Genomic DNA, 57,671 nt, shown 5'->3' with positions numbered 1-57,671 from the left:
ACTCCATCTTCACACCACCTAAGGGCATTTATGTCATACTACTTTCGTAATATTATAGCTGACTTAGTGCAAAAAGGAAAACAGGGTTATACAGATTAGAAATGTTGTTTCCATTCAATGACTGTTAAATCGGCATAGTCGTTAATTAATAAAGAAATATTTTTTACTAATGCCAGTCGGTTATTTCTAAGCTGTTCATCATCTGCCATCACCATATTGTTATCAAAGAACTGATGAATCGGATCAGCCAGTTCTCCTAGGCACGCCAAGGCCTCAGATGCTTGCTTATCCTGATTTAACGAATGATATTTCTCTTGTACCGCTTCATAGGCGCGAAATAATGCTGCTTCCGAGTCGGTCACAAATTTTGTGGGATCTACTTCTGCCGTTTCCGCTTTACTTGATAAATTTAAAATGCGAACCAAGGCTTCCTGTACAGATTTAAACTGGTCATCATTCCGCTTGGACGACAGTACCTTCGCTTTCGCTAAAGTATACTCAAACACACCAATTACTTTGTTAAGCACTGCTTGAATGACATCTTGTTCAATCTGCCATTCTTTTAGCAAATAGGTCGCGCGTAACTGGAAAAATCCATGCAATTTATTTGCAACAGCCTCTGGATCCTCTTGTTCAACATCACTTGTCCGATAGATGGCTTGAGTATCCTTTAATAATGTCTCTAAAGAAATATCCCAATGGTTACCCTCCATAATTTTTAATACGCCAGCAGCCTGGCGTCTTAATGCATAGGGGTCCTGTGATCCTGTCGGTGTTAATCCAACAGCAATACAACCGACAATGGTATCTAATTTATCCGCAATACTTACGATCGATCCTATCAGAGATTCCGGCAGCTGACCATTCGATTGAACCGGCATATAATGCTCGCGGATTGCTTTTGAAACCGCTGGATTCTCTCCAAGGATGCTTGCATATTTCTCTCCAATAACCCCTTGCAGTTCGGTAAATTCATTTACCATATTTGTCACCAGGTCAAATTTACTGATTGCTGCGGCTCTTAATGCCAGCTTTGTTGTTGCTTCATCCAAATTCAAATGTACTGCTAATTTTCTCGTAAGATGAACAACCCGATCCAGTTTATCACTGATGGTCCCTAATTTCTCCTGAAACACGACCCGATCCAGTTTTTCCAAGTAGTAATCAATTGGATGCTTTTGATCTTCTTCATAGAAAAATTGACCATCGGATAATCGTGCATAAAGCACTTTTTCATTGCCTTTAATCACGTGTTCAATTGCATAATCATCCCCATTACGGACACCGACAAAATGCGGTAATAACTCACCATCTGCGGCTTCCACAGGGAAATAACGTTGATGCTCCTTCATCGAAATAATTAAAACTTCTGAAGGTAGCTTCAAGAACTTAGCTTCAAATGCTCCGATGAATACAGTGGGATACTCGACTAAGTTACGGACTTCATTTAATAACGCAGCATCGACTGGAATATGAACATTCTTTTCCGCTTCCAAACGATGAATGCCATCAATAATTAATTGCTCCCGTTCTTTTGCATCTGCAATGACGAAGTTTTTCTTTAATTGGTGCTCGTAGTCTGTCGGATCCTCCAGTACAATTTTTTCTCCCAAAAAGCGGTGACCATAGGTAATATTACTTGTTTGTACATGTGCGATTTCAAACGGAATTATTTCTTCACCATACATCGCCACAAGCCACCTGATCGGCCGAGCATACCTCAGCGTTTCTTCCCCCCAATGCATGTTTTTCGCAAATGTTATCGACTCAATAATTGCTTGAAACTCGGGTAAGAGCTCAGCAGTTTGTTGACCCTCGATATGTTTTTTTACAAAAATATAAGTTGTATCTTTGATTTCCTTCGTATAAATATCGTCAACGGTTTTACCTTGTCCTTTTGTAAAGCCAATAGCTGCCTTAGTCCAATTTCCTTCACTGTCTTTTGCTATTTTTACAGCCGGTCCTTTCGCCTCTTCTTCAATTGTTGTCTGTTCCTCAGCCATACCCTGAATTAAAACGGCTAGTCGCCTTGGTGTTGAATAGGAAGTAATTGTTTCATAAGAAATACGCAAGTCTTTCAGCCACTTCGCTGTCTTTTCTGCAAGTTGTGTTTCCGCATCATCTACATATCCTGCTGGTAATTCCTCTAATCCGATTTCAAATAGAACATGTTTCGTCATCTTACTTTACCTCCTTTTTCAGCATAGGAAATCCAAGTCGTTCTCTCTCTGCAACATATGCTTTAGCAATATTTCTTGCCAAATGGCGTACCCTGGAAATATAGCCTGTTCTTTCCGTTACAGAAATAACACCCTTTGCATCCAGTAAATTAAAGGTGTGGGAACATTTTAATACATAATCATACGCGGGAAACACTAGTCCTTTTTCCATCGTCGCTTTAGCCTCTTGTTCATACATCGTGAATAATTCAAATAGCATATCTGTATTTGATGTTTCAAAGGTATAAGTGGAGTGCTCATATTCCGGTTGGAAGAATATATCCCTTACCGTTACACCGTTTGTCCATTCCAGATCAAAGACATTTTCTTTGTCCTGAATATAGGAGGCCAAGCGTTCTATTCCATAGGTTAATTCAACGGATACTGGGCTGGCATCCAATCCCCCGATTTGTTGAAAATAGGTGAATTGCGTTATTTCCATACCATCAAGCCATATCTCCCAACCCAAACCAGCTGCGCCTAATGTTGGATTTTCCCAATTATCTTCTACAAAACGGATGTCGTGTTTCAGTGGATCAATGCCAAGTACTTTCAACGATTCCAAGTACAAATCCTGGATGTTGTCTGGTGATGGCTTCATCACAACTTGAAACTGGTGATGTTGGTACAAACGGTTTGGGTTTTCCCCATACCGACCATCATTCGGTCTTCTAGATGGTTCAACATAAGCAACATTCCACGGTTCAGGACCAAGGCTACGCAATAATGTCATTGGGGACATGGTTCCTGCGCCCTTCTCAACGTCATACGCCTGCATAATAATACAATTGTGATCAGACCAATACTTTTGTAATGTTAAAATCATTTCCTGGATATTCACGTTTACGATACCTCCAATTTTTAAAAACAAAATACCCGCCCCTATGCCTGCTTCAATGTATGAATACAGACATAGGGACGGGTATTAATCCGCGGTTCCACCCTACTTGCTCTACCAGAATAGAGCCACTTTATACGTTATCGCTCAAGAGCGCCATTCCCCACGACTCTATTATTCGGCTCCCACGCTCCCGAACTCGCTGTGAATAAATATTCGTAAGTACTCTTCTCCATCATAGCTGCGTAATGTTTGTTCAATATGTAAAATAGTACCTTGTCCCATAGACTTTGTCAATAAAAACTGTCGATTGAGTTTATACTGATTTGCTGATGGATAAAAATAACTATCTTAACTTATCCAACTGGTTTAAAAACTTTCTTGACCTTAAATAATAACCGCCATATTGATCATAATACGCATCCAATATATCACGAAGCAGTTTTTTATTTTCCGGTTTAACAGAAATGGTTCCAACCTGACTTAATGCGACATTGGAACATATATTTAATAATTTTGCTGCAGCATTTGGCAACATTACTGCCTGCGGATCCAGATTCATGCAGCGTCTACATAGGAACCCGCCCTCTGCAATGGAAAAGGCAAAGGGGGTTTCTTTGCTTCCGCAATTACTACACTGATCAACGGTTGGCGCAAATCCTCCTTTGTGAAACAGCTTCAGCTCATACATCATAAGCGGAATATCCGCATCTTCATGCTCCTTTATCCAACTCATCGTTTGATACAGCTCATCAAACAGATAAACATCGGGGCTCTTAGTCTCCATTAGTTTATCGGTCAGCTCCGTCACATAGGCCGCGTATGCTGTTTTAATAATGTCTTCACGTATCGCACGAAAGGAATAAATCATTTCCCCTTGCTGAATCGTACTTAAGCCACTATTAACATAAACAAAGAGGCGAGCATAAATGAATGGCTGAGTCACAGCAGCCATTCTGCTTTTAGGCTTCTTAGCTCCCCTTGCGAGCGCAGTAAATTTACCGAGCTTTTTACTAATGATTGTTACTAATTTATGTGACTCCCCATAGTCCTGTGTTCTAATAATTAATCCATCAATTTTTTCGAGCACATTCTGTCACCTTTCCCGTTCATTCCCCTATGAAAAGCGCGTGCTTTTATGGTTTATTCGTTTACAATTTTGTTTCGATTGACAAGATATCTTTATGTTCATTCTGCTGTTGCTCCGTTGAATTTAAATCATTTTCTAACTCTTTTAATAATAAATAGGTTTCAATGTTTCCCGTCTGACTGAATATTTTCCAGGTAATGTCGACCACAAGAAACCCCACCTTTCTTTATCATGTTTGAAAATGTTACTCACTACTTAGAATGACCACTTGCATTAAAAACAATTAGTATAAAAATTTACCATCTTTAATATTCATCTTTACTATAACCGTATTCAGTCAAGCTACTTTGCCTGTTTCTCCAGTCTTTTTTCACCTTTACCCAGAGCTCCAAATATACTTTTGTTCCCAATAATCCTTCGATATCTTTGCGTGCTTCTTTCCCAATGTTTTTCAGCATGGATCCTTGCTTTCCGATTAATATTCCTTTTTGCGAACTTCTCTCTGTAATAATGGTTGCCTGAATATAAACCGCATTTGATTCTCTTTTTTCAACATTTTCCAAAACAACGGCAATGGAATGTGGTATTTCTTCTTTAGTTAAGTGCAGCACTTTCTCTCTGACGAACTCACTTATAATAAAACGTTCCGGATGGTCGGTTATTTGATCGGCCGGATAGTATTGTGGACCTTCCGGCAAATGTTGCTTTAACGTGTCAACCAAGTGAGCTACATTGTTCCCTGCCAATGCAGAGATAGGAATGATCTCTTCAAAATTACATTTATCTTTATACTGATCAATTAACGGAAATAAATCATCTGGATGAATCAGATCAATCTTATTGATAATAAGAAAGACTGGTTTTTTCACATTTTGCAGCCGATCCAAAATATATTGATCTCCTCGTCCATATCCTTCTTTTGCATCGATCATAAATAACACTACATCGACTTCATTCAAAGTGTTCTCAGCGATTTGCACCATGAAATCACCTAATCGATGTTTGGGTTTATGAATACCAGGTGTATCAATAAAAACAATTTGTGCATCCTTTTCCGTTAAAACACCTTGTATTTTATTTCTCGTTGTTTGTGCCTTATCACTCATAATTGCAATCTTTTGCCCAATAACTTGATTCATAAAGGTCGATTTCCCGACATTGGGTCTTCCGATGATCGTGATGAAACCTGATTTATAATGATTTTCCATGTTGTATCCTCCGTGAAGTTATTTCTTATAGTTTTATAATACTACAAATGAAGACGACTTTCATATAATCGACAAAAGCTTTAAAAAGATTATCTATTTCGTTAAAATAGCATATAATCCACGATACTTTACGACATCAATAACTAAAATGCAACAAGAAAAGCCCAAAACACTGTTGGGCTCTTAGAAAAGATGAAATAGTTTTGGGATAAAAATAAGTATACCTACGATTACAGCAACAGCTGCAGTAACTAAAACAGCCCCTGCTGCAATATCTTTAATCACTTTGGCCTGTGGGTGAATTTCAGGTTTAATATAATCAATCAGCATTTCAATTGCACTGTTAATTAGTTCTGTAACAAGCACCAGGCCAATCACTAAAATAATCGTTATCCATTCCAGCATAGATAAATGTAAAACGATACCGGCCGCAACAACTAAAACGGTTGCGGCAATGTGAATCTGAAAGTTTCTTTCCTGTTTTAAAGCTTCTACTATACCATTCCATGCGAAAGATAACCCAATTCCCTTCTTCTTACCTTTCAATGCCAAAGTCACCTAAATATGCTTCTTGTTTGGCAAACATGATTGTTTCATCCGCTTCTGTCATATGATCGTACCCAAGCAAATGAAGAAATCCATGAATGGTTAAAAACGCTAGTTCTCTTTCATAGGAATGATCATAATCTAACGCTTGTTCTTTTGCTCTATCAACAGAAATGACAATATCACCTAATGCTAATGGAATATCCTCACCAATAATATCTACCTCACCTTCAACAGATTCCTGCAAGGCGAAAGATATCACATCGGTAGGCATATCTTTTTGCCGATAGTTTCGATTTAACTCCTGTATTTCTTTATCATCTACAAAATTAACAGAAACTTCCGCTTCCTTTGTTACACCCTCTTTCTTTGCAGTGAAAATGATTAATCGTTGCAACAAATCAACATAATCAGTTGGTACAGATTTCGTATTATCATGGAAATCAATAAACATTATGCTTCCTCCTTCGTTGGATACTGTATTCTGGAATGGAATATTCCTTTCAGTGCTTTACAAATCGTGCGACGTGCAATTTTCAATTCTTCAAAGGTCAAAGGACTTTCATCCAACTGACCATCCAACACCCGATCCTGAATAATCGCTGATACAATTTCATCTATTTTTTCTTCTGTCGGCTCTTTTAAGGAACGGATGGCAGCCTCTACCGAATCACAAATACTGATAATTGCCGCCTCCTTTGTTTGTGGTTTTGGTCCAGGATAGCGGTAATCAGATTCCTTTACATTATTATTACCCTCTTTTTCCTTAAAATAAAAATATTTCAGCAACGTTGTTCCATGATGTTGTTTCGCAATGTCAATAATCTCTTTCGGTAGTTTATGCTTTTTCAGCATATCTGCGCCGTCATATGGGTGATTAATGATAATTTTTGCACTTTCCCCCGGCGGAATGTAATCATGTGGGTTATTTATCGCGACTTGATTCTCGATAAAATAATGCGGGCGTACTGTTTTCCCTATATCATGATAATAGGAACCAACTCTTGCAAGCAAACCATTTGCACCAACCGCATCACAAGCCGTCTCACTCAAATTTGCTACCATCACAGAATGATGATAGGTGCCTGGGGCTTCCGTCAAAATTTTCTTTAATAAGGGTTGATTCGGACTCGATAACTGTAATAGCTTGATATCGGATAAGATACCTAAGCCAGCTTCAAAAAATGGCAATAGACCGATCGTTAAAACCGCAGAAAGAAAAGCAGCACCGATTCCAAATCCTGATTTAATAAAGAAGTCAACCAACGTATATTTTTCAAAGGACAGGAATAAGAATAATAATACAGCTAGCATATTAACGATCGCCATACCGATACCCGACTTTAAAATAGCTAGTCGATCCTTTATATTGATTAAGAAAAAGATACCTGCCAATTGCGAAAAGAAGAAATAGGTTCCCGCTTCCATATTTAATGTTCCTGCGATTTCTCCATTAAAAATAATACTGCCCAGCATGGCATAAAGCCCTGCTAGAATAATCGCCAGTCGTTCGTTGATTAATAGCTTTACAAGCAAGACACCAGTCGCAATGGGAACAATATAAAATAATTCATTTCCTGAAGTAGTATATAAACTAACAATCTTCATGATGGTAACAACAATGAAACTAATAAACAAGACTGCTGTCAGGGTACCTTTATCCAGTTTATTTAAGATTGCCATTCTGTTCATTTCAAAAGTAATTACACCACAGATTAATAGAATAAATAAAGCCAAACCAATCACTGGATAAAGATTGCGGTCTTTATCCATCACACCAACTCGTTTAAGTTCCTCATAAATCTCATTTGTTATCGTATGCCCTTCCCTAACAATAACTTCTCCTGCTCTAATCACCACAGGTTCAACACTGCTGGCTGCTTCTTTTCTTGCATCACCGGTTTCATCTGCATCAAAGAAAGAATTTTCAACTACAGCAAATTTACCAAGATCGTTAAGTACCTCTTTAAATTTCTCATCTATCTTGGAATACTTAATACTCTCTTGTACATTGGCAGTAGCACTTTCCAAGTTTTCAGTTCGAACGCCATTGTCCAAGACTGCCTCTAGTGATGCTACAAGAAGGGCCTGACTAGCTTTACGCTCCTCTTTCGGCATTTCAACCAGTTGTGCTAATGTTCGATCATTAATAGCGTCAACAATATCCTCAGATAAGATTTGTTTGAGGCGCTGTACTTTTTCAGGGTTAGTTAACGGGACAGGCTCACTATCATCTTTCGTTTTTTTGTTTCTCTCTTTATTTTCTTCTTCTAGCGTAGAGACTGCATCAAATATTTCTTCTATATATTCAATGCGTTCCGCAGTAATTTCGCCTGAAATAGAGAACCTGTCTTCTACGGCCTGTACGGTTTCCCTTGTTTTTCGTGCAGTTTCCTGTTCATTTTCAATTGTAACAGGGGATCGTATCGTTTCTTTAGCAATATTAAAACGTTCTATATCGTATGTTTCGGTATGTACATTATTTAATGTGATTAAAAATAGAAAAATAGCTAAAAGACCTAAAGGAAATAAGATAATGATCCATTTGCTTTTCCAGCCTTTCATACACATCACCCCATCTATTATGGCATTAGATATAGAAATAAGACCCGTTTTTAAGGGGTCTTACCATTTCTTAACAGGATCAGGCTGCTTTTGATATGCCTCAATAATCCGTTGAACCAGTGGGTGCCTTACTACGTCTGTTTGATCCAAATATATAAATGAAATACCTTTCACATCTGTTAGTAAGTGACTAACAACCTGCAGACCAGAATTTATCCCTTTAGGTAAATCAATTTGTGTAATATCCCCCGTGATGATCATTTTCGAACCAAAACCTAAACGGGTCAAGAACATTTTCATTTGTTCAGGCGTTGTATTTTGCGCTTCATCCAGTATGACATAGGCATCATCCAATGTTCTCCCACGCATATAGGCCAATGGGGCAATTTCAATTGTTTCCCGTTCAATCAAACGCTGCGTATGCTCTGCACCTAAAACATCATGTAACGCGTCATACAATGGGCGGAGATAAGGATCTACTTTTTCCTTTAAATCCCCTGGTAAAAATCCTAAGCTTTCTCCCGCTTCTACTGCCGGGCGTGTCACAATTATTTTCTTTACATCACCGTTTTTCAATGCTTGAACAGCCATTACTACTGCTAAATAGGTCTTACCAGTCCCTGCTGGTCCAATGCCAAACACAAGATCATTCGCCTTCATTGCTGTGATATATTTTTTCTGTCCAAGTGTCTTTACGCGAATAGATTTTCCTTTCGCATTTTTCGTAATGACATCTTCAAACAGTGCTTCAAATTGTTGGATCTTACCTTCTACCGCCAAATCAACGGCATATACAACGTCACGCTCCGAAACAGTTAAACCTTTTCGTATTACTGCCAATAAAGTTAACAGAACTTCCTGTACATGTGCGATACTATCATCTGAACCTGATACTTGAACCTTTTCTCCTCTTGTAACAATCGAGACATTCAATTTCGCCTCGATTTGTTTCAGATACTTATCATTTGTACCGAATAAAGCCAATGCTTCACTCGTGTTTGTTAATTGCAGATCTATTTCAGTTAGGTTACCTGACATAATCAATCTCCTTGATTTTTATGTTCTTTTGTCGAGCTTTCAATAGGTTGTGATTGTATAATATTTTCCTCTACACTCATATATAAGTTTAGTTTAACTTTACCATGCTCACTCGTTTCATGCAAAACTTTTTCCGATAAAATGACAGCATCGGGACCTAATTCCAGTTGCAATTCTTGTTTAGCCTGCTCCATTCCAGCTATGATGGCCTCTCTTTTTGTTCTTTCTTCTTTATTATACATCTTTTCGCTCAACGTGGTGGAAACAATCCTTATCGGTAGCTCCCACTTTATGAAACGGATCGGATTTTCATCCGTTTCCCGGTGAATAGCGGCATATTCCGGTGTACCAAACCCCCATACAGGTAAACGAACTTTCCCGATTCGAATATCATATTTCTTCTCCCGATTTCCGGTTAATGTCTCTTTATTTGTATGCATTGGAACAGTGACAGCAACTTCGTACCACGTTGTCGCTGTAATATCTCCTTCTGCAGCAACATAATCAAGATGCTTATCATCCTGTGCGGTATCTTTGTTATCGCTTTTTAGCGATTCATCAATCACACCGGATACTAAGATATCACCCGGCTCCACGTAATCGTTGATCTGGACCATTGGAAGGCCCTTTATTACATACATTTTTTTAATAACACCTTTTTTTGTTGCAACTAGGTTTTGTGGCCCTTTTACTTTTTCCTTCTTTACAATTGTTTTTTCTACGCCTTCCAGGTTATAGGTTGTCCCTTTTTGGTCCACACCTACCCAGAGGAGTTCCGGAATATCATAGACCAGTTTTTGCTGGATGTCGCTTGGCGAATCCAGCGAAAAAATCCAGGAGCCGGAATGTATCCCATACTCATTTAATTGTTTGCTTATCTTCTCCTCAATATCTTTAGGGACACCAGTAATTTTAACTTCCCAAATAATATTGGATAAAAAAATAATTAGCATCATACTCAATAAAAAACCGGTCACCAATTGTTTATTTCTTAACAAATTTGATAGTACAAACGGCGAACCCTTCTTATGGAGAAATTTTAATTTATAATTTGTTTTTCTTCTTAATGCTTTCATGTATTTAATATCTTTTAATTTTATGTTTCCTTCACATGCATCAGCTGCCATCTTTTTTACATTCCACACTGCAATTCCTTTGCCATTACATTTTTGAAAAAATAGTTCTGGCATATTTCCTTTTACCAGAACAGTAACATATCCTTTTAAATAAGCTCCCTGTATATGCTTCATTTCCTCCTCCTTGATAAACTAATGGCTATCCGGTAAAAATTGAATATCCTTAATTGTACCTTCCAGTAGAATTTCCTTTGGTAGCATCATTTTCAAAACAAAAGAAGAACCGGTAATTTGGATATAGCCTTTGTTGGTTTTTAATTTAAGTTCGGAATCCGTATATGTGGCCAGCCCTTGATGGTTTTCAATATAAACATGAATTTGTCCGATAATCGTTATTCTTGGTAATTCAAGTATGACGTCAGAAGGTAGTGCAAAATATTTGATTAACCATGGTTTAATGCCTCGATGCCAGCTTTTCACTAATGCAGCCCCCTCTCATTCATATTTATGAAACAAATGAATAGATAAGAACCAAGAAAAAACGAAGTGCCTTGTTCGCCTTCAGACATAGATAAAAATGATATATTTCTGGACAACAAAAAAGCCACCAACAAGATAAGCTTGATTTGCTTACTTGTTAGTGGCTTTCTAATGTCTATTTATTTCGTTCATGGATGATGCTTTTATATGGTTTTTTCGCCCTTGGGGGCCCCATTACCTCGGCCATCACGATACTGTTAATTAAACCTTTTCTGCCTAAGTTGTTTTTCATCTGCTTTTTGAAGCGCACCGCTGTATGGGATTGATCCTGTTTCGGGTCACGTGCCCTTCCTCCGATGAACGCTTTATGAGAAGCCTTCTCTTGCCCTGCCTGTTTTGCATTTATTTTATACTTATTAGCAAACTGCTTCATCTGTTCCTTCTGCTGTTCCTCGATCGTTTTCATAGCAACTGTCTGCTGCTGTTCCGATCGCGTTGTACGAACATTTTCCTGCGGTTGCTGTCTCTGTTTATGCTCTTGCTGATGATGCTGCTTTGGTCGGGGAGTTCCCGATGGAGTCGCAGTTGGCCTCTGGTTATTTTGTGACTTTCTTTGCTGTTGCTTTTGCTTTTCCGTCTTATCCTTAAGAAAACCATAAATTCCAGCAATAATGACAATCACAATAAAGAAGTTATCAAAAATCCAATCCATCAAACCCCTCCTTTAAGCATCTTACTCGGATTATTCATCATCATCTTCGTCAGCGTGATCATGATTTCCTTTCGTTAATTTACCAATTGTGTCACGCATATCCGTATCTGCATCAATGTTTTTATAATTCATATAATCCATAACGCCTAAATTACCTGAGCGTAATGCTTCAGCAAGTGCTTTTGGTACTTCTGCCTCAGCTTCCACAACGTGTGCGCGCATTTCTTGTACTCTAGCAACCATTTCTTGTTCTTGTGCAACAGCCATTGCACGACGTTCTTCTGCTTTAGCTTGTGCAATGTTCTTATCTGCTTCAGCTTGGTCAGATTGTAGAATCGCACCAATGTTTTTCCCAATATCAACGTCAGCGATGTCAATTGATAAAATTTCGAATGCTGTTCCTGCATCCAAACCTTTGGCCAATACGGTATGAGAAATAGAGTCCGGATTTTCCAAAACCTTTTTATGTGTTTCTGAACTACCAATCGTACTTACTACACCTTCACCGACACGTGCAATAACCGTTTCTTCACCGGCACCACCGACAAGACGATCGATATTCGCACGCACAGTAATTCTAGCTAATGCTTTTACTTCAATACCATCCATAGCAATACCTGCGATAAATGGCGTTTCAATTACTTTTGGATTTACACTCATTTGTACTGCTTCCAGTACGTCACGGCCTGCAAGATCAATTGCAGCACCACGTTCAAATGGTAACGTAATATTAGCTCTGTGAGCTGCAATTAAAGCATTCACAACCCGGTCCACGTTACCTCCTGCTAAGTAGTGACTTTCAAGCTGCGTCGTCTCAACAGTTAATCCCGCTTTGTGTGCTTTAATGAGCGGATTAATTACTCGATTTGGTACAACGCGACGCAAACGCATTCCCACCAATGTTAACAAATTAACCTTCACGCCAGCCGCTAAAGCACTAATCCATAGTGTAACCGGAACAAACGTAAATAAAATGGCTATTGCGATTAAAATGACTGCGATAATAATAATCGGCATCAGATCATATAATTCCATGTAAATTCCTCCTAATTTTTATCTAATTTATATTATACATTAGATTTCTCTAACTACAATACGTGATCCTTCTACTTTTACAATTTTTATGGGTGTATCTTTTTCAAGAAAAACACCTTCGGAAACTACATCCAAACGTTCCTGATCGAATTCTGCGGTACCTGCAGGCCTTAATGGCGTAATTGCTACCCCTTCTAAGCCGATTAATTCCAAACGATTAACGGTTGATACATAGCCTAATTCTGTTGTTGTGCTACCTCTTAAAATAATATGTTTGAATAAACCACGTTCCATCCCCACCCACTTGAACAAAACAACAGCTGCAATGATTGCAACAACAAAAGCAATACTAATACTTAAAGCCATTTGACCAACATCGAATCCTGCCATAAACAAGGCACCGATAATAGCGCCGACACCAAGCAAACCAAGGATTCCCCCTGCCACAAAGAACTCTGCAACAATCAGTACAATACCCAGAGCCAGTAAAACAATTGTTTCCATTCCGGCAAGTCCTGCGATAATATGACCATAAAAGAATAATAGTAATGCAATCAATCCCATTGTACCCGGCACACCAAATCCCGGAGAGTATAATTCAACAATGAGCCCCAAGCTCGCTATCGAAAGCAAGATCGGGATAACTACCGGATTGGTTACAAATCTGGCAACTTCCTCGGCAAAACTTGTTTCAACTTCTTCTACAGTTGCATCTGACAAGCCTAACTCGCTTAATAATTCTGTACGGTGCTTAACAATCCCCTCAGCATATTTAACTTCTAACGCAGATGTAGGATCTAATGTTAAAAATTCTCCTTTGGCTGCACCATACTCCGGTAAATCGATCGATGGGTCTGCCATTGCGGCTGCATAGAGGGGGTCCCTCCCTTTGGACTCTGCAGCACTTTTCATTGCGGCAATCCAAGCAGACTGCGCCTTCTTATCTGCAGCATTCCCCTCCTGATCAATGACACCACTTGCCCCAATCGTTGCTTGTGGCTTCATATAAATAGTATCCGTATTTAATGCGATATAAGAACCTGCGGATAAAGCTTGGTTTACGATAAAGGATGTAGTTGGAATTTCCAGATTTTGCAGCAACTTCGCAATTTGACCTGCAGAATCAACACGCCCACCTGGGGTGTCAATTTCAAAGATGATATGGTCTGCGCCAGCTTCTTCCGCTTCTTCTGTAGCTCGGATCAGGAATGCTTCCAGACCGCGCTCCACCTCTTTCTCAATCGGGATAACATAAACCAATTTTCCATCACCAGTATCAGCAGCCTGCGCACTTTTCTCCGGCATGCCTGAAATAGTAAGGTACACAATTCCTGTCAATAATAGTATGTATATGGCGATTTTATTTCTTAACAATACAATCACCCCCTTTTACAGCTTCTATATTCATACGATCATTGCGTGTAAATGGTTTCATATTTTATCGCATCATACAATGCTAACCCATTAAATAGTATCATAATCAGTTAGTTTGATGATACCATTCTATTCATGTTATTAAAAACAATATTGTTATTTTCATATGAAAGGACCCTTGCCATACTTGACAAGGATCCTCTATTTGCAGATAGGGAAGTGCAAAACTTTCCTATCTGCATAAGCGCAACTAAGGCGTTCGCCATTATAGACTTGCGAACGCCAAGTTTTCTAATAAAATTAATTTAATATACGTTGAACCATTTCTTTTATATGAGAGCCGTCTGCTTTACCCTTAACCTTAGGCATTACTGCACTCATTACTTTACCCATATCTTTTTTGGATGTTGCATTTACTTCTTGAACTGTTGATTGGACGATTGCTTCGAGTTCTTCCATTGTGAGCTGCTTTGGCATATATACCTGTAAAATTTCCAATTCTTCTTCCAGTTTCTTAACAAGGTCATCTCGTCCAGCTGCTTTGAACTCTTGGAGGGAATCCCTTCTTTGTTTAACTTCTCTGGATAGGATTGTTAACTCTTCTTCTTCAGAAAGGGTATCATTACCGAGCTTTATCGATTCATTCTGTATGGCTGCTTTCACCATGCGAATGACGTTCAATGTTTGTTTATCTTTGTCTCTCATCGCTTGCTTCATATCCTGATTTAAACGTTCAAGTAACGTCATGCGTTTGCACCCTCTTTAGAATTTACGCTTTCTAGCAGCTTCAGATTTCTTTTTACGACGAACGCTAGGTTTTTCATAGTATTCACGCTTACGATATTCTGATAGTGTACCACTTTTTGACACACTACGTTTAAAGCGACGAAGAGCATCCTCAAGAGACTCGTTTTTACGAACGCGAGTTGAATTTGACATGCTAATTTCCCTCCCTCCGAAGCACAAAACAAGATTGTTCAGACATATACATAACTACCATATGCCTTAATAAAGTATAATATAATACGACTTGCAGGTCAACTGAATATCATATTTTTATACATTTTTATTTTTTTAATAATCTGCATTTCCTTTATTACCATTCACAATATCAATTCCTGCGCTAGCGCCTATACGTGTTGCGCCGGCCTCAATCATCGCTTTCGTTGTTAACAGATCACGAACGCCGCCAGATGCTTTAACACCCATTTTTTCGCCAACCGTTTGGCGCATTAATTTAACATCTTCAACCGTTGCACCGCCACCGGAAAACCCTGTAGAGGTTTTTACAAAGTCGGCACCTGCTGCTTTTGCTAATTGACAGGCGCGCACTTTCTCATCATCTGTTAATTGTGAGGTCTCGATAATAACTTTTGTAAGTGCTTTGTCTTTCGCGGCATTTACAACTGCTTCGATATCCTGTCTTACCACTTCATCATGGTTTGATTTTAGTTCACCGACATTAATCACCATGTCAACCTCTGTGGCACCGTCTTCGATAGCCTGTTTCGTTTCAAACACCTTTACAGCTGTAGATGTAGCACCTAATGGAAATCCAATCACTGTACAAACTTTCACCGGTGTATCCTGTAAATTTTCGTAAGCATATGGCACCCAATATGGATTTATACAAACAGAGGCAAACTCATATTCCTTTGCCTCATCAATAATTTGTTTGATTTTTTCCTTCGTTGTGTCCTGTTTTAATTGTGTATGGTCAATATATTTAGCTAATTCTTGTGACATGATTAACGTCCTCCCTATGCATTATTATATATTGGCAAATAAACCTGGCCAAATTACCAGGTTTAAGCTTTACTATACAGTAGCATGTGTTGCACTTTCCATGATACGTACGAATGTGCCTTCATTATACGGATAACCCGCCTTTGTCAGTTTCACACGAACAATTTTTCCGATCATTTCCGGTGTACCCGCAAAGCGTACTTTCAAATAATTGTCTGTGTAACCGACTAGCATTTCAGGATGATTATCATCAAGAATACGTTCCTCAGGAATCACTTCCAATACCTCATCTTCAAACTGGGAAGCATATTCTTTTGCCAATTGATCTGATAGCTCAATTAATCGATGTACACGTTCATTTTTTAGGTCTTCATCTACTTGATCCTTCATCCGTGCAGCTGGTGTACCTGTACGTCGGGAAAACGGGAACACATGTAGTTCCGAATAACCGACTTCTTTAATAAAATTATAGGTTTCCATAAATTCTTTGTCTGTTTCTCCCGGGAATCCAACGATAACATCAGAAGTAATCGCCAAATCAGGAAGTGCTTTACGGATTTTGTTAACTTTTTCTTTATAGAATGCACTGGAATACTTTCTGCGCATTCTGCCTAAAACCGTATCCGATCCGGACTGCAAAGGAATGTGTAAATGGCGTACAATTTTTTCCGATCGATCCAGTGCTTCGATGACTTCATCTGTAATTTGACTTGCTTCAATCGAAGAAATTCTAATACGTTTTAATCCATCTACCTTTGTTTCCAGATCATGGAGTAGCATTGCGAAGTTATAATCTTTCATATCTTCTCCATAACCGGCAGTATGGATTCCCGTTAAGACGATTTCTTTGTAGCCGGCGTCAACTAATTTTTGTGCCTGTAACACAACACTTTCAGGGTCTCTTGATCTTAGCAGACCACGTGACCATGGAATAATACAGAAAGTACAGAAGTTGTTGCATCCCTCTTGAATTTTAAGTGATGCCCGTGTGCGGTCAGTAAATTCTGGTACATCCATTTCCTCAAACACACGGTTTTTCATAATATTGGTTACACCGTTGATCGGCTCTCTTGTTTTTTGGTGTTCTTCAATATAACCGATCATTTTTTTACGATCTTGTGTACCGACAACAATATCTACACCGGGTATTTCCATAATCTCTCCTGGTGATGTTTGTGCATAACACCCTGTTACACAAACAATTGCCTCTGGGTTTTTACGGACGGCACGGCGAATGATTTGTCTGCTTTTTTTATCACCGGTATTGGTAACCGTGCATGTATTAATCACATAGACATCCGCGTCATGGTCAAAGTCCACACGTTCATAGCCATTATCCATAAACATGCGCCAAATACCTTCTGTTTCATAATGGTTCACCTTACATCCTAATGTATGAAATGCTACTGTTGACATTCATTACACCCCAATTCTTCAAAATGGTAAGAAATACTTGCTAACACATACATTGCCGCTGTTTCTGTTCTTAAAATCCGTGGACCTAATCGGACAGAATAAAAGCCCGCTTCCCGTAATTTTTCTGCCTCCTGGGTAGAAAACCCGCCTTCAGGACCGATACAGACCAATACGTGCTGTTTATCATTCACTTTCTGAATAACTGTTCCAAAAGATTCGTGATCAGCTGTCTTAGCCTCTTCTTCATAAGCGAAAAGTTTCACATCAAAATGCTGGCTTTCTTCGATCAGACTGGACAGGTTCATCGGTTGTTTGATCTCGGGAATACGATTTCGATGACTTTGTTCACTTGCTTCCTTAACAATTTTACCGAATCGCAGCATTTTTTTATCTATCTTTTTATTATCCCACACAACGACAGAACGCTCGGCCTGAAAAGGTATAAAAGCATGGGCGCCAAGCTCTGTCCCCTTTTGCAGAATCAAGTCCAATTTATCCCCTTTTGGCAAGCCTTGAGCAATTGTCACAAGAACCGGCAATTCCGTGGATTCTTCCAGCCATTCTACAACGCGGCTTTGAATTGCCTCTGCCTCTATCTCAGTAATGGTACATACAGCTGCTTGGCCGTCCGGATGATTACATATAATCCTATCGCCTATTTTATACCGCATGACTCTAGTTATATGGTGAATATCATCTCCTGTAATTACAACCTCATGTGCCTGCCAATTTGCTGTAGGAACAAAATACCGCTGCATCGCTAACACCCACTTTTTTTAAGAAGCTTTCTATTTTAAGCCTTTTTAGCTACGATTGAAATCCAGTCTTCCATTTCATTGATTTCCAAGATTGTAAATCCTTGCTGCTTCAATTCATCAATGACGAATTGTTTCTTATCCTGAATAATGCCTGAAGTAATAAACAAGCCATTATCTTCAAGATTATTCCATGCATCTGCAACAAATTTAACGATAATCTCCGCTAATATATTTGAAACGATCACATTCGCTTTGATAGCAACATGCTCCAGTAAATTATTTTGTTTTGCCTCTATTTTATCCTTTAAGTGATTTAATTCGGCATTGATTCTCGTACTATTAACAGCTACATCATCTAAATCATAGGCATAGACATACTTGGCACCAAGCAATGCGGATGCAATACTTAACACGCCAGAACCTGACCCAACATCAATGACCACATCTTCCTGCGCCAAATATTGCTCCAACGCTTGGATACTTAAAATGGTTGTTGGATGGGTGCCTGTACCAAATGCCATACCGGGATCTAGTTCAATAATAATCTCATCAGCACTTGGTTCATAGTCTTCCCATGTTGGTACGATCGTAACATTTTCTGATATTTTGACAGGTTTATAATACTTTTTCCATGCGGTAGCCCAATCTTCTTCATCAATTTCCGTTAGCGTAACATAATTCTTGCCTATGTTAATTTCATAGTTCGGCAAATAGCTTACTTTTCCTTTGATTTTCTCAACTGTTTCCTCAAAAACATCGTTCATGGGAAGATAAGCTTTTACATATACGCCTTCCTCTGGATAATCAGCTGGGTTCAATTCGAAGATTTCACCGAATGTGCTTTCACGTTCCTTCTTTAAATCTAATGGGTCTTCAATAACAAGACCACTTGCACCAGATTCATGCAAAATATGCGAAATTGGTTCTACTGCTTCGTTTGTTGTTTGAATGCAAAGTTCCGACCACTTCATTTCGATCCACCCATTTCCTTGAAAAACATTATGTAGACGATGTTAGCGTACAACATCGTCAATCATTCTTAAACGCTTTTTTAAAACGTTGAAAAATAGAGCTTTCTTGTTCATTGATCTTTTCATGACCACCAATATCATTAAATTCACGTAGTAATTCTTTTTGCCTGTCAGTCAGCTTGGTCGGTGTTACAACTTTAACTAAGATATGTTGGTCACCATGACCATATCCGCGAACGTTAGGGGAACCTTTACCCTTCATGCGGAAGGTTTTACCTGATTGTGTTCCCGCAGGAATCTTCAGCATCACTTTACCATGTACGGTTGGCACTTCCACTTCGTCACCTAACGCTGCCTGAGAATAGGTCAACGGAATTTCACAGTAAATGTGGTCGCCTTGTCGCTCGAAAAATTCATGTGGTTTAACCTGGATAACTACGAAAAGATCTCCCGCAGGACCCCCGTTAACTCCAGGTTCACCTTTTCCGGAAACGCGAATTTGCTGACCTTCATCAATACCAGCTGGGATATTAATATGAATGGTTTTATTTTTCTTCACTTTACCAGTTCCGCTACAAGTCGTACATTTTTCTGGAATGATTTTACCAGTACCTTGACAATGATGACAAACGCGACGATTAACCACTTTTCCAAATGGTGTGTTTTGTTCTTCATTCAACTGGCCGGAACCATGACAATAAGAACATGTTTTCACTTTTGTTCCTGGCTTTGCACCAGAACCATTACAAGTATCACACGTCTCTTCCTTTGGTATTGTAATATCTGTCTCTTTACCAAAAATAGCTTCTTCAAAATCAAGTACCATTGTATACTGTAAATCTGCCCCTTGTTGCGGTGCATTTGGATCACGTCTGCGTCCACCACCGCCGCCAAAGAACATATCAAATATATCTCCAAAGCCACCGAAGTCCTGTGCACCACCACCGAATCCACCGCCAAAGCCTTGACTTTGTGGACCTGCATGACCAAATTGATCATATTGCGCACGTTTTTGCTCGTCACCTAATACTTCGTAGGCTTCTTTTGCTTCCTTAAATTTATCTTCAGCATCGTTCTCTTTATTCACATCAGGGTGATACTTTCTGGCTAATTTACGATATGCTTTCTTTACTTCTTCCTTTGAAGCGTCCTTACCAACACCGAGCACATCATAATAATCACGTTTACTCACTTGTAATTCACTCTCCCGCTACACTACTTTCATAAGGTTAATCTTATCATTATTTATTCCATGAAGGCAAATAATGATAAAATAATTCAGTAAAAAAGTCAAAGTCAAGAGAATCCTGACTTTGACTTTTAAACATGGACCTATAGTGTTTTATTTTTTATCTTCTTTATCTTCTTCGTCATCGACTTCTTTGTAATCTGCGTCAACAACATCTTCACCGTCTTGTTCGCCTTGTTCACCTTCACCCTGTTCTGCTTGCGCATCCTGGGCCATTTGTTCATATAGTTTAACAGATAACTGTTGTACTTGTTCTTCTAACGCTTCTTTTTTCTCTTTAATTTGATCTAAGTCATCAGATTCAATTGCAGATTTAAGTTCTTCTTTTGCAGCTTCCGCTTTTTCTTTTTCTTCATCAGAAACTTTATCGCCTAAATCTTTGATTGTTTTATCTGTTGTAAAGATAAGTTGATCTGCTTCATTACGAAGTTCAATTTCTTCACGACGTTTTTTATCTGCTTCTGCGTTCTCTTCCGCATCTTGCACCATTTTTTCCACTTCTTCGTCAGAAAGTCCTGATGAAGATTTAATAGTAATCGATTGTTCTTTGTTTGTTCCTTTATCTTTGGCACGAACATTTACGATACCATTTGCATCAATATCGAATGAAACTTCGATTTGCGGAACGCCTCTTGGTGCTGGTGGGATATCCGTTAATTGGAAACGGCCAAGCGTTTTGTTATCTGCTGCCATTTCACGTTCCCCTTGCAACACATGAATGTCCACGGCTGTTTGGTTGTCTGCAGCTGTTGAGAACACTTGTGAAGCACTTGTTGGAATCGTTGTGTTACGTTCGATTAATTTAGTGGATACACTACCCATTGTTTCGATTCCAAGCGATAATGGTGTAACGTCAAGTAATACGACATCTTTCACATCACCTTGTAATACCCCACCTTGGATAGCTGCTCCAAGTGCGACCACTTCATCCGGGTTCACACCTTTAGAAGGATCATGTCCAATTTCACGTTTAATAGCTTCTTGTACAGCAGGAATTCGTGTAGAACCCCCAACTAATAATACTTTATGGATTTCGTTAGCAGCCAAATTAGCGTCTGAAAGTGCTTTACGCGTAGGAACCATCGTGCGTTCTACCAAATCAGATGATAGTTCTTCGAATTTTGCACGACTTAGTGTCATTTCAAGATGCAATGGTCCTGCTTCACCAGCAGTAATAAACGGTAATGAAATTTGAGTTTGGGATACACCTGAAAGATCTTTTTTCGCTTTTTCAGCAGCATCTTTCAAACGTTGTGTAGCCATTTTATCTTTTGACAAGTCAATACCATTTTCTTTTTTAAATTCCTGTACCATATGGTCAATTACGACTTGGTCAAAGTCATCCCCACCAAGGCGGTTATCACCAGCAGTAGAAATAACTTCAAATGTACCATCACCGATGTCAAGGATGGATACGTCAAATGTACCGCCACCAAGGTCATAAACAAGAATCGTATGGTCTTGGTCATCTTTATCAATACCATATGCAAGTGCTGCTGCAGTTGGTTCGTTTATGATACGTTCTACTTCAAGACCAGCAATAATTCCAGCATCCCTTGTAGCTTGACGTTCAGCATCATTGAAGTAAGCTGGAACAGTGATGACGGCTTTTTCTACCTTTTCACCAATGTAATCTTCCGCATATGATTTAATGTGTTGCAGGATAATAGCCGATACTTCCTGTGGTGTATATTCTTTATCGTCAATTTTCACTTTAAAATCTGTACCCATGTGACGTTTGACCGATTGAATTGTGTCAGGATTTGTAATCGCTTGACGCTTTGCTACTTCACCTACTTGTCTTTCCCCATTTTTAAATGATACAACAGAAGGTGTCGTACGATTGCCCTCCGGGTTAGGGATAACAACCGATTCCCCACCTTCCATCACTGATACACATGAATTTGTTGTTCCTAAGTCAATACCAATAATTTTACTCATTCTTAACTTCCTCCTTAACGACTGTAAAATTCAAATTTATTTATTTACTTTAACCATTGCTGGTCTAATAACACGATCTTTTAGCATGTACCCTTTTTGCATTTCTTCAACAACGATATTGGATTCCATCTCGTCGTCCTCAATTTGCATGACGGCATGATGTATATTAGGATCAAACGTTTTTCCTACTGATTCGATCGCTTCAACACCCTGGGATTTCAATGCATCGACCAACTGGCGGTGCACCATTGTAATTCCTTCTATCAAGCTTGAAGTTGCATCCGTAACCTCGACTTGCAATGCTCTTTCAAAGTTGTCCATAGCCGGAAGTAATTCTGTGGCTATGTCTTGCGCTTTATACTTACGGTCAGCTTCCTTTTCTTTTTGTGAACGTTTTTTAAAGTTATCAAACTCTGCTTGTAAGCGAAGTGTTTTTTGATACATTTCATCTTTTTCCTGTTGAAGGGATTCAATTTCCTTTTGCAATGATGCTACTTCATTTTCCTCATCAGAAACATTCTGATCTTCCGCAGCGTCAATCACTTCCATACCCTCTGACGCTTCAGCAGTATTTGTTTCCTCTTCAGTCACCGTATCTTTACCATGTTCCTCCATACTTACACCTCCAATATAAACTAAAGCATTAAGCAGGCGTTGTTACCTGTTAAATAGCTTAGATTGCGATTAAATAGCCATTTAAGACTATACCACGAATAGCAGTTGAAATAAACTACCAAGCACATTTATAGAGCAATGTGCAGCCTGGGATTATTCATTATTTTTGTACCACATATCTAATGCATCGGTCATTTCGTTAGAAAGTACGTGAAGTAAAGTAATTACTTTTCTGTACTCCATCCTAGTAGGACCAAGCAATGCAATAGTACCCATTTGATTTTCACCCAGCTGATAAGAAGCAGTGATTAAGCTTAAATCCTTAATCGCTTCTGCCTTATTTTCATTTCCAATGGTAACCTTTATGCCATCTTTCGTGCGTTTGATCAGGCTCGCCATTTTATCCTCATTTTCTATCATAGAAAAGAAGGAACGAATTTTGTCTACATCATTAAATTCAGGCTGCATTAAAATGTTTGATTTTCCACCTATATATAATTTCACGGGATGTTCATTAAAGAATATCTCCTTTAAATAATCATAGGATTTGTCGAAATCACGTATATATTTCTGCATTAATGATGTGATTTCTGTCTGAAATACTTCGGACAAACGGATGATCGAGACACCTTGCAGTTTTTCATTTAAAATGTTGACCATTTTCTCCAGATCAGCCGGATTCATCTCGATTGGGATCGAAAATGAGCGATGCTCCACATGCCCGGTATTCGTTACCAGAATTGCAACAGCAGTATGGTCTGATAGCGCGATAATCTGGATTTGCTTAAGCTTTGTTTCAACTAATTCCGGACCTAAAATGATTGATGTATAATTTGTCAATTTAGATAGTACTTCAGCAGACATCTGTACAAGCTGCTCAAATTCAAAGAAACCATCTTGAATAACATGTTTAATGACATTGACACCAGCATCCTCCGGAATAGGAGCCATTAAATGATCCACATAATAACGATACCCTTTTTCTGATGGTATTCGCCCTGAGGAAGAATGCGTTTTTTCTAAAAAACCCATTTCCTCCAGATCTGCCATTTCATTTCTAATTGTTGCTGCACTAAATGGTATTTTACCATTTTTGGAAATTACTCGTGAGCCAACGGGATGCGCCGACTCAATGAAATCATCAATAATGACTTGTAAGATCAGTAACTGTCTTTGGGTTAACATGATGATCACCTCTGTTAGCACTCTTACCTTCCGAGTGCTAATACTATTAATAAATTATCAAATCCTTATTTTTTTGTCAATCAACTTGTACTAAGTCGGAATCTTCTAATAAGAACTTCTCAAATACATCATTCGCCAATAGCTTGCCCTGATCAGTCAATTGAATGATTTGCCCATTTTCCGCAAGCAAACCTTCCTGCACCAATCCTGCAATTGACCGCTTATATAATGCATTCAGTGAAAATCCATATTTTTTCTCAAAGTGGATTTTATTAACACCTTCCATTTTCCGCAAGCCGAGAAACATTTCTTCTTCAAGCTGTTCTTTCAAACCAATTTTATCGACATGCAGTACTGGCTTACCATCCGCCATTGCCTGCTTCGTATAGGCCGGTAATGGACGAAGGTTAATAAAACGTTTCCCTGGTAAATAGCCTGACGCACCTGCGCCAAGTCCATAATAATATTCATTGTTCCAATAGGTGAGATTATGTTTACTTTCAGATCCAGGTTTTGCGAAGTTACTAATTTCGTATTGAAGTATACCGTTTTTCGTCATCGTATCTTTTAAAATATGGTACATTTCCACTTCGTCTTCTTCCGGCGGACGTGGCAGTTTCCCTTTTTTATGACGTTGATAGAAAACGGTTTTCGGTTCAATTTGCAATGCATACGTTGAATAATGCGGTAATTGAAATGATACAGCCTCATCCAATGATGTTTTAAATTGTTCTACCGTTTGGTTTGGCAGTGCATAGATTAAATCCAGACTAATATTGGAGAGGTTTTGCTGATGTAATTGGTCAATCGTTTGGTATACATCACTTACTTTATGCAATCTGCCCAGCGCTTCAAGCATTTGATCATCCAACACCTGTACACCCAACGATATGCGATTCACACCAAAGTCCTTAAGTAGTTTGGCTTTTTCTTTATCAAAATCACCTGGGTTTGCTTCTATCGTAAACTCCTCACAATTAGCCACATCAAATTTCCGATTAATAACGGTCAACAATGAACGTAATTGTTCTATATTTAAAGCAGTTGGTGTACCGCCGCCAATATAAATCGTTTTTACTTTATTATGTTCTCCAGACACGTTCACATTTATTTCGTTCGTAAGTGCCTCTATATAGTCAGTTGCTAATTGTTCATTGTAAAAGAACTTCGTAAAATCACAGTAATGACAAATTTGCTGACAAAATGGAATATGAATATATGCAGCGTTTATCATAAAAATCCTCCTTTTTCGTGCGGGAAGTGCGGTTCGAGCGACAACCAAAAGAAAAGGGAAAAACTTTACAGCTATAAAAGCGCTGCAAAGTTCTTCCGCTCCCGATTAATCATCATCCATTTTTAATACAGCCATAAATGCTTCTTGTGGAACTTCTACTGATCCTACCATTTTCATACGTTTTTTACCTTCTTTTTGTTTTTCCAAAAGCTTACGTTTCCGTGAGATGTCTCCACCATAACATTTTGACAGCACATTTTTACGTAATGCTTTGATAGTAGATCTGGCGGCAATTTTATTTCCAATCGCGGCTTGAATCGGAACCTCAAAGTGTTGTCTGGGAATAATGTCTTTCAGCTTGTCAACAATTTGTTTTCCCCGATGATGTGCAAAATCCCGATGGACAATAAATGAGAGTGCATCAATTTTCTCCGAGTTAAGCAATATATCCATCTTTACAAGGTTTGACGGTCGATAACCGATTAATTCATAATCAAATGAAGCATACCCTTTTGTCGACGATTTTAATTGATCGAAGAAGTCATAAACAATTTCAGATAATGGTATATGATAGACCACATTTACACGGATATCATCCAAGTATTCCATATCCACGAACTGTCCGCGTTTCTTCTGTGATAATTCCATCACAGCCCCAACGTAGTCGTTGGGAACCATAATAGTAGCTTTTACATATGGTTCTCTTACTTCATTGACGACTTGTTGTCCAGGCATAAAAGATGGATTATCTACTTGAACTATTTCTCCATCCGTTTTTTCTACTTCATAAATAACACTTGGTGCCGTTGTAATAAGATCAATGTTAAATTCCCGTTCAATCCGTTCCTGGATAATTTCCATATGCAGTAAACCTAAGAATCCACATCGGAAACCGAATCCTAATGCCTGTGACGTTTCCGCCTCGTATTGTAGTGCTGAATCATTTAGCTCCAGCCGTTCGAGCGCTTCTCTTAAATCATTATAGTCATTTGAATCAATCGGGAATAATCCGCAAAAGACCATCGGATTGGATGGGCGATAGCCTGCTAGTGCTTCGGTTGCAGGATTCTCAACATGTGTAATGGTGTCCCCTACCTGTGTATCACCGACTTTTTTAATCGAAGCGGTAATATAGCCAACATCACCAACAACTAATTCATCCATGCTCGTTGCACTTGGTGTAAATACACCGACATCATTTACTTCGAATTCTTTCCCATTTGCCATCATTTTAATCTTATCGCCAACCTTCAATGACCCTTCTTTAATACAAACATAAGCGATCACGCCGCGATAAGAGTCATATAACGAATCAAAAATGAGTGCTTTCAATGGAGCATCTGCCTCTCCAGCTGGCGGTGGAATTGCCTCGACAATGCGTTCCATAATCTCATCAATACCAATATTTGACTTCGCTGAAGCAAGAATAACTTCATCACGATCTATACCGATCACGTCTTCCAGTTCTTTAATCACACGTTCCGAATCAGCATTGGGTAGATCTATTTTATTAATTACCGGAATAATCTCCAATTCATTATCCATTGCAAGATAGACGTTTGCTAATGTTTGTGCTTCAATGCCTTGTGCCGCGTCAACGACTAAAATGGCGCCTTCACAAGCAGCAAGACTTCTGGAAACTTCATATGTAAAATCAACGTGTCCAGGGGTATCGATCAAATGAAATATGAATTCTTCTCCACTTTTACTTTGGTAATGGAGTTGGACAGCATTTAATTTAATAGTAATGCCACGTTCTCTTTCCAGATCCATGGAATCAAGTAATTGCTCTTTCATTTCGCGTTGGGATAACGCTTTTGTGTTTTCTAAAATTCGATCAGCTAACGTAGACTTTCCATGGTCAATATGAGCGATAATCGAAAAATTACGTACATTTCTCTGTTTTTTCACCATCAGTGATGTTCACTCCTACATGTCCTTTACCTTATTGATAAAAGATTAAAATTTCAGGTGGCAATAACTAGGTTGATTATAGCAACTGAACTGCTTATATTCAAGGACAAAGGCGTAAGGGCTTTTTGCGATGTGTCCTTTTCATTTATTGAAAAAATAAATCATTATCTTAGTAAAGGGGCATTTGTCTTAATAATTGAATCCGATTGCCCCGCCATGCCGTCTACACTTCGCTTTCCAGGGGCGGCTGAACTTAAGTACAGGTTATTGCTATAGTGAATGCGTAAAGCCATGAGTTTCGCAATTCCAACATCGACATGAATAATAAAAAATAGGATCCTCACCATACCTGTGGGACCCTGCAAATTGGAAAACTCGGCATTCGCCAAGTCTTTAGGCATATGCCTTAGTTGCTTAAAAAAACAAGGATGAAATCTGATAAAGGATTTCTACGACAACTTCATAAAATCCTTTTACCGCAGTCTCGAGGAAAGAGGCTGTTTTTACAGTAAAATGTTCCGGTTCATTCATTTCCTCCGCCCGAAGTTTTTCGATCTTCTCCATTTCTTCCAGTTCTGTAGTTGCGGCCGTGGTTTCTAAGTTATCCTGTTGATCATCAGAGGTTTTCAGCGATGATAATGCTTCATTCTTTTCAGCACCTTCGCCACGATCCATCCCATAAAGCGTTCCAGACAGAAAAAATACAGCAAGCAGTAAAACAACAATAAAAGAACGTATCAATGGAAACACCTCCTAATCATCAGCATCCACTTTTTCAGCATCCCAGTAGAATTCACTAAATACTTCTCCAAGCGCATCCGCGGAACGGTATAATTCATCTAAATTATTATCTACGCCGCCAATTTCAAACAACAAACCATTATCGGTTAAATCCTGATTAAAAACACCGTTGGTTCCGGCACCTTTTTTGGGATAAACCCCTCTGCTAAGTCCTGGGTATTCCTCTTCCAGCAAATAATGTAAATCTGCTGCCAGTTCTAAGTTTTTTTCATAGTCGTCATATTCTTCCCCTACTACAATCATAATTCTCGCATAATCCTTCCCGTCAATTTCCTTCGTCGTTTTATCTCGGGAAATGGAATCGCGATGCAGATCAAATGCATATTGAATTTCTTGATTGGTTGCCAGTGCTTCTTCCACCACACCCCTGGAAGCTTTGTAGGACTGACCGTAACCCCATCCTTTTTCATTAAGCAAATTCATGATATCCGTGTGATCCACATTTGTTCCGACACCATTTGCTTTTAATGTTTTAGCTAGTCGATCACTTACCTTTGTAATATTGACTTCCTTGTGATGTGCTTCATCCGGATCTGTCACACCAGGTAAATGTGGCAGGAAGGATTCCCTGCTGTGGGAATTGTAAATAAACACGACATCACGATCCCCTGTTGTGGGCGTATCTTTTTTTTCTTCCTTTGCTTTATCCTTTTCTTTTTCCGCTTCAGCCTCGTCTTCCGGATCTTCCTTTTCGACAACCGCTTCACGATCCTTTAACACGTCCTCGAGCGGTGGTGAAGATTCAACAGGCAAATTTGTATAATCCGTACCTTCCCCAGCAATCAGCATATGACTGTCAAAGTTGGAGAAACCCGGCAATTCATTGCCCAAAAGACTCCGCGGATCATTTGGTTTCAGGCTTGTCGCTATTTGAAAAATCGTCGTAGTCAGTTTCGGTAAATGCTTATCTTGCGGGAAAGCCTGTTTAAATGCTCTATTTTCCATCCCTATTAAATAAAAAAAAGTAGAGCTCTCTATATCACTTGTCCACTTTGTAATGGCTTGTGATGAGAAGCGATAGGCCGGTTTCACTGTCGTCAATAGACCAATGGAAACAAATAAGACGACGATACTAATAAGATAGATACCGCTTCTCTTGTAAAAAGGATTGACTTGTCTATTCCGGTTATGCTTTTTTCCTAAAAGCATGGTTTCACCCTTCCTGAAGTCATGATTAACACTACTTAATAGAATCTATGACATCACTTCAGGAACTAGAACACATTTTTAATCAGGAAAAATTCGATAGAGCCTTACAACACTTTATCTTGTATAGGACGCGAAATTATCTATGTCCACTTTATCGTGAAGCGCTGCATTAACACCACTGGCGATCACATGCGCCATATCTATCATAAAGCCATCGACTTCCTTTGGCGTCACCATTAAATTGTGGCCAATCGGGGTTAAAACTTCGGTAATTAACTTCCTTTTTTCTTCTTCTGATAGACTCCCAACAATTCCCATAAATGTTTTTCGTTGTGCTTCGTCCGGTATATCCGATTCATCAAACTTTTTGTTACCGAAAGATAAACTCGCTGGAGCAAGTGCTTTGGATGGATTATCCTTTTCCTTCCACTCCCTGCCAAAATGCTTTAACACGAAATCGATCGTATCACTCGCAATGGTTACAGCATCAACAACTGTCGGTACACCAATCGCGATAACCGGGATCCCCAGCGTTTCTTTACTTAACTCTTTTCGCTTATTTCCAACCCCGGAGCCTGGATGGATACCGGAATCCGATAATTGAATCGTTTCATTTACCCGTTCAATCGAACGCGAAGCAAGCGCATCGACAGCAATAATGAAGTCAGGATTGAATTGCTCCACAATACCAAATATAATATCGCTTGTTTCAATCCCGGTTACGCCCATGACACCAGGTGTAACAGCACCTACCGGTCGATAGCCATCTGCCACGGTTTCATGCTCCAGACGAAATAAATGACTCGTCACCAGAATCTTTTCCGCCGTCATCGGTCCGAGTGCATCTGGCGTTACATTCCAGTTCCCAAGCCCAACGATTAATCCCGTACTATTGGCAAGTATATTATTTTTTATCAACAATTGTTCCAGTTCTTTTGCCAAAATTTTCGCGGCCGCTTCCTGTCGATCCGTATCTTGTTTTTTCACACCATCCGCATAAATTGTCACATAGGATCCAGCTTTTTTATCGAGTAATTCAGCACCTTCTTCATCAATGTCCACATAGGATATCTGAATACCGTTTTCTTGTTTATCCTTTGTCGTCACACCTTTGATCGTTCCTGCTTGATCTGCTTTCTCTTCTGTTTCCACATACATATCCTTTGCTTCAATCGCTAAATCCGTTCTAACCTGCAACACCCTGTTATCTTCTTTCATATCAGGCACAACCTTTCGATTATCATTTAGTCATAGCGTTCACAATTTGCATAAAAACATACAATTTCATCCGTATATTAATGGTAGCTACTTGAAATAATGGCTGCGCTTTGGTAAAATGTTGCTTGTTCCCTAATATAATGAAACGTTATATGTTGAGGAGGTGAAATAATGGCTAATATTAAATCTGCCATCAAACGTGTTGATACAAATGAAAAGAAACGTCAACATAATCAACCATATAAAGCTGAAATGCGTACTGAAATTAAACATGTTGAAAAATTTATTGCAGCTAATGATGTTGAAAGCGCGAAAGCAGCCTTCAATAAAGCAACGAAGAAAATTGACAAAGCTGTTCAAAAAGGACTTGTCCATCAAAACAACGGTAACCGTCAAAAAGCTCGTTTAGCAAAATTAATTAAAGAACATAGTGCGTAATAAAAAAACGATCCGGTAAATTCGGATCGCTTTTTTTATTTCAACTCAACCAAATCATACAATAACAGTTCAAAGGCCAGTCCTTTCTCCATGCCACCTTGTTTCATCGTGGCATCTGCATCGGTTAACCTACTCATAATGGTCTCCAGTTTTTTTACTGAAAATTGCTTCTCCCTCGTTAATGCAATCTTAATGACGTAAGGATGTGCTGCCAGCTGTTTCTGCATCTGCGACTGACTATAGCCTTTTAATTTTAAAAGCTTCACCCGTAAAATCATCCGAAATTGATAAGCTAACAATCCGATTAAAGCAATCGGCTCTTCCTTCATTTTTTCCAGATCTTTAAAGATAGCAATCGCTTTATGTAAATTACGATCAATTACAGCGTCGACAAGTCTCAATGATGAACTGTTGGATGTATGTGCAACTAAATCCTCCGCAATCTCCTTTGTCACCGTCCCACCTTCACCAACATATAACGCAAGCTTTGTCAATTCGCTCTCCATTAGCTGTAGGTTGGTGGCTAGCTCTGTTTCAAAAATTTCAAACGCGCTATCCGCAATCGTAATTTTCAACTCATCTGCAAGGCTTTTAATCCACTTTGTTAATTCATAATCTTTTACTGGGTTACAAATGGCAACCTTCGCATGTTTTTTAAGCACTTTGCTTATCTTTTTTCGTTCATCAATTTTATCATAGGACGCAATGATAACAAGCGTGGAATAGTCAACCGGCATACTGACATATTGTTCCAGTACTGCTATATCATGCTCAAATGGAAGACTGTCCGGTCTCGCTTTTAAAAAGCTCGGATTGGTGGCAATAATTAACTTTCGCTCACCAAAGAAAGGATAGGTCTCCACATCTGTGACAACTTCCTGGATTGGTGTTTCCTCTAAATCATATGTCGATAAATTCTCTTTGTCGCCTGATAATATTTGCTTTGAAATTTGCTCCCGCAATTGTTGTATAAAATAAGATTCCGTTCCATAAATTAAGTATACTGGCGCTATCTGTTTCTTTTTAACTTGCTGCATAACTTCCATATACGACATATTCCCCACCCCATTCCTGTATATAAAACAATGGTATGACGGAATTTATGGAATAGCAAGGAATAGTTAGAGGGAAATTTTAAAAGGTGGGTGATTTCCCTCTAACATCTATATAAACATTCCACTTACAGCCCTAGAAACTGCAAATGAAACGATATTGGCCTTACGTATAGATTTTCCCAGCTTAACAAAAGTATAGCTGTTAAGTCTTTCTAAAAATGGAGAAGTTAAAACGATTTGCACGCAAGAGTAGATTTTTTTTACGTTTTAATTTATACTATGGTTGATATAGGAGGGGTAAATGTGAACGAATTTGAAAAAGATGTACAATCTAAAGGTAATGATGTTGTTGATTCCATTAAAGGATTTGGTTTCTCATTTGTTTTCTTCATCTTAATTTTTGCTATTGGTGTTATTATGAGCGTTATTGCGCAATAACATCAGCGTAGCTTTGATGCTTGCAATATTTAACATAATCATGAAACGTATAACAAAGAGGCTGCTGTCAGTCTCTTTTTATATGCCGTTACTTCTTTCGTATACTATGGCACAAACTTATAAAATGTTCCTTCGTCATGGTTAAATCGATATTGTACAGCGCCATCCTCATCCGTTCGCAAGATGGTAACAGCGGCTGTATCTAATGTCCCAATTACTTCTGGGGTCGGGTGCCCATACATATTATTTTCTCCGGCAGAGATTAAAGCAAAAGCAGGTTTAATATGTTCAACAAAGGATGGATCTGTTGATGTGTTACTCCCATGGTGAGCCACTTTAAGCACATCCACAGACAAATGTGGGAACGTCTCGATCAGATCCTTTTCCTCGTTGAGACTAACATCCCCAGTGAACAACCAAGACTTCCCACCGATCGCTGTATACAATATGAGCGAGTTCTCATTTTCCGTTGCCCGTTTTTCCATCGGGGAAAGCACCTGAAACTGCTGTCCACCAACTTCAATTTGTTCGCCAAACGCCGCGCGTTCAACCTTGACATTGTTCTCTTGCCAGTCGAACGCCTCCTGATCCGATATCTCATAATAATCGCTTATAATAATTTGCGCTACCTTCAACTCATTTACCATAAAAGGGACACTGCCAATATGGTCCAGATCTTCATGTGACAAAAAGATCGCATCTATTTTATTAATCCCGCGCGAGTACAAATAAGGTTTAATGACCTGTTTATACACAACATCCGTTGGCTCCATATCTTGAAAAGAAAACCTTGCCCCCGCATCCATAAAAATCACTCCTTTACGGTACGGCAACTCAATCACAAACGCATCCCCCTGCCCCATATCCAGCATTGTAACCGTTCCTGTTGGCGATAAATAAGGGCGAATGGCCAGACAAATGATTAATATGCTAAACGCGCAACCATATTTAAATGCATGCAGTAATTTTTCCTTTTGCAGTAAAGACATAAACACAAAAAACAGCACATAATAAATGATCGCAGCTCCAATTGGAAAGGATCCGATAATCATCGGATAATCAGCCACACCGTCGATTGATTCAATCAGGGAAATAACGGTATCGTTTATCGGTACAAACAGACGATCAAACAGACGTGTAATCATCACTGGGAAAACAATCGTGATTAGCATCAGAATAAACATAAAAGGAATAACGAACAGTGAAAAATAGGGAACGATGATAAAATTTAATAAAATGGAAAGTGGTTGAAATATTGAGAAATAAGCAATTTGTAGTGGCACGATCATCATCTGTGAAACAAAGCTTATTTTCAGGACTTGTATCAAGGGGGGCTTTGTAGTGGAGAACCACTTTCGTGAAAGAATAAGCCCAAAGGTTACGATAAAGGATAATTGAAAACCGATGTGGTATACGATATATTTGTCAAAGAGTATCAATAATAAAAATACAATACTTAACGTATCTGTCACGCTTAAATTCATTCTCGTTTTGTTTAAAATAATGAACATCAACACCATCGTACTTGCCCGCCATACAGAAGGTTCACCCCCAGCGATTAATGCATAAAACGGCAGAAAGAAAATCATCACCCATTGTGCCTTTTCCTTCGTAAACAGGTTCAGCTTAATCAATATGAAATACATTAACGCAACAATTAAACCAACATGTAGTCCGGAGATAGCCAAAATATGTGATAAGCTCCACTTTTGAAATAGCTCCACCGTATTATCATCGATTAATGAATCATCTCCCAACACTAGCGCATTGAGCCATGCAGCAGTTTCTTTACTGATGCTTTTTTCTACACGTGCGATTAGAGCTGTCCGACTTTTATAAATCCGATGTAAGAAGGAGGAACCAGTACAAGTGATATCATCAAGAGAATCTACAATTAATTGATGGGTAATTCCTTTCGTCAATAAGAAATGGCGATAATCAAATTGCCCAGGATTTGTATGCTTTTCCGGAAGTTCGGGCTGTCCTGCTATTACACAAGATGCACCATATTTCAGGCTAGGATTTATTTCTAAGGCGTTCTGTGGGGCTTCTTCATCTGGAAAGTAAACTACCAATAGCTTACTTTTTGATTGTTCGTCCGCAAATACGAAGTCGAGTTTTTGTTCGGTAGAATCAATCGGGCTAACAATTTCACCCGCTATTTGAGATGAGGTAAATGTCTGTGTATGTGAATCGTCTGCCGTAATAGATGGAATGTGGAGTGAAAAAAGGAGGAAACAGGTTAAGGAAATGAAGAGTGGTACTTTCCCTAACCGGTCATCATAATACAAATAAAATAGCCATAAGAAGAATCCGGCCACAAACCAATAGCTATCAAACAGGATAGTGAGCATACTCATAGTTGCAGCAATTGCCGCAAAATGCCAATACCCTTTCATGGAATGATCACCTTGCTTTTTATTTTATTTGGAGAAGAGATGTTGCGCTTCCAGTTTTAATTGCTCAAGTTCTGTTTCATTATTGGTTGTTATTTCAAGTTTTTCCAGCAGATGTTGAACGAGATCCGCTTTTTCTCGGTAATTAGCATCTACTGCCAAATAATCTAATTCTACTTTCTTTGTTTTAACACCAGCTTCTTCAAACAATTCAATCGCATAGGGATGATTTTTGTAATCCTCTGCATAAAAAACGGTCACAATCCCACTTTGAATCAGCTGCTTACAGCATTGCAGGCAAGGAAAATGTGTCACATAAATATCTGCATTCTCCGTTGGAACGCCGAATTTCGCACATTGCAATAAAGCATTTGCCTCCGCATGCACGGTTCTTACACAGTGACCATCGATCACATAACAGCCTTCATCAATGCAATGCACACTACCTGAGACACTGCCGTTATAACCACCAGCAATGATTCGCTTGTCCCTAACAATGGTTGCACCTACCATTAAACGCTCACAAGTACTTCTTAATGCTAATAAATGGCTTTGCGCCATAAAATATTGATCCCAGGATATTCTTTCCATGTATACAATCCCCTTTTATGCTTTCTTTTTATCGCAGGTTAACGAGCGGGCCATTCGAGACATAGCCCCTTGAAAATAAGTAACGATATTACCAATTGTACTTTCGCTGCTATTATTCGTCAATAAGCTATGGTACTTGAATATAATCCTTTATATTTTCAAGCGTTTTTTCACCTATCCCGGAAATTTCAAGCAAATCTTCAACCGTTTTAAATAAACCATGTTCTTCCCGATGTTGAATAATTGACTGTGCTTTGGATGGGCCTATACCGTTTAAGGATTCAATTTCCTCCTGTGTTGCGTAATTAATCTTCACCTTTCCGCTGCCGTCCGCTGTTTCACCTGAAGCCTGTTCCGCTACTTCCCCTTCCTTCGGGATCATAATAATCATTTCGTCCTGAACCCTTTGCGCAAGATTAACCTGTGTCTGATCCGCATCCTTCGTAAATCCTCCGGCTGTATCGATGACATCATTCACACGGGAATCGACATCCATTTCATACACACCAGGCTGCTTTACCTGTCCTTTTACATCTACAACCGCTATCGTATTATCAGTAGGCTGCGCTTCAGACTCAGCCTCCACTGGTGTTGAAAGGACTGCATTTAAATCTGTGCTACTATGATTTGGATCATCCTCTTTTGTAAAATATAAAAACAGTACAACGGCAATGGCGATAATAATAAAAAAAGAAGTTTTTTTGAGTATGGCTAACATGACGGGATCGCATCCTTCGTGGCATTTTAGTAGTAGAGCCGGAGAATGATACAGGGAGGATAAAATCATTCTATACGTTTATTTCGACATGTTTTATTAAAATCCTTCTTTTTTGTAAAAGTTTTTTTGAAAATATGGCGCAATCTGTCATGCTGAACGAACATCTTTGAATGTCGCGCATCGATCCCTGAAAGTTGAACGAAGCATCCAAAAACTTGAGCGTCATTCCTGAAAAGTTGATCCCCTCTAAAAGTTAACCAGAGCCCACCTAATCCCAAACAAAAAAAGACCGGAGTTTATTCCGATCTTTTTTCTGTAACAAAGAAGATTCTTTCTGCTTCTTCATCTATATTTTCCGCATCAAAAGAAAAATCTGCGTATACACGTATATTATCAAACCCTGCATCTTTTAGTAGTTGTTGATAAAAGGCGATGGAATAAGTCCGTTGTTGGTGGAACTCGGTAAACTTTTCATAATTCGTTCCATTCAAAGCAAAGAATGTTAAATCATGATACATCTCACCAGGATGGTCCCCCTCAGCGCAAAACCAAATATAAGATGCTTCATCTGTCACATCGGCGAAGGTTTGATTAATCAAATGTTCTTGGACATGAAATAAAGCATGGACATCAAAAATAAACAGTCCGCCCACCTTCAACGAACCTGCCACCCGCCCAAATACTGCCGCTAATTCATCTTCACTCACAATATAATTGATTACATCACAATAACTGACAGCTGCATCTAGATTCTCCAAGCCTTCTAGCTCTGTTAAATCCTGACAGAGCCACTGAATATCGAGCTTTTCTTCGTTTGCTTTCCGATCTGCATGCGCCAGCATATCTGCTGAATAATCCACTCCACGCATTGTATAGCCTGCTTTAGCCAACCGTTTGGTTATTTCTCCCGTTCCACATCCTAAATCTGCCACCTGTGTGATCTGTTTGCCCGATCGTCTGAACGCCTCTAAGGTGAATGCCACCCACGCGTCACATGGCGCATCAGCCATTAATTGGTCATACAATGATGCCATTTGTTTATAAGCCATTGGTTAACCTTCCTGACCAATGTCTAACGACACGCGGTCTGCGTCTCCCCATAGCCGTTCTAAGTTATAATAGCCGCGTTCCTCTTTATGGAATATATGACAAACAACGTCACCCGCATCAACTAAAATCCAACGCGCTTGCTCAAAGCCCTCAATTCGATTCACATTAATATCTTGTTCATCCATCACGTCTTTAATGGCTCGCGCGATAGCTTGCACTTGGCGTTCATTGCTCGCATGGCAAATAATAAAATAATCGGCGACCAATGAAACCTCATTCATATCGAGCGCGATAATATCCTCCGCCCGTTTATCATCGCATGCTGCTGCGATTTTATGAATTAATTCATTATTTTTTATCATGTGTGTTCCCTCCGTTATGTCTTGTTAGATCATTATAAGCATGAAATGTATCCGGGTAGATCGTTGCTTCCTGCTTCATCAAATAATCGATGTTATTACGCGAAACCATCCAACATGCCTTTACCAGATCCTGTTGAGCCATTTCTCTAACTTCATCAAGGCCCGGGAAGTTTCTACCTGGTTCAATATAATCTGCCAGGAATACAATCATTTCCAGCTTCCCCATGTTCGCCCTGCCTGTCGTATGATAGTAAATTGCCTCACGTATCTCTGGATCATTAATACCATATTCCCTATCAATTAGGATGGATCCAACCGGTCCATGCCATAGTTCATGATGATAATCAAGTAAATCTTTCGGCAAGAAACTTTCGGTAATCCAGCGTTTCATCTCATCTAAGGGGCGATATTTTGCATAATCATGAAAAATAGCCGCAAGCGCTACTTTCTCTATTGACCCTTCATAAGCATACCGCTGGGCAAGTTGTACTGCTGTTTCCGCAACGCGTAATGTATGTTCATATCGCGCTGTTGTTAAATGCGGCTTTACCAGTTTTTTCGCTTCCTCAACTTTCATATAACTGCCTCTCCTTAATGATGGCTTCTACTGCATCCGGAACGAGATATTTAACCGAAATCTGCTTCGCTAACCGGTTCCTGATCATCGTTGATGAAATATCGATCATCGGAATATCTACTTCTACAACCGGATACGTCGCATCCACTGTATAATTCGTTCGCTTCACGCCCACAAAGTTCACAAGCTGAATAAGCTCATCAATCCGTTTCCAATGGGGTAAATACTCCACCATATCCGCACCAATGATAAAATAAAATGCCACATCTTTATTGCTTGCGCGTAAAGCCTCCATCGTATTAATCGTGTATGACTTTCCTAAGCGTTCGACTTCAATCGTATTTATTCTAAAAAAAGGATTCCCTTTAATCGCACATTGAAGCATCGCAATACGGTCCGCAGCACCTGTGTTTGCATCGTTCTTATGTGGTGGTGTGTAAGATGGAATAAACCAGATTTCTTCTAAATCTAGATTAATCCGCACTTCCTCAGCAATCAACAAATGCCCCAAATGCGGCGGATCAAATGTCCCGCCTAAAATCCCTATACGTCTCATCTTCGTTCGATAACTCCTTTAAGGCAATTGCAGCTGCTTGTTTTCCTCGGATTCTTTGTACAATACAATATTATTACCAATAATTTGTACGACAATTGCGTCTGCGCCTTGAGATATTTCATCAGCAACCGTATGTTTGTCCTCCACACAGTTTTGTAAAATACTTATCTTTATTAATTCGCGTTTTTCCAAAGCCTCATCGATCTGTTCTACCATATTCTCGGTTACACCACTTTTACCGACTTGAAAAATTGGTTTGAGTGGATTTGCTTTCGCTCTTAAAAATCTTTTCTGTTTTCCTGTTAACATATTATCTTCCTTCCAAAGTAAGTTGTAATTCATCATCCATATTGTCAATGGGAACCTTGATATTGGTCCATATCTCAAAGGCATACTGTGCTTGATATAGAAGCATCGTATGCCCAAAGTGAATGGAAGCACCCAGTTGTCTGGCATCCTGTAAAAGCTTTGTCACGAGCGGCTGGTAAACGATATCACTTACAATACTCGTCGGCTTCACATGCCCCAACTCCAAGATTGACTTGCCTACGTTCGGTTTCATTCCAACACTCGTCGTTTGAATGATCACGTCGTAATCTCCCATGCGTTCAGCCGCTTCTTGTAGGGAAAGAATATTTGTTACCGTTGATTCGCTGCCTAACCCGGCTATTTCAACCGCTTTTTCTTTCGTACGGTTTGCAATATCAATCGCAGTAAAGCCGGTATGGTCAAGCGCAGAATAAATCCCCCGCGCTGCCCCACCAGCACCAATCAGCAAAATACGTTGCGAAAGGTGCTGAAGCAAGTCAGGAAGTTTACTTTCCAGTGAACGGACATATCCCACTCCATCCGTATTATAGCCGACCCATTTGCCATTTTCATTTGTTACAGTATTGACCGCACCTATTTTCTTTGCAAGCGGGTCTATCTCATCTAGAAGCGGCATTATTTTTTGCTTATAGGGGACAGTGACGTTAAATCCGTCTATCTTTTCCTCCATAAGCTGCTTCACTTGTTGCTCAAAATCAGCCTCCAGATCAATTTCACGAATCGTATATGTTCCTTGAAGACCGGCCTTTCGTAAAAAGCGCTCATGTATCCACGGTGATAGTGAATGTTTAATCGGATAGCCAATTAATGCAAAACGATAATCCATCATTTCCCCTCCTAAAGCAGCGACTTTCTAACGGATGTAGCGACACCTTTCGGACTATGTGCGACAACAGTTACATCCTCCCCAGATAAACTTACCCATCCTAATCCAGGAAAAACAATGTCCGTTTTTTCACCAGTAATACGATATGCTCCTTCCGTTAATGCCGGTAAAGTTTCCAATGTTTTCTCTGTTGGTGGTGCTAAAAGTTCCCCAAGGTGATTCTCATAAAGCGCATCCGCATTTTCCAATTTTGTACGATGGATCGGTAGCTCATTTGCAAAATAACAAACAAATGACTGTCGATCCCCTTTAATAAAATCAAGTCTGGCCAATCCACCAAAGAATAGGGTTTGTCCATGATTCAACTGGTATGTTCTTGCTTTAACTTCTTTGTTCGGCGTAATCACTTTCAAGTCCTTTTCAGATAAGTAATGCGCCATTTGCTGTTTGTTGACAATCCCAGGTGTATCGATAATAAACGTGTGATCATCAATCGGGATTTCTATAAAGCCAAGTGTCGTTCCTGGAAAGTAGGATGTTGTAATCACATCACCAATTCCGTTTGTCTGTTTAATTAAACGATTAATAAACGTTGATTTACCAACATTCGTTGTTCCGGTAATATAAACATCCTGATTATCCCGCAAGATTTCTATTTGTTCTGTTAGCTCTTCCATACCGTGTCCTCTGGCCGCAGATATCAAAAAGACATCCTTCACCTTAACACCAGCTTCTTTTGCGGTAGTTCTCAACCACTGACTTAATTTATTTTTATTAGTAGATTTTGGCAACAAATCCACTTTATTCCCAACCAAAATAATTGGATTATCACCAATAATTCTCGGCAGACTTTTTATAAAACTACCATTCACATCAAAAATATCTATAACAAGTACGACCAAGCCCTTTTTACTCCGAATCGTACTTACCATTTTCAAAAAGTCATCATCCGTAATTGAGACGTCCTGTATTTCATTATAATGCTTTAAACGAAAGCACCGTTGACATAGTATATCTTCCTTCGCTAAGGAAGACGTTGGTGTGTAACCCGGCGCATCTGGTTCCGATGTTTGAATCTCGGCACCGCACCCCTGACAATAAATTGTTTCCAAGCTTATTCCTCCCAGCTTATCTTTCCTTTTTTACGAAAGTAATTTAAAATTCTTCGTTCAATCGACCGATTTATTCTTGTGATTTTTGCATCTGACTGCACAATCGGTACAACAAGAATTGTATGAAGTCCCGCACGATTGCCACCCAATACATCTGTTAACAACTGATCACCAATCACAGCAATCTCTTCCTTATTCAAATCCATTGCCTTTGCAGCGGCCCTGAACGCATGTCCCAATGGCTTTTTAGCATGGGAAACGAATGGTGTCTCTAACGGGTCAGAGAACACTTTAACCCGTTCCTCATTATTATTTGAGATGATCGTTACTTTAATATCATGTTCCTTCATCAGATTAAACCATTGAATAACCTCTTGTGTTGCTTCCTTTACATCCCAGGCAACCAACGTATTATCCAAATCGGTAATAATGCCTTTAATTCCCTGTTCTTTCAAGATATCAGGTTGTATTTCAAAGACGCTTTTTACATGTTCATTCGGTAAGAAATTCTTTAACACATTATACACCTCATTAAGACCTTTCCAAAATCATAAATTTGTACAAAACTGCACGATAGTCTAATCCTATAATAACTGAAGCCATTATGGAAGTGAAATTTACTTCCCACAAAATATTAATGATATGATCATACCACGTAGAATTATGTATAAATTCAATAATTTTTGCAATAATCGTTCGACAAATTCCGTCATTCCTCGCAATGTGGATAACTTTATGCACATTCGCTTTGCCTTTGCTATCCCTTTTATAGGAGCTCTTTTTCGATTATTCACAAGTTATCTACAAGCTGATGTAGATAACTTGTCCCTTGTCCTGTACCGCGAAACATGGTAAATTATTAATAGCTTAATTGAGAAGTAAACTAAAAAAATTAGGAGTGCTATTTTTATGGAGCATTTGTCGGATGAATTGCTGTTAGAATCATACCATACCGCAAGTGAACTGAAGTTAAGTCCTGACTTCCTATTATTAATGGAAGAGGAAATCCATCGAAGATGTCTATCACATAAAATTGAAGGTTTCAGATCCTGTTAATACACAATCAGAAAAATAATTTTACGCTATCCCTATTATAATATCAAATAATAGGGATTTTTTCTGCTTATATCTCTGCTCAGATACACGTAATTATTTTTACCGGACAGACACGAAACATGCTTCTCTTACATAAGGATGTGTTATAGGCAAATGCCCAAGGGAACCATTTGACTAAGTCTGCATCTATAAACGCTTCCAGGGAGGTGTATGTATTTGTCCGGAATTTTAAGTGCGCTCGCTATACTCATCAAAGAAGCTCTCTTCTTCGTTTCCTATGTAAAGAATCATGCCTTTCCCCAACCTTTACCACCAGACGAAGAAGCGAAATGTATCCAGGAAATGAACGATGGAAATGAAGCCGCTAGGAATAAACTGATTGAACATAATTTGCGGCTCGTTGCACATATTGTGAAGAAGTTTGAAAATACCGGAGAGGATATGGAGGATTTGATTTCCATCGGCACAATAGGCTTGATTAAAGGTGTTGAAAGCTTCTCCGTCGGTAAAGGAACCAAGCTTGCAACCTATGCAGCAAGATGTATTGAAAACGAAATACTCATGCATTTACGAGCACTAAAAAAGGTCAAAAAGGATGTGTCCTTGCAGGATCCAATTGGCCAGGATAAAGAAGGCAATGAAATCAGCCTGATTGATGTTTTAGAAGCGGAGAATGAAAATATTCTCGAATTTATCCAGTTAAACATGGAAATAGAAAAAATGCAGAAATACTTTTCCATACTGGATAATCGCGAACGTGAGGTCATTGTTTATCGCTATGGTTTAAATGATTATAAAGAAATGACACAAAGAGAAATTGCTAAAAAGTTAAATATCTCCCGAAGCTATGTCTCCAGGATTGAAAAACGTGCTTTAATGAAAGTATTCCATGAATATTATCGTAAGGAACGCCTTAACTAACAAAAGGAGCACGAATGGTTTTAATCATTCGTGCTCCTTTCCTCTTATAATGCTTTTAGCATGGCTATGATCAATTGTGCAGCATTTCGTGCTGCTTTATCCAGAAACTGGTCAAACGACACAGAAGACTGCTTACCAGCAATATCTGATAGTGCTCGAATTACAACAAATGGCTTATCATATTGATAACAAACTTGAGCGACCGCTGCCGCTTCCATTTCAGCCGCAATCATGGCGGGGAATTTGTCTTTTACAAACGCAACATGATCCGGTTTATCCATAAAGGAGTCTCCTGTCGCAATAATTCCCTCTTGATACTGTACATCCAAACCTTTAATCGCTGAAATCGCCGCCGTTATTAGTTCGGTATCTGCACTGTACATGGCTGGTAGCCCTGGAACCTGTCCATAAGCATAATCAAACCCAGTCACATCCACATCATGATGCACAACCTCCGTAGAGATGACGATATCGCCAACTTCTAAACGATCAGCAAAGCCACCAGCCGAACCAGTATTAATCACATGTGTTGGTGAAAACCGTTCATGCATAATCGTTGTTGCCATCGCTGCATTCACTTTTCCAATCCCAGACTTTAACAACACAACCTGCTTTTCAGCTAAATTTCCTGTTACAAATAAACAATTAGCAATCGTTATTTCTTCTTTTTCCGTCATATTTTCTAAAAGGAGCGCTACTTCCTCGTCCATTGCCCCTATGATTCCTAAAGTCATGTTATGCCTCCATTATCAAACTTATTAATAGTCCAGTGATTTTAGTTTCTCAACCTTTGTTGGCTGCCAACCTTCCCCATCATTCCAGGAAAGGAATACACGATAACTTTCTGTTTTATCGGCATTTGTCACGGTTGAAACTACTTTCTGGTCTCCATCATTACCAACCCATATGGTCACAATACTGCTTTCATCTAATCCAGTAGCCACTGCAGTCGCCTTTTGTATTTCAATTCGGTCCTGTGAGCCATTTTCATAGTTTGTTGTATGGTCACCTTCCTGCTCTGTTCCAACCGCTTTCCAATCAGCTGTGTATGCTTCAGAAACGTTGTCATCAGAAGGCTCTGCTTCCTCTTTCTCTACTTTATCTTCGTCGTCCTTCTCTTTGTCTTCGTCTTTGTCCTCATTCTTATCTTCATCATCCTGCTTTTCTTTATCCTCATCTTCATTCTTATCAGATGAATCTTCGTCCCCTTTAGTTACTTCATCCCCAGAATCATCTTCATCCTTACTATCATCATTTATCGAAACGTCTGATGATGATTCTGTTTTATTTTGATCTTCAGATGTTTGATCATCCTTATCCTCTCCCCCACTAAAAAACCAAATACAGAGTAATAATATAATTAGGATGCCGCCTAGTATAAGTAAAAGAGAAAGAGATTTAGTTGTTTTTCTACGCTTTTCAAACTTGTTTAATCGTGAATGTTTATTGCTCACCGTATATTCCCTCCTATGTTTACTCTATTATAATATCATATTTCAAGGAAAAAATAATATGTTAACCCAATTACAAATATATTACTAGTGTCTAACTGCTAATTCTGCTGATATGAGCTGAAAGTTAAATTATGTACATCACGCTCTACATTAAATAATAAACAACCACCGTTCCTATCGCCATAAAAGGGGCCATTGGTAAATCTTTTATCTTAATTCTTTCCGGAAAGACTTTACCAAGAATCAAAAGCGGGATCCCTATTATAACAGCACTCATATAGGTGAAGAAATAAACGTCCAAACCAACATTCATATCAAAGTTTGTAACCAGATGAGATATTAGAAAATATAACATACCGGGAAAAGTAACCCAATTATAAATGAGTCTTTTTCTTAGGTCTGTGTAAGTTTATTTACTTCGTCTTCTTCAGCAACTTCGATTATCTTTTTCAACGCTTGATACCTAAAATCAAAAGTATCTTTCAAACATCTAACTGTGCTAATCTCATATTATGTATTTCCTTCACCACTTCGAATTCGATTTCTAGAGACTTAAGATAACCTTTTATTTCAACCATTATGGATATCTTAATATCTCTTTTATTTCTTTCACTCGGGTATCCAGTCCATTTTTAAAGTACTTCAACCAAATTTCTTTTATTTCTGCATCACTTTTATTCGTCAAATCACAATCATTTCGAAGCAAATCCAGTGTCGCTTTAATATCCCTTTCAGCTTCCAGGCTGGTCATCGCTTTTAATACACGGTGCTGCAAATTAGTTGTAAATGGTTGAATCACTGGATTATTACGGTTCTCATATATCACATCAAAATCTTCTCTGTACTCGTAACGATCTTTAAATTGCTTATACTGAATTAAGTTTGTAACAGGGCCAAAATTTATAGATGTTTCTATATCTTCATCAGTGAAATAACCTTTTTGATTTATATTTTCATAAAAAGAATGAGACTCATGCCATAATGCTATCATTTCTTTTTGCAACCTGATCATTTCTTCCAAAATGGTTAAAGATCGACTATAAATGGTTTGTAATTTTGGCTCTAAAACATTCGCTTCCACAACACCTTCCAAATAATCGCGTATGTCCTCCCAGACTGTAAAATCTAATTCAGCTCTGGTCTTTATTTTTTCTTCCATAATACCATTGCTTATCCCGTAATAAATATGAGGTTTAAATGCTTGCAGGGCCTCTTTTTTATTATTAATATCTGGTGAAAGAACGGCATATCCTTTTTCATCGGAAGAAAATTTACCTTCGTAAATTGCTAAATAGAAGGCGTGACCATTCACAATATAGGCATCTAGGTTCACTGAGATACTCTCCAACCATTTTTACATTTTTCCCATTTTTAATAATTTTTGGGGATCTATTTTTTGCATTATTATCACCCTATAACACAATATTTTTAATGCTGATTATTATTTTCTGGAATAGGAAGCTCAAATTTCACTTCTTCTTTAGTTGCTTCCGCCTCATAGGTTAGATAAATAGTATCTTCATCGAAAAATGTCCTACTCATATACACAAGATCATCAGTCATTTCTTCACCAGGATCAAGTTCTTCATCACCCTTTTTATAAAATTCAATGAGTGATGATTCACTGGTAAGCTCTCCTAAAAGCTGTGCAGAGAGTTTATCATTTGGTACCAGCCGATCCTCCCCTGTATTTTTCAATGTTACATTTATAACAGCAAATCTACGGTCTTCATGTGGCTGGGAATTAAAATCTTCCATTGAGTATCCGTCAATTTCATCAGTAGTTAATTCAAAATCATTTACAGTAACTTCATAAGAAAAACCGTACGAGCTGCTGGTTATTTGCGCAGTCTCTCCAATTTGATAGACATCCTTTTTCTCTTCGCCATCATCATTGTCTATGTTTTCATCTTCAGAATCATTATCCTCTGTTACTTGATCATCGTCTGTATCTGCTTCGTTGGAAGTATCATCATTACTGCAGCCAGCAATAAAAATACCTGCTAATAAAATCATTAATAGTTTTTTCATTTTATATTCCTCCCTGATTAATACGAATACACCTTAGATTTTTTTATGGTATAGGTTTTTCCAGAATTATTGGCTATAATTTCGTTAATTCTGGAATAAATAGTTCAATATCTCCTTCTACAATTCCTTTTATAAATGAAGGACTTTTATCCAATTCCACATCTGTATCCAATCTGATTTGCAGTTCGCAAACGCCTTATTTTTTTGTTGTTGTAATCTTTATCTTATTAGTATAAATATCGTTGAAAAATTCATCACTCATAAACATATTTTTCATTTTCTCAATTTCTTTCTTGTCATCATCAAGCTTAAAATCATCAAAGGTCACGGTCGACAAGAGATTGGGTACTCATCAATCCGTAGTGTTAAATTCAGATTAAATCACTCAGAACCAAGACAGATACCTTAATCCAAATCACTTTCTTCTAGTTCCCATCTTGCAGCCTGGATAATTTGATCTTGTTTCGTACCAATCTCAAAGTAATATTTGCCGTCTTTACTTTCATTTTCATCCCTCACTATAAATACTACATCTCCAGTTATGGATTCGCCTGGTTCAATCTCACCCTCTAATAAATCCACACTAATATCATCTGCATCAAATAATACATCATTAATCGTTGTCACATAAGTATCCTTTGAGCCACTTAGAGAAGGGTCAAATATATTTTTTCCATTAAAGTTGTGTTCACCTATATTTTCCACGGTTAAATTTGCAACCGCATATGCTTTAGCATTATTAACTTTTGACGGATCAAGACCAATATCAGCGTCTTTATCAATTGAATTTATGGTCACTTTATATTTATCATCCGCATCCTCGACATAGCCATTTTCCTCCATTGTAAGTCCATCTTGATGTCCTGTTGGTATATCACTATTTTGTTCATTCTCTTCCTCTTCAGAGTTTTCACCATCTTCTTCTTGCACATTATTTTTCTCTTGGTTATTGTTTTTTGACGCATCATTCGTATTTTTCTCTGAGCAACCACTCATTAAAAAAATACAAACAAGGAGCAAATATACAATTTTCTTTAGTTGACACATAAATAACCATCCTTCTTTCTTTTTTTGGTAATAAGATTATCAACAGTTGCTCCTACCCCATTAGATTTCCCAGTCATTTAGAAAAAGTAAAAGTTCGGACCAACGTAAGTATTTCTTTTGCAAAAGTTGTAGGTTATGTTGAAATAGCTTTGACTCAAAAACATTAGGTCCATTGGTTCAAGGTTTGATTCTTAGAAGTATATTTCATTCATTTTTTCCAGTTTTTGTTTCATAGTTAGGTCAAAACTATTAACCGTCACTTCATATGGAAAGTTATACATTATTTATTATTTCTGTCGTTTTGCCTATTTGATATACATCTTTCTTTTCATTGTCTTGTCTATATTATTAATCGAGCGATACACATCTGTCTTCAATTCTTTCGAAGTTAGGTATATTTTCCATTTCATAATCATTATTTATAACAAAATGATGTTGCCCGTCACTATCATTTGTCTTCCAAAAACTTATAAAGTTTCCGGTGAATCCATCGTTGTCATTAATATTGAATGCTTCACATATTTCTGTATCTACAATGTCGGACTTGCTATAGTTATTGCCTTCGATGTCAATTCAATTACACCATCTAATATTGCTTCCCTTGCCTTTTCTTGATCCAGTTCGTCCAATCCTATTATTTTTCCTTTTGACTCTGAATCACTTCCACATCCACCTATGAGAATAAAGAGTGGTAACATACAAAGAAATAGCTTTTTCATTTTATAGAACTCCTTCAGTAATATGATTTATCATGGGAGGAAAGTATTCTACTTAGTTCCCATGATAATATTTTTAGCCCTATTTTACATTTCTGGATTTGGTAATTCAAAATGTGTTTCTTCATCCGTCGTGACTTCGTATTTCATAAGAAAAGTATCTGCTTCATCAATCCCGGCTAAAAATACAATTGGACCAGTTATCTCTTCACCAGGAGCAAGTTCTTCATCTCTCTCCGTGAAAAATTCATCCTCTGAAATGTGCCCTGCCTCTTCATCTATTTTAGAAAAATTAGCGGAAAACATTTCATTTGGAATATATGCTTCATCACTAATGTTCTTTATTGTAACGTCAATAGCTGCAAATCTATCAGTATCATCTGCTCCGGAAAGAAATTCATTTATTTTTACACCTTCAACTTCCTCAGTCAATTCAAAATCGTTTACAGTAACTTCATAATCAAAGTCATACATATCACTCGTTATAACAGCTGTCTCGCCTATTTGATAGACATCTTTCTTTTCAGTGTTTTTATCTCCCTCACTCTCTGCTTCTTCTGTTTGATCTGTTTTACTATCTGATGCACTAGTTTTATTATCTTCATCATTATTGCACCCAGCAATAAATACACCTGCCAATAAAATAATGAATAGTTTTTTCATTTATAATCTCCTCTCCGCTATTAAAAAATAGATAAATGAAAGTTCTTTACTTACTGTTGTTAAATTGAAAAGTCACTTGATCACTTGGCAACTTAAAGACAACTTGTATCTTTCGTTTCATGTTTTGTTTTCAACTGTTTTTTTAAGTTTATGCAAAATGCTGTATCATCAATGCACAATGATAATACAGCATAATTTTATATTAACTATTATTTTTTAAGCTTTTTAATTTCTTTCTCGAGTTTCTTCGTTTTGTCCTTTTTCTTATCTTTTTTCATTTTTTTATCGGCTTTAACCAATTCAATATCTTTTTCCAGGCTGGCAATTTGAATGTCTTTGTTTTTCAATTCTTTTCCAAGCTTCATTGATTCTTTCGTATTTTCTAGTTCAATATAACTTTTTGCTGCTAGAAGCTTTGCCCGCTTGTTATCAGCATTGGATTTATACTGTTCAATAACATCCTCATGTTCCTTGTTAATCCAGGCCTGTTCGATTTTGACTTCCGGTTCATTTGATTCGATATCCAGGATTGCATCATTTGCTTCTTTGCTATCTAATCCAACGAGGCCATCAACAGCATTGATTTTGTATGCATCGCTCATTTCTGCCAGCTTTATGTAACTCTCCACCGTATTTAATTCAATATATTGTTCAATTAAAGCTAGGTGCGCATTCTCATCAAGCTCGTCAGCTTTCTCAAATAAATTGATTGCTTCTTCTACATCACCAACAAGCGCTGAATGATATGCATTGATAATTGTTTCATTGTTATCCAGATCGGATTGCAGTGTTTTATTTTCATCTGTTAATATTTCCTGCTGTTTATTATTTTCCTGTTCTGCTGCAGTGGTTTCCTTCGTAAGCGGCATCACCTTAACTGCATAGAGCGCAAGCATTCCAATGATAAGTCCAATTAACAAACCCGTTAATAAGGTTGTTTTCTTTTTTGGTGCTTCTTTTTTAGGCTCAACTTGTTTCTGTTGTTTTCCTGGTTTTGGTTGCTTCCGTTCTACTTGTTTTTTCGGTTGTTTCATTTTTTCTTCTTTGCTTAGTATTTCCTGTTCATTTACTGGATTTTTCGGTTTTTGCACTGGTGGTTTTGATTTCGTATTCATAGACGTTTCAACGAGTTGAAGACTCTTTCTAATCTGTTCGATAGATGTAGCGGCTTGAATGTTTTTAACCATAGGTTCTGACGAGTCTACATGTTCTGAATCCTTAATTTCCCTATATTCATGGGATGTAAATAAATATAATATAATATCTTTAACTTCATGTATTAGCTGTACAGCATTCATTTCTTCCGGTGGTAATACAGAGCGAATCCCCCGGTGGGCGAATTTCACATCTCCATCGTTGTTGACATAGATATTGTCTGGATGAATCAATGTTGTATATTGTGTCCCAATCAACTGTTCAACAGATAGAAGATTCGTTGCTATTGTTTGCTTTAATGCTTTATCGGCATTATAAAATTTACTTATTTTTCGATATGGTTTATCACGTTTATAATAAATACGAATCAACGTTTCACCTACGTTATATTGCTGACAATCAAAAAAGGAACGATCACTTCGTTTCAATTCTTCTAATTGCTCTGTTTCCACTAAATTTGTTTCTGCTTTAGGTATTTCATAGATGATCTCATCATCTATTTCCTGTAAAGTTCCGTATTGCTCTTTATCCTGTTGTGACATTTTTTCTCCCCCTTGTTTAACCTATCAAGTTTAAGAAACGATCTTTCCAACTCCAATTAATTCTATTAAGAGCATGAGTAACCTCTTCAATCGATCCAAAGCGCTTTTCAATATCTGTTTCCGTCAATTTCATAATGATGTTATACAAAGAACGTGGTACAAAATCCTTTAATATCTTTTTATGATTTACGGTATAGATGTTCTGTCCTTTTGTGGCAATATAAAATAATGTTGCTCCAAAAGAAAACAAATCAGAACGGAGATCAAGTACGCCATTTTCAAATTGCTCAGGTGCAGCAAATCCAATGGTCCCCATCGCCTGAACAGGTCGAAATTCCTTTAGAAAGGTAGCAGTTCCAAAATCTATTAAATGAATCGTTTGATCTTTTGTGATTAATAGATTAGATGGTTTTAAATCACGCATCACTATTTTAGGAACGCTGGAATGCAGTACTTGAATCAGACTGGCGATTTGCTTTGCGATATGTACTATTTCATGCGTTGTAAAATACTTTTTTTCCTTTTCTATGACGTCAGCAATGTTCATTCCCTCTACTTTTTCAATAACAATTGCCTTATATTGTTCTTCAATGATCAATTTATCGTAAAGTTTCGGGATATTGGGATGATTTATTTTCGCCAATAGCTGTGATTCATTGTCAAGCTGACTTTTAAAAGTGGTGGTAGGCTGTTTAACGATCTTCAGAATAGCTGTCTGATTTCTCCTATCTACTACCTCATAGATATGTGACGTACCCCCTTCACACAAATGGTTAAGGATCGTATAATTATCATATTTTTCTTGTTCCTTTAACATTTCGATCCCTCACCTTTTTCAACTGAAATTAGCAATTAATATGGAAACATCATCATAGTGGTTCGCGGTTTTTGCCAATGCATAGAAATGATCAGCAATATCCTGCAAACTGGCTTGATGCGCCATTTTATATTTCCATTGTTCTTCCAGTACACCGTCTGTAAAAAGAGAATAAAGACCATCTGTGCAAAGTAAAAAGTGGTCATTTTCTGTTAGTTTTCCTGATGCAGTAAATGGTGCAACAGATCCCTTTATTCCAACACATTGGGTAAGTAAGTGTGCTTTACTGTGAGACACTGCTTCCTCCATTGTCATCAGGCCATTTTCAACTTGCATCGTAGCCCAGGAGTCGTCCTTAGTTAATTGAACAAAGGTTTTATTTTTATTTAAATCAATGGTTTCATCCATTGGTTTACTTTCATTGCCTCTTGAATCATTAAAACGGTAAATTCTTGAATCACCGACATGACAAATTAAATACTGATCTCCCACAACCATCAAGACACTCATTGTTGTTCCAATATTACTTTCTTCCAGTTTACCAACCTTAATCAGTCTTTCATTTATTTTTTGAAAGGCATCCTCCACATTGTTTTGACAGTCTTTAAAGAATGCAGATAAAGTTTCGTGCATACGGACCTTGCCTCTCCACCATTTCATCATAAAATTCACAGCATAAAAGCTGGCAACATCCCCAAAAGTATGTCCACCCATGCCATCTGCCATAATTAGTATATGTACATCGTCCGGTGTCTCTATCGTACTAGAGCTACATTCCATATAATCTTCGTTGAATTGTTTATCTGGACCGATTGTACTCACTTCTCCTACGTGGAGAGATTTCTTTATTTTCATGTTTAAGACACCCTGTACGTATAAATTGTTTTACCGATTTGAATCTTATCATCGTGCTTTAGTTCATGAATTTTATAAGGAATGATTTTCTCATCGTTGATAAATGTACCATTTTTAGATCCTAAATCTTTTATGCCATACATATCGGATAATTTAACCAACTCTATATGAAGACGGGAAATTCCAGTCCCAGCTTCTACAAAACTTGTCCCTTTATCAGCACGGCCAATAATAAAGTTGTCTTCATCCAGTTTAATTTCCTCTTCTTTTCCATTGCGGTCTACAATAAGGTAATTATCTACTTGTTGCGTTGGACCACTACCTAACAATTCCTCTTCATCCAACAGCATGGTTTGATCCCGCAATCCAGGAGAAGCCTGTACTTTTACAGGTTCATTTGTTATCTTCCGTTCATCAGTATGTAATGCAGATGCCGTTTCCACTTCCTGTAGATTAAGCTGCTCATCATGAACCCTATTTATATTTTGGCTGAATGCCTTCGTTGAAATATTTTCCCGTTGATCTGGAACAGTTACAGCAGTTTTATTCTTCAACGGTTTTACTTGTTTATTCGCTTTTTGGTTCACTTTCACTTCTTTTTCAGTGATGATCGGTTCCACACCCGGTCTCCATATAAATAGATAAGTAATAACTCCAGCAATAATAACAAGTGTTAACCCGGTTGAAACACCTAACATTAATTTCGATGATGATCCTTCTGACAGCTTCCAACTTACTGCAATTAATAAAACACCGATTAAAATGGTATAGATCTTATACTTGGACGCTAAAGGGGGGAATTTTTTCACCTTTTTTATTTTCGTAATTTGTTTCGTTTTCTGATCTGACTCCATATTTCCTTCATTCTCGTCTACATTTTCAGCTTTGGTAACTTGTAATTGCTGTAACAATTCCTTGAGCCCTTGCAGACTAAAGCCTGGATCTTTAATATAGCTTAAAATCATTTTAAATTGTGCACCATTAATACCTTGCACTTCTCCGGCCATATTCAGCAACAGTTTTTTTAGCTTTTCATATAATGGTGTCGTATCATTCATGTCTTTAATTGGTAAGTATGTTAAATAAACCTCATGGTAGCCCCTACCTATGTAAATAAAATCTTCATTTAGTAGATAATGATCATCGCTTAATAAGTTGTTTGTTGCATCCTGAAGTGCTTGAACAATATTAATAAATAATGCATAGAATTCCTGCATGGACATTGGACGTTCCTTGGCAATTGCACGCAGCATACGAAGTCCTTCAATGCGATAATAAATAGATATTTCTCCATTTACATCCTCAAAACTCATTGGAACCAATCGGGGTAGCCGATTTGATTGGATCATTTTTAATTGCAATTCTTGAAAATCCTCTAATTTAAAACCACGCTCACTTGTCTTACTTAGTTTCATATATGATCCATTTGACTGCACATAATCAACTTCATATTGATATATTTTTTCCGACATTGTTTTTCCTCCTTAAGCCATATATATATAATAAAATGATACCATTACACCCGGTATAACTGCATAAATAAATGGAAATCGATTCGATACTTTATTCTTAAATTCGTCTAGTGGTGTTAAAGTCCTATCTCGAATAGATTCCAGAATATGTAATATTGCCATCGTCATATTTACAAGAAATGTTTTCGTGAATAATAAAATAATGAGACCTATGATACCTGCAAATATTATTGAATACATAATTGCATATAACGTAAATAATACGCCGCAAATTGCACCAATAGCGGCAAATAACTTTACATCACCTGCTCCGATTGCTTTGAAAATATATAATAATAATAAAATGCCACCACCAATCAGTGTTCCTAGTACAGATTGAATAAATCCATCCAATTGATTTACAAAAAGGTGATAGATAATTCCTACCAATACCCCACTCACATTCAGCCAATTTGGTATCCGTTGTTCTTTAACATCGTAATAGAAAGCTACGATTAAAAATAATATTAAAATAATAAAATGCCCAGCCATTTTCTACCCTCCTCTCAAATGAACTATTAACTACCGGCCCATGCACGTTCAACAGCCTTTTTCTTTATCTTTATTTTCTTTTCGAAGAAGGGCATTACAAGATGAAGTTCATTTTGTACTTCGATCTTTACATCGATATCATTTGTATTTGGAAAATTAGAATCAATAATGCTAATCGTGTCCGGACTAAAAAATGTTGAATTACCGACTTTGTTTTTATATTTTTCTATTACAGCTTTTTTATAAGCGGACTCTGAAACATGGTTATTAATGAGCTCCCCTGTTGTGGGAATGGCATTTTTAATGCCTTCACTCGCTTTATCTAAAAAATAATCAGCAATTTCATTATTGCCTAGGTTTTTCTTTTGATCCTCCGCTATATCATCTATAAATCCTTCTGTGCCATCCATGATTGCTCCTTCAATAACAAGTGATAAAAAAGAATAATGTGCAACCGTTTGAGCTGTTTCACTAACAGCTTCTTTTAATGCCATTTCAGCAATAGATATTTTTACTAACGCTGTTAAAAATAAGAAAAACATTAATAATATAGGAATAATTAAAGCCGCTTCTACTGTAATACTACCATCCTCTTTTTTTAGCTTAATTAAAATCACCTACTTTCTATAAGTAAACAGCGTTTATAGGTATTAGGCTTGCTGTTACGCTTAGGGTGAGAAGCTATTTTATTAACTTCCCATCCTAAGAGCAACATGTGCCCTTAGGTATAGCTCAATATTTTATTTTTCTGGAACAGGTAGTTCAAATTTTACTTCTTCCTTTGTAGCTTCCGCTTCGTAAGTGAAATAAACGACATCATTTTCATAAAGTGAATCAGTCAAATAAACAACATTACCTGTAATTTCTTCACCCGGTTCAAGTTCTTCCTCTCTTTCAGTAAAGAATTCATCATAAGATGTCTCACTTATTAACTCTCCAATGAGTTGAGCAGAAATCTTATCGTTCGGTATAAAAGGCTTATCTCCCGTGTTTTTTAGTGTGACATTAACGACCACAAATACATCGTCATCAAAGGAGTCAAAATCATCCATTGAATACCCATCTACTTCATCAGTCGTTACCTCAAAATCATTTACTGTTATCTCGTAAGGAAATCCATAAGAACTACTGGTTGTTTTCGCAGTTTCTCCAATTTGATATACATCTTTCCTCCTCTCACTGTCATCATTGTCTGTACTTTCATCTTCAGTACCATTACCATCTGTTACTTGATCATTGTCTGTATCTGATTCGTTGGAAGTGTCATCGTTACTGCACCCAGCAATAAAAACACCCGCCAGTAAAATAATTAATAGTTTTTTCATTTTATATTCCTCCCTGATTAATACGAATATACCTTAGATTTTTTTATGGTATAGGTTTTGCCTGATAATTTTCCAGTATTATTGGGTAGAATCTTCGTTAATGCTGGAATAAAGAGTAAGTCAATATCTCCTTTTACTGTTCCTTCTATATAAGATGGGTTTTTATCTAATTCCACATCTGTGTCTAATGTAATTGCACCTTGTAGACGTCGTATTTTTTCATTGTTGTAATCTTCACCTTGAAATGATTTCATAATCATGAAAATACGCAAGAATAACGGCATTGACATATCAATTCTTCCCGAGATTTTTAGTGGTTTCCATTTATACTCATAATCACCTGTGGTCAATGATTTAAGCCCGATTAACGTATCACCAGCAGCCCTTACAACTGCTCGCAATATACCAAGAGGACCTGCAAATCCTCCTTCAAACAATATAAGATCAATCATTTTAAATACAAATAATACTAATGCAATATCCTTAACAAATGCTAGGTAGTTCGCACCGGCGGTATAATGACCATAAGTAATAAATTGTGCCTGCTTGGTATCGTACATAAATGAAGCTGCATCCGTTCTTGTTAATTCATACGGCTCACTTGTACCATAATTAGCCATAATATATTCATTTATATATAGTTCATTACGAACAGATTCTGGGAAATCAGAAACAAACTTTGTGAACTGACTAAATTGTTCAAAGGCATCCTTAATAAATTGGATTCTGCTTGGTTCTTCTTCATCCACGTCACCATTATCCACTACAGCGTCATAATTGGATACAATTTCTTCTAGTCTATTATATGTGTCTTGATCTTTCCCCATATTGTCGACGCCTTTAGTAAGGAACTCCCACAATTCCCCAATACCTTCATCCGCTTTATCTTCTTCTTCTTCTAGTTCCTCCCTTTCTGCTATCAAAGCCTTTGAATCTTCATAGACACTTAAATGATCTCTAATTGGATCAGCGTAATCTGTATTGTAGGTACTATTTCTGCTTTTTAATTCATTTTTTATATTTGTTGCATCATCCACATGTTCTTCAATGACCTTGTGAAAACCATCTACTAGATCATAAACTGTATATGAAGCGTAACTACCTGAGAGGGCTTCTTCCTCTGACATCCCTCCCTTGGTGTCAAACTGCTTATCCAATTCTTCAATATTAGTATAAATATCGTTGAAAAATTCATCGCGCATAACCATATTTTTCATTTTCTCTATTTCTTCTTTATCTTTATCATCAAGTTCAAAATCATCAAAGTTGATTTCTTCCATGATTTCTTCAATTTTATCATTATAGTCTTTTGCAGACGCTGGACCATAATTATCCGGAGAACCAGGGACAACAAAACCAAAAATCTCTTTATTTATTGTACCTTTTATGCTTTTAAACTTGTCAAATAAATCTAGATGATTACTTTTCAGACCTTTAAGCGCATTCTCATAGTTTTCAATTTCCTCTTCTATATCTTCCTCATCGTCTTCCTTATCTTCGTCATCATCACCTTCGTCTTCAGTTTCTTCATCGTCATCGTCATCCTCTTCCTCCAATTTCTCTTTCAACTCATGATAACGATCATTATAGAAAATTAACCCTTCCATCCAACGTACATCTTTTGGTATCTTTTCATCAAAAGCGTCTTTACTTTCTGGACCAACTATTCCTGATAGTTCACCTTCTTCACCCAACATATCCAAATATTTCTCTATTTCTTTTTTCGCTTTATCAATCTTTTTATTACGCTTTTCAGCAAGATCAAATAACTCTTCGTATGACTCCGCTAAATTTTCAACCTTTTTTCCATCGTCTTCAGAAAAGTCTCCTAGCCCCGAATTCACCAATTCAAATAGTTGCTCTCCTATTTGTGCAGGTGCCTGATATTTCATGCTTTCTAGTATTTGGTGGCGCATTACATCGTAATCAACTAAGTTACGATCTGTCTCAAACGTTGCAGTCGCAGTATCTATACCAGGATTTGATAAGTTTAAGGCTCCATCCAAATCACCAGCATCATAAAATTGTTCATCTAAATATTTTTGAAAATCGCCATTTGCTTTGGATTGATCACCACTGTAACTAAATAACCCTACAGCAGCTAATTTTTCATTATAATCTGCCATCGTAGATCGAAGTGAGGTATCAATAGCATTCTCAATCTGCCGCTCAGCTGAAATAATTCGCATCGTATCAATGAATAAAGCGTTAAGTAAAAATATGGGAAGTATGATCAGTATCGCATAAATAGATACTGAT

The 57,671-nt window shown here is 37.9% G+C and carries 61 protein-coding genes and 1 other annotated feature (2 of these 62 only partly in view); of the genes, 4 read left to right on the top strand and 57 right to left on the bottom strand.

The window, feature by feature from the left end:
• The 30 genes from ccpN to gpr all read right to left on the bottom strand — a co-directional run.
• Positions 1–7, bottom strand: the start of a protein-coding gene (gene ccpN / locus JOC34_RS01455) for a transcriptional regulator CcpN (protein WP_205134931.1). Its footprint begins 623 nt before the window's first position; the window shows 7 of its 630 coding nt (coding positions 1–7); it begins with the start codon at positions 5–7; its stop codon lies beyond the left edge, outside the window.
• 88 nt (positions 8–95) lie between these two features.
• Complete coding sequence (gene glyS / locus JOC34_RS01450) at positions 96–2,180, bottom strand: glycine--tRNA ligase subunit beta (protein WP_205134930.1); 2,085 nt, start codon at positions 2,178–2,180, stop codon at positions 96–98.
• Between the two features lies 1 nt (position 2,181).
• Complete coding sequence (gene glyQ, locus JOC34_RS01445) at positions 2,182–3,060, bottom strand: glycine--tRNA ligase subunit alpha (RefSeq protein WP_205135901.1); 879 nt, start codon at positions 3,058–3,060, stop codon at positions 2,182–2,184.
• A gap of 70 nt (positions 3,061–3,130) precedes the next feature.
• Positions 3,131–3,305: a binding site (T-box leader), on the bottom strand.
• Positions 3,306–3,403: 98 nt separating this feature from the next.
• Positions 3,404–4,147, bottom strand: coding sequence for a DNA repair protein RecO (gene recO / locus JOC34_RS01440; protein ID WP_205134929.1), 744 nt, complete (start codon positions 4,145–4,147; stop codon positions 3,404–3,406).
• Between the two features lie 61 nt (positions 4,148–4,208).
• Positions 4,209–4,355: a YqzL family protein gene (locus JOC34_RS01435; protein ID WP_205134928.1), complete on the bottom strand. Its 147-nt coding sequence runs from the start codon at positions 4,353–4,355 to the stop codon at positions 4,209–4,211.
• Positions 4,356–4,452: 97 nt separating this feature from the next.
• On the bottom strand, positions 4,453–5,355 hold the full coding sequence (gene era, locus JOC34_RS01430) for a GTPase Era (protein WP_205134927.1): 903 nt from the start codon (positions 5,353–5,355) through the stop codon (positions 4,453–4,455).
• A 183-nt stretch (positions 5,356–5,538) separates the two neighbouring features.
• On the bottom strand, positions 5,539–5,901 hold the full coding sequence (locus JOC34_RS01425) for a diacylglycerol kinase family protein (RefSeq protein WP_205134926.1): 363 nt from the start codon (positions 5,899–5,901) through the stop codon (positions 5,539–5,541).
• Positions 5,891–6,355, bottom strand: coding sequence for an rRNA maturation RNase YbeY (ybeY, locus tag JOC34_RS01420; RefSeq protein ID WP_205134925.1), 465 nt, complete (start codon positions 6,353–6,355; stop codon positions 5,891–5,893). The genes JOC34_RS01425 and ybeY overlap by 11 nt, the downstream gene beginning before the upstream one ends.
• The gene (locus JOC34_RS01415; protein WP_239544024.1) at positions 6,355–8,466 is read right to left on the bottom strand and encodes an HD family phosphohydrolase; all 2,112 of its coding nucleotides are present in this window, start codon (positions 8,464–8,466) and stop codon (positions 6,355–6,357) included. The genes ybeY and JOC34_RS01415 overlap by 1 nt, the downstream gene beginning before the upstream one ends.
• A 60-nt stretch (positions 8,467–8,526) precedes the next feature.
• On the bottom strand, positions 8,527–9,504 hold the full coding sequence (locus JOC34_RS01410) for a PhoH family protein (RefSeq protein WP_205134923.1): 978 nt from the start codon (positions 9,502–9,504) through the stop codon (positions 8,527–8,529).
• Between the two features lie 2 nt (positions 9,505–9,506).
• Complete coding sequence (gene yqfD, locus JOC34_RS01405) at positions 9,507–10,754, bottom strand: sporulation protein YqfD (RefSeq protein ID WP_205134922.1); 1,248 nt, start codon at positions 10,752–10,754, stop codon at positions 9,507–9,509.
• 18 nt (positions 10,755–10,772) lie between these two features.
• Positions 10,773–11,060, bottom strand: a complete 288-nt coding sequence (gene yqfC, locus JOC34_RS01400) for a sporulation protein YqfC (protein WP_205134921.1) — start codon at positions 11,058–11,060, stop codon at positions 10,773–10,775.
• Between the two features lie 175 nt (positions 11,061–11,235).
• Complete coding sequence (locus JOC34_RS01395; RefSeq protein ID WP_205134920.1) at positions 11,236–11,772, bottom strand: hypothetical protein; 537 nt, start codon at positions 11,770–11,772, stop codon at positions 11,236–11,238.
• Positions 11,773–11,802: 30 nt separating this feature from the next.
• A complete protein-coding gene (gene floA / locus JOC34_RS01390; protein WP_205134919.1) occupies positions 11,803–12,807 on the bottom strand; it encodes a flotillin-like protein FloA in 1,005 nt (334 codons plus the stop codon).
• Positions 12,808–12,846: 39 nt separating this feature from the next.
• Positions 12,847–14,181 carry an NfeD family protein gene (locus tag JOC34_RS01385; protein WP_420856087.1) on the bottom strand — a complete coding sequence of 445 codons (1,335 nt, stop codon included), beginning with the start codon at positions 14,179–14,181 and terminating at the stop codon, positions 12,847–12,849.
• 300 nt (positions 14,182–14,481) lie between these two features.
• Entirely contained in the window at positions 14,482–14,928 is a 447-nt protein-coding gene (locus tag JOC34_RS01380; protein WP_205134918.1) for a GatB/YqeY domain-containing protein, read from the bottom strand.
• A gap of 15 nt (positions 14,929–14,943) precedes the next feature.
• Entirely contained in the window at positions 14,944–15,120 is a 177-nt protein-coding gene (gene rpsU / locus JOC34_RS01375) for a 30S ribosomal protein S21 (protein ID WP_205134917.1), read from the bottom strand.
• Between the two features lie 135 nt (positions 15,121–15,255).
• Positions 15,256–15,927, bottom strand: coding sequence for a deoxyribose-phosphate aldolase (gene deoC / locus JOC34_RS01370; protein WP_205134916.1), 672 nt, complete (start codon positions 15,925–15,927; stop codon positions 15,256–15,258).
• Between the two features lie 72 nt (positions 15,928–15,999).
• On the bottom strand, positions 16,000–17,343 hold the full coding sequence (gene mtaB, locus JOC34_RS01365) for a tRNA (N(6)-L-threonylcarbamoyladenosine(37)-C(2))-methylthiotransferase MtaB (RefSeq protein WP_205134915.1): 1,344 nt from the start codon (positions 17,341–17,343) through the stop codon (positions 16,000–16,002).
• Positions 17,331–18,101, bottom strand: coding sequence for a 16S rRNA (uracil(1498)-N(3))-methyltransferase (locus tag JOC34_RS01360; protein ID WP_205134914.1), 771 nt, complete (start codon positions 18,099–18,101; stop codon positions 17,331–17,333). Before JOC34_RS01360 ends, mtaB begins: the two co-directional genes overlap by 13 nt.
• 35 nt (positions 18,102–18,136) lie before the next feature.
• A complete protein-coding gene (gene prmA, locus JOC34_RS01355) occupies positions 18,137–19,072 on the bottom strand; it encodes a 50S ribosomal protein L11 methyltransferase (RefSeq protein WP_205134913.1) in 936 nt (311 codons plus the stop codon).
• Between the two features lie 58 nt (positions 19,073–19,130).
• Positions 19,131–20,264, bottom strand: a complete 1,134-nt coding sequence (gene dnaJ, locus JOC34_RS01350; protein ID WP_205134912.1) for a molecular chaperone DnaJ — start codon at positions 20,262–20,264, stop codon at positions 19,131–19,133.
• A 150-nt stretch (positions 20,265–20,414) separates the two neighbouring features.
• The gene (gene dnaK, locus JOC34_RS01345) at positions 20,415–22,262 is read right to left on the bottom strand and encodes a molecular chaperone DnaK (protein WP_205134911.1); all 1,848 of its coding nucleotides are present in this window, start codon (positions 22,260–22,262) and stop codon (positions 20,415–20,417) included.
• A 36-nt stretch (positions 22,263–22,298) separates the two neighbouring features.
• Positions 22,299–22,877, bottom strand: a complete 579-nt coding sequence (gene grpE, locus JOC34_RS01340) for a nucleotide exchange factor GrpE (protein ID WP_205134910.1) — start codon at positions 22,875–22,877, stop codon at positions 22,299–22,301.
• Positions 22,878–23,030: 153 nt separating this feature from the next.
• Positions 23,031–24,062, bottom strand: coding sequence for a heat-inducible transcriptional repressor HrcA (gene hrcA, locus JOC34_RS01335; RefSeq protein ID WP_205134909.1), 1,032 nt, complete (start codon positions 24,060–24,062; stop codon positions 23,031–23,033).
• Positions 24,063–24,138: 76 nt separating this feature from the next.
• The gene (gene hemW, locus JOC34_RS01330) at positions 24,139–25,296 is read right to left on the bottom strand and encodes a radical SAM family heme chaperone HemW (RefSeq protein ID WP_205134908.1); all 1,158 of its coding nucleotides are present in this window, start codon (positions 25,294–25,296) and stop codon (positions 24,139–24,141) included.
• Between the two features lie 105 nt (positions 25,297–25,401).
• Positions 25,402–27,210 carry a translation elongation factor 4 gene (lepA, locus tag JOC34_RS01325; RefSeq protein WP_205134907.1) on the bottom strand — a complete coding sequence of 603 codons (1,809 nt, stop codon included), beginning with the start codon at positions 27,208–27,210 and terminating at the stop codon, positions 25,402–25,404.
• Between the two features lie 414 nt (positions 27,211–27,624).
• Complete coding sequence (locus tag JOC34_RS01320) at positions 27,625–27,951, bottom strand: hypothetical protein (protein ID WP_205134906.1); 327 nt, start codon at positions 27,949–27,951, stop codon at positions 27,625–27,627.
• A 12-nt stretch (positions 27,952–27,963) separates the two neighbouring features.
• A complete protein-coding gene (gene spoIIP, locus JOC34_RS01315; RefSeq protein ID WP_205134905.1) occupies positions 27,964–29,160 on the bottom strand; it encodes a stage II sporulation protein P in 1,197 nt (398 codons plus the stop codon).
• 114 nt (positions 29,161–29,274) lie between these two features.
• Complete coding sequence (gpr, locus tag JOC34_RS01310) at positions 29,275–30,378, bottom strand: GPR endopeptidase (protein ID WP_205134904.1); 1,104 nt, start codon at positions 30,376–30,378, stop codon at positions 29,275–29,277.
• Positions 30,379–30,549: 171 nt separating this feature from the next.
• On the opposite strand from gpr, the gene rpsT reads away from it, so the two are divergent.
• Entirely contained in the window at positions 30,550–30,816 is a 267-nt protein-coding gene (rpsT, locus tag JOC34_RS01305; RefSeq protein ID WP_205134903.1) for a 30S ribosomal protein S20, read from the top strand.
• 35 nt (positions 30,817–30,851) lie between these two features.
• Here rpsT and holA read toward each other — a convergent pair whose 3' ends face one another.
• The gene (gene holA, locus JOC34_RS01300) at positions 30,852–31,871 is read right to left on the bottom strand and encodes a DNA polymerase III subunit delta (RefSeq protein WP_205134902.1); all 1,020 of its coding nucleotides are present in this window, start codon (positions 31,869–31,871) and stop codon (positions 30,852–30,854) included.
• Between the two features lie 303 nt (positions 31,872–32,174).
• Between holA and JOC34_RS01295 the strand changes: the two genes are divergently transcribed.
• A complete protein-coding gene (locus JOC34_RS01295; protein ID WP_205134901.1) occupies positions 32,175–32,309 on the top strand; it encodes a YqzM family protein in 135 nt (44 codons plus the stop codon).
• 104 nt (positions 32,310–32,413) lie between these two features.
• Here JOC34_RS01295 and JOC34_RS01290 read toward each other — a convergent pair whose 3' ends face one another.
• The 11 genes from JOC34_RS01290 to JOC34_RS01240 all read right to left on the bottom strand — a co-directional run bounded on the left by JOC34_RS01290 (position 32,414) and on the right by JOC34_RS01240 (position 41,345).
• Positions 32,414–34,708, bottom strand: a complete 2,295-nt coding sequence (locus tag JOC34_RS01290; protein WP_205134900.1) for a DNA internalization-related competence protein ComEC/Rec2 — start codon at positions 34,706–34,708, stop codon at positions 32,414–32,416.
• Between the two features lie 24 nt (positions 34,709–34,732).
• Positions 34,733–35,296, bottom strand: coding sequence for a ComE operon protein 2 (locus tag JOC34_RS01285; RefSeq protein ID WP_205134899.1), 564 nt, complete (start codon positions 35,294–35,296; stop codon positions 34,733–34,735).
• Between the two features lie 127 nt (positions 35,297–35,423).
• Positions 35,424–36,014, bottom strand: coding sequence for a helix-hairpin-helix domain-containing protein (locus tag JOC34_RS01280; RefSeq protein WP_205134898.1), 591 nt, complete (start codon positions 36,012–36,014; stop codon positions 35,424–35,426).
• 296 nt (positions 36,015–36,310) lie between these two features.
• Positions 36,311–37,063: a class I SAM-dependent DNA methyltransferase gene (locus tag JOC34_RS01275; RefSeq protein ID WP_205134897.1), complete on the bottom strand. Its 753-nt coding sequence runs from the start codon at positions 37,061–37,063 to the stop codon at positions 36,311–36,313.
• 3 nt (positions 37,064–37,066) lie between these two features.
• Positions 37,067–37,423 carry a ribosome silencing factor gene (gene rsfS, locus JOC34_RS01270; RefSeq protein ID WP_205135899.1) on the bottom strand — a complete coding sequence of 119 codons (357 nt, stop codon included), beginning with the start codon at positions 37,421–37,423 and terminating at the stop codon, positions 37,067–37,069.
• A complete protein-coding gene (gene yqeK, locus JOC34_RS01265; RefSeq protein WP_205134896.1) occupies positions 37,413–38,003 on the bottom strand; it encodes a bis(5'-nucleosyl)-tetraphosphatase (symmetrical) YqeK in 591 nt (196 codons plus the stop codon). Before yqeK ends, rsfS begins: the two co-directional genes overlap by 11 nt.
• Complete coding sequence (locus JOC34_RS01260) at positions 37,993–38,559, bottom strand: nicotinate-nucleotide adenylyltransferase (protein WP_205134895.1); 567 nt, start codon at positions 38,557–38,559, stop codon at positions 37,993–37,995. Before JOC34_RS01260 ends, yqeK begins: the two co-directional genes overlap by 11 nt.
• 18 nt (positions 38,560–38,577) lie before the next feature.
• Entirely contained in the window at positions 38,578–38,868 is a 291-nt protein-coding gene (yhbY, locus tag JOC34_RS01255) for a ribosome assembly RNA-binding protein YhbY (RefSeq protein WP_205134894.1), read from the bottom strand.
• Between the two features lies 1 nt (position 38,869).
• Positions 38,870–39,715 (bottom strand): shikimate dehydrogenase, encoded by an 846-nt coding sequence (gene aroE / locus JOC34_RS01250; protein ID WP_205134893.1) that lies wholly within the window; start codon positions 39,713–39,715, stop codon positions 38,870–38,872.
• Between the two features lie 11 nt (positions 39,716–39,726).
• On the bottom strand, positions 39,727–40,827 hold the full coding sequence (gene yqeH / locus JOC34_RS01245; protein WP_205134892.1) for a ribosome biogenesis GTPase YqeH: 1,101 nt from the start codon (positions 40,825–40,827) through the stop codon (positions 39,727–39,729).
• Positions 40,828–40,829: 2 nt separating this feature from the next.
• Positions 40,830–41,345, bottom strand: a complete 516-nt coding sequence (locus JOC34_RS01240) for a YqeG family HAD IIIA-type phosphatase (RefSeq protein WP_205134891.1) — start codon at positions 41,343–41,345, stop codon at positions 40,830–40,832.
• A gap of 391 nt (positions 41,346–41,736) precedes the next feature.
• Here JOC34_RS01240 and sda point away from each other — a divergent pair, with 391 nt between their 5' ends.
• Entirely contained in the window at positions 41,737–41,883 is a 147-nt protein-coding gene (sda, locus tag JOC34_RS01235) for a sporulation histidine kinase inhibitor Sda (RefSeq protein WP_205134890.1), read from the top strand.
• A gap of 216 nt (positions 41,884–42,099) precedes the next feature.
• On the top strand, positions 42,100–42,804 hold the full coding sequence (gene sigK, locus JOC34_RS01230; protein WP_205134889.1) for an RNA polymerase sporulation sigma factor SigK: 705 nt from the start codon (positions 42,100–42,102) through the stop codon (positions 42,802–42,804).
• 44 nt (positions 42,805–42,848) lie between these two features.
• Here the strand turns inward: sigK and mtnN are convergent, their stop codons facing one another.
• The 15 genes from mtnN to JOC34_RS01155 all read right to left on the bottom strand — a co-directional run.
• Positions 42,849–43,538, bottom strand: coding sequence for a 5'-methylthioadenosine/S-adenosylhomocysteine nucleosidase (mtnN, locus tag JOC34_RS01225; protein ID WP_205134888.1), 690 nt, complete (start codon positions 43,536–43,538; stop codon positions 42,849–42,851).
• 24 nt (positions 43,539–43,562) lie between these two features.
• Positions 43,563–44,258 carry a DUF1510 family protein gene (locus JOC34_RS22085; RefSeq protein ID WP_205134887.1) on the bottom strand — a complete coding sequence of 232 codons (696 nt, stop codon included), beginning with the start codon at positions 44,256–44,258 and terminating at the stop codon, positions 43,563–43,565.
• A 577-nt stretch (positions 44,259–44,835) separates the two neighbouring features.
• Positions 44,836–45,591 carry a hypothetical protein gene (locus JOC34_RS01215; RefSeq protein WP_205134886.1) on the bottom strand — a complete coding sequence of 252 codons (756 nt, stop codon included), beginning with the start codon at positions 45,589–45,591 and terminating at the stop codon, positions 44,836–44,838.
• 95 nt (positions 45,592–45,686) lie between these two features.
• Positions 45,687–46,289: a DUF4352 domain-containing protein gene (locus tag JOC34_RS01210; protein WP_205134885.1), complete on the bottom strand. Its 603-nt coding sequence runs from the start codon at positions 46,287–46,289 to the stop codon at positions 45,687–45,689.
• Between the two features lie 405 nt (positions 46,290–46,694).
• Positions 46,695–47,336 carry a DUF4352 domain-containing protein gene (locus JOC34_RS01205; RefSeq protein WP_205134884.1) on the bottom strand — a complete coding sequence of 214 codons (642 nt, stop codon included), beginning with the start codon at positions 47,334–47,336 and terminating at the stop codon, positions 46,695–46,697.
• Between the two features lie 530 nt (positions 47,337–47,866).
• Complete coding sequence (locus JOC34_RS01200) at positions 47,867–48,055, bottom strand: hypothetical protein (protein ID WP_205134883.1); 189 nt, start codon at positions 48,053–48,055, stop codon at positions 47,867–47,869.
• 84 nt (positions 48,056–48,139) lie between these two features.
• Positions 48,140–48,715, bottom strand: coding sequence for a DUF4352 domain-containing protein (locus JOC34_RS01195; protein ID WP_205134882.1), 576 nt, complete (start codon positions 48,713–48,715; stop codon positions 48,140–48,142).
• Positions 48,716–48,924: 209 nt separating this feature from the next.
• On the bottom strand, positions 48,925–50,412 hold the full coding sequence (locus tag JOC34_RS01190) for a type VII secretion protein EssB/YukC (protein ID WP_205134881.1): 1,488 nt from the start codon (positions 50,410–50,412) through the stop codon (positions 48,925–48,927).
• A gap of 16 nt (positions 50,413–50,428) precedes the next feature.
• A complete protein-coding gene (locus JOC34_RS01185; RefSeq protein WP_205134880.1) occupies positions 50,429–51,229 on the bottom strand; it encodes a serine/threonine-protein kinase in 801 nt (266 codons plus the stop codon).
• An 18-nt stretch (positions 51,230–51,247) separates the two neighbouring features.
• Positions 51,248–52,084 (bottom strand): PP2C family protein-serine/threonine phosphatase, encoded by an 837-nt coding sequence (locus tag JOC34_RS01180; RefSeq protein WP_205134879.1) that lies wholly within the window; start codon positions 52,082–52,084, stop codon positions 51,248–51,250.
• 2 nt (positions 52,085–52,086) lie between these two features.
• Positions 52,087–53,556, bottom strand: coding sequence for a DUF6382 domain-containing protein (locus tag JOC34_RS01175; RefSeq protein ID WP_205134878.1), 1,470 nt, complete (start codon positions 53,554–53,556; stop codon positions 52,087–52,089).
• A gap of 12 nt (positions 53,557–53,568) precedes the next feature.
• Entirely contained in the window at positions 53,569–54,087 is a 519-nt protein-coding gene (locus JOC34_RS01170; protein ID WP_205134877.1) for an A24 family peptidase, read from the bottom strand.
• A gap of 26 nt (positions 54,088–54,113) precedes the next feature.
• Positions 54,114–54,704, bottom strand: a complete 591-nt coding sequence (locus JOC34_RS01165) for a TadE/TadG family type IV pilus assembly protein (RefSeq protein WP_205134876.1) — start codon at positions 54,702–54,704, stop codon at positions 54,114–54,116.
• 123 nt (positions 54,705–54,827) lie between these two features.
• Entirely contained in the window at positions 54,828–55,412 is a 585-nt protein-coding gene (locus JOC34_RS01160; protein ID WP_205134875.1) for a DUF4352 domain-containing protein, read from the bottom strand.
• Positions 55,413–55,429: 17 nt separating this feature from the next.
• Positions 55,430–57,671, bottom strand: partial view of a hypothetical protein gene (locus tag JOC34_RS01155; RefSeq protein ID WP_205134874.1) — the 3' portion only. The gene runs 41 nt beyond the window's last position; the window shows 2,242 of its 2,283 coding nt (coding positions 42–2,283); its start codon lies beyond the right edge, outside the window; it ends in the stop codon at positions 55,430–55,432.

Origin of the sequence: Virgibacillus halotolerans, from assembly GCF_016908515.1 — a bacterium.
In the GTDB taxonomy this organism is placed as follows: Bacteria; Bacillota; Bacilli; order Bacillales; family Amphibacillaceae; genus Virgibacillus_M; species Virgibacillus_M halotolerans.
This window is presented reverse-complemented; position numbering and strand designations above follow the sequence as displayed.

Bases quoted from the DNA above. Each gene is read 5' to 3' on its own strand.
- hemW (WP_205134908.1), bottom strand. From the start codon at position 25,296: ATGATAAACGCTGCATATATTCATATTCCATTTTGTCAGCAAATTTGT.
- rpsU (WP_205134917.1), bottom strand. From the start codon at position 15,120: ATGTCAAATTCAACTCGCGTTCGTAAAAACGAGTCTCTTGAGGATGCT.
- dnaK (WP_205134911.1), bottom strand. From the start codon at position 22,262: ATGAGTAAAATTATTGGTATTGACTTAGGAACAACAAATTCATGTGTA.
- mtnN (WP_205134888.1), bottom strand. From the start codon at position 43,538: ATGACTTTAGGAATCATAGGGGCAATGGACGAGGAAGTAGCGCTCCTT.
- JOC34_RS01290 (WP_205134900.1), bottom strand. From the start codon at position 34,708: ATGAAAGGGTATTGGCATTTTGCGGCAATTGCTGCAACTATGAGTATG.
- JOC34_RS01415 (WP_239544024.1), bottom strand. From the start codon at position 8,466: ATGAAAGGCTGGAAAAGCAAATGGATCATTATCTTATTTCCTTTAGGT.
- JOC34_RS01190 (WP_205134881.1), bottom strand. From the start codon at position 50,412: ATGTCACAACAGGATAAAGAGCAATACGGAACTTTACAGGAAATAGAT.
- JOC34_RS01210 (WP_205134885.1), bottom strand. From the start codon at position 46,289: ATGAAAAAACTATTAATGATTTTATTAGCAGGTATTTTTATTGCTGGC.
- lepA (WP_205134907.1), bottom strand. From the start codon at position 27,210: ATGGTGAAAAAACAGAGAAATGTACGTAATTTTTCGATTATCGCTCAT.
- prmA (WP_205134913.1), bottom strand. From the start codon at position 19,072: ATGAAGTGGTCGGAACTTTGCATTCAAACAACAAACGAAGCAGTAGAA.
- sda (WP_205134890.1), top strand. From the start codon at position 41,737: ATGGAGCATTTGTCGGATGAATTGCTGTTAGAATCATACCATACCGCA.
- hrcA (WP_205134909.1), bottom strand. From the start codon at position 24,062: ATGTTAACCCAAAGACAGTTACTGATCTTACAAGTCATTATTGATGAT.
- JOC34_RS01285 (WP_205134899.1), bottom strand. From the start codon at position 35,296: ATGGAAAGAATATCCTGGGATCAATATTTTATGGCGCAAAGCCATTTA.
- era (WP_205134927.1), bottom strand. From the start codon at position 5,355: ATGGAAAATCATTATAAATCAGGTTTCATCACGATCATCGGAAGACCC.
- JOC34_RS01280 (WP_205134898.1), bottom strand. From the start codon at position 36,014: ATGTTAGCCATACTCAAAAAAACTTCTTTTTTTATTATTATCGCCATT.
- gpr (WP_205134904.1), bottom strand. From the start codon at position 30,378: ATGAAAGAAGATAACAGGGTGTTGCAGGTTAGAACGGATTTAGCGATT.
- rpsT (WP_205134903.1), top strand. From the start codon at position 30,550: ATGGCTAATATTAAATCTGCCATCAAACGTGTTGATACAAATGAAAAG.
- JOC34_RS01275 (WP_205134897.1), bottom strand. From the start codon at position 37,063: ATGGCTTATAAACAAATGGCATCATTGTATGACCAATTAATGGCTGAT.
- yqeK (WP_205134896.1), bottom strand. From the start codon at position 38,003: ATGAAAGTTGAGGAAGCGAAAAAACTGGTAAAGCCGCATTTAACAACA.
- JOC34_RS01410 (WP_205134923.1), bottom strand. From the start codon at position 9,504: ATGTCAGGTAACCTAACTGAAATAGATCTGCAATTAACAAACACGAGT.
- mtaB (WP_205134915.1), bottom strand. From the start codon at position 17,343: ATGTCAACAGTAGCATTTCATACATTAGGATGTAAGGTGAACCATTAT.
- grpE (WP_205134910.1), bottom strand. From the start codon at position 22,877: ATGGAGGAACATGGTAAAGATACGGTGACTGAAGAGGAAACAAATACT.
- JOC34_RS01380 (WP_205134918.1), bottom strand. From the start codon at position 14,928: ATGACGTTACTTGAACGTTTAAATCAGGATATGAAGCAAGCGATGAGA.
- JOC34_RS01170 (WP_205134877.1), bottom strand. From the start codon at position 54,087: ATGGCTGGGCATTTTATTATTTTAATATTATTTTTAATCGTAGCTTTC.
- glyS (WP_205134930.1), bottom strand. From the start codon at position 2,180: ATGACGAAACATGTTCTATTTGAAATCGGATTAGAGGAATTACCAGCA.
- JOC34_RS01195 (WP_205134882.1), bottom strand. From the start codon at position 48,715: ATGAAAAAACTATTCATTATTTTATTGGCAGGTGTATTTATTGCTGGG.
- JOC34_RS01200 (WP_205134883.1), bottom strand. From the start codon at position 48,055: ATGAAAAAGCTATTTCTTTGTATGTTACCACTCTTTATTCTCATAGGT.
- yhbY (WP_205134894.1), bottom strand. From the start codon at position 38,868: ATGTTAACAGGAAAACAGAAAAGATTTTTAAGAGCGAAAGCAAATCCA.
- JOC34_RS01260 (WP_205134895.1), bottom strand. From the start codon at position 38,559: ATGAGACGTATAGGGATTTTAGGCGGGACATTTGATCCGCCGCATTTG.
- ybeY (WP_205134925.1), bottom strand. From the start codon at position 6,355: ATGTTTATTGATTTCCATGATAATACGAAATCTGTACCAACTGATTAT.
- JOC34_RS01205 (WP_205134884.1), bottom strand. From the start codon at position 47,336: ATGTGTCAACTAAAGAAAATTGTATATTTGCTCCTTGTTTGTATTTTT.
- holA (WP_205134902.1), bottom strand. From the start codon at position 31,871: ATGTCGTATATGGAAGTTATGCAGCAAGTTAAAAAGAAACAGATAGCG.
- spoIIP (WP_205134905.1), bottom strand. From the start codon at position 29,160: ATGCTTTTAGGAAAAAAGCATAACCGGAATAGACAAGTCAATCCTTTT.
- aroE (WP_205134893.1), bottom strand. From the start codon at position 39,715: ATGGATTATCGTTTTGCATTAATTGGCTATCCGATTAAACATTCACTA.
- JOC34_RS01160 (WP_205134875.1), bottom strand. From the start codon at position 55,412: ATGAAAAAACTATTAATTATTTTACTGGCGGGTGTTTTTATTGCTGGG.
- JOC34_RS01395 (WP_205134920.1), bottom strand. From the start codon at position 11,772: ATGGATTGGATTTTTGATAACTTCTTTATTGTGATTGTCATTATTGCT.
- JOC34_RS01185 (WP_205134880.1), bottom strand. From the start codon at position 51,229: ATGTTAAAGGAACAAGAAAAATATGATAATTATACGATCCTTAACCAT.
- JOC34_RS01175 (WP_205134878.1), bottom strand. From the start codon at position 53,556: ATGTCGGAAAAAATATATCAATATGAAGTTGATTATGTGCAGTCAAAT.
- yqfD (WP_205134922.1), bottom strand. From the start codon at position 10,754: ATGAAGCATATACAGGGAGCTTATTTAAAAGGATATGTTACTGTTCTG.
- JOC34_RS01360 (WP_205134914.1), bottom strand. From the start codon at position 18,101: ATGCAGCGGTATTTTGTTCCTACAGCAAATTGGCAGGCACATGAGGTT.
- JOC34_RS01180 (WP_205134879.1), bottom strand. From the start codon at position 52,084: ATGAAAATAAAGAAATCTCTCCACGTAGGAGAAGTGAGTACAATCGGT.
- deoC (WP_205134916.1), bottom strand. From the start codon at position 15,927: ATGTCACAAGAATTAGCTAAATATATTGACCATACACAATTAAAACAG.
- floA (WP_205134919.1), bottom strand. From the start codon at position 12,807: ATGGAATTATATGATCTGATGCCGATTATTATTATCGCAGTCATTTTA.